Genomic DNA, 57,671 nt, shown 5'->3' with positions numbered 1-57,671 from the left:
CTCGTATGAGGTATTTAACCGTTTTGCGGCTTCTTCGTTGATCACCCGGCTGACCGGGGACATCACGGTTCTGCAGGATGTGATTTTTATGTGCCTGCGCTTTGCTTCGCGGGTGCCGCTGGTTGTGATTGGGAGCGTCGTAATGGCTTTGGTCGTCCATGCGAAGCTGGGGCTGCTGCTGACGATTACGGTTCCCGTGCTGCTGGGATTTGTCCTGTGGATGATCCGTAAAGCGTCCGCTTTATTTCGTACGGTGCAGCGGCGCACAGACAGCGTCAATGGCCTGATTCAGGAAAATCTGACCGGCATGCGCCTCATCCGCGTCTTCGTGCGGATGTCGCATGAGATCGGGCGCTTTGAACAGCGCAACCGGGATTTGCGTCAGGGCACAGTCGCCGCGCTGAAGCTGACGGAGACAACGATGCCGTTCCTGCTGTTCATCATGAACGCCGGGATCATTGCGGTGCTGTGGTTTGGCCGGGTCGAAATCGCGGACGGGGGCGCCAGCGTTGGCGAAGTCGTCGCCGTCATCAACTATTCGCTGCGGACGATCGGCGCGTTATCGGCTTTATCCTGGATCATGAGCTCCCTGTCGCGGGGAGCCGCATCAGGCGGACGGGTACGCGAAGTGCTGGAGGAGGATGATCCGGCCGGGGAGCGCGAAGGTCGTTTGACGGAGGCGGTTGGTGAGAAAACGGATGGAGAGTTGGGGGTAACGGCGGAGATGGCGGCAGCAGCGGGAGTGTCACCGATCCAAGGCCGCATCGAGTTTAGCGAGGTCTCCTTCCGTTATCCGGGCCGCGACGTGATGGCGCTGGAGCACGTATCGTTTACGGTGGAGCCGGGGCAGCGAATCGCCATCATGGGCGCGACCGGTTCGGGGAAAACATCTCTGGTGCAGCTGATCCCCGGCATGTACGAGCCCACGGAGGGAACGATCCGTATCGATGGGATCGATATCCGCGAGCTCGATCGGAGACGGCTCCGACGCGCCATCGGTTATGTGCCGCAAGAGGTCATGTTATTCTCCGGAACGATCCAGGAGAATATTGCCTGGGGCCGCGAGGATGCGACGCTGGAGCAAATTCAGGCCGCGGCTCGGCAGGCGCAAATCCACGAGACGATCGAGCGGCAACCGCACGGCTACGAGACGCGGCTCGGTCAGCGCGGCGTTAATCTGTCCGGCGGGCAGAAACAGCGTTTGTCGATCGCCCGGGCGCTGGTGCGGCAGCCGGCCATCCTGATTCTGGACGACAGCACCAGCGCGCTGGACGTCCGCACGGAGGCAGCTTTGCTGGAGGAGATCTCGAGCCTTTCTTGCACGACGCTGCTTATTACTCAGAAGATTAGCTCGACAGCTACGGCGGATTTGATTCTTCTTATGGATGACGGGCGGCTGATTGCCAGCGGGAAACATGAGGAGCTGCTGCAGCATTCGGAATTGTATCGGCGGATTTGCGAATCCCAGCAAGGAAAGGAGGCGGAACCCCATGCCGTTCAAGACCTTCACTGAACCGTTTCGCCATCCGTACCCGAAGCTGGGTCCATCCTCGCAGGCAACGCAGGGCGGAGGGGCTCGTCAGGACGCTCCGTCTGCGACGGCGGCTGCGCCGCGCCGGCCCGGACATGGCGGCGGACCCGGCGGCGGACCCGGCGGCGTAAGGCCTAAGGTGCGGGCTAAAAATTGGTCAGGCACGTTAGGGCGGATTTGGAGTTACCTATCTGCCCATAAAGCCCGGCTGGCGACCGTCTTGCTGATGGTTGTCTTCAGCTCGGGATTAGCACTGCTAGGCCCATACCTGGTCGGGATGGCAGTGGATGATTACTTGGAGTCAGGTGGCGGCCGTCCTTGGGTAATGTTCCTCATCGGATTAACGCTGGTGTTTGCCGGTTCGTCGCTCACGTCCTGGCTGCAAAACATCTGGATGATCGGAATCGCTCAGGAGACGGTGTACCGCATGCGCTCCGAGTTGTTCGCCCAGTTGCATCGGCTGCCGATTCCGTATTATGGGAAACGCCAGCAAGGCGAGATCATGAGCCGACTGACCAATGATATGGACAATGTCAGCTCGACGCTGAACAGCTCGGCGATCCAGATTTTCTCCAGCGTGCTGACGCTTGTCGGAACGGTCGCCGTGATGCTGTACCTCAGCCCGCTGCTGACGCTGCTGACGTTCCTCGTCGTGCCGCTGATGATGGCCGGGATGCGATGGATCACGAAGCGGACGGGGCCGCTGTACAAGCGGCGCCAACAGGATCTTGGCAACCTGAACGGTTACATTGAGGAGACATTGTCGGGGCAGCGGATCATTAAGGCGTTCTCTCAAGAGCAGCGAGTGCTGCAAGACTTCCGCGAACGTAACGGGGCAATTCGTAGCTCCAGCTTCTGGGCACAGACGATATCCGGCTTCATCCCCAAGCTGATGAACGGGCTCAATAACCTGAGCTTCGCGATCGTGGCCGGGATCGGCGGGGTGTTGGCGGTTCAGGGGAGTGCCGGAGTGACCGTCGGGGTGATCGTTGTGTTCGTCGAGTATGCACGGCAATTCACCCGGCCGCTGAACGATCTGGCGAACCAGTGGAACACGTTGCTGTCGGCCATTGCCGGCGCGGAGCGGGTGTTCGAGGTGCTGGACGAGGAGATCGAAGCTAGCGACGAGGAAGAGTCGGTAGAGCTGTCGTCCGTTCGGGGCGAGGTGGTCTTCTCGGACGTCTACTTCTCTTATGAGGAAAATGGAAACGAGGTCGGCGATACGTTGGAGGAGATTAGCTTTACGGCAAATCCGGGCGAGACGATCGCATTGGTCGGGCCGACGGGGGCCGGCAAAACGACGTTGATCCAGTTGCTGTCGCGCTTCTACGAACCATCGCGCGGGACGATCACGGTCGATGGCCGCGATATCCGGACGATCCGGCGCGACAGCCTGCGTTCGCAGATGGCGTTCGTGCTGCAGGAGTCCTTCCTGTTCCAGGGCACGATCCGCGACAATATCCGCTTTGGTCGATTGGATGCGACCGATGCGGAGGTGGAAGAAGCCGCCAAGCTGGCGAACGCACACTCCTTCATCGTGCGGATGCCTGGCGGCTACGACAAGGTACTCGGCGCAGACGGCGGGGGCATCAGCCAAGGGCAACGACAGCTGCTGGCCATCGCGCGGGCGATACTGGCGGATCCGTCGATCCTTGTACTGGACGAGGCGACCAGCAGCATCGATACCGTGACGGAGATCAAAATCCAGGAAGGCCTGCAGTGGTTGATGCAAGGCAGAACGAGCTTCGTGATCGCTCATCGTCTGAACACCATCCGCCAGGCCGACAAGATTCTGGTCTTGAAGGAAGGCCGCTTGATCGAGCAGGGCTCGCACGAGGAGCTCTTGCGACGACACGGGTTCTATCATAGCTTGTACCACGGTGCGCTGGAAGGGGAAGGGAGCGACGTTTAATGGAGTTAAACGCCTTTCTGCGGAGGATCACGCTGCAGCGGCAGGAGGTGCCGACGTTTGCCGACTATCCCTTTCATTTGCCCGCGATCTCGTCGCTGGGTCAGCTGGAGTTCCACCCGAAAGTGACGTACATCGTCGGCGAAAACGGGATGGGCAAATCTACGCTGCTGGAGGGCATCGCCGTCGCCCTGGGGTTTAACCCGGAAGGCGGCACGATGAACTTTAGCTTCGCGACGGCCGAGACCCATTCCGAACTTCATCGCTATCTGCGTACCGTAAGGGGGCCGATGCGGCCGCGGGACGGGTTCTTTTTCCGGGCGGAGAGCTATTATAATCTGGCGACGGAAATCGATAATCTGGATCGAGACAATCATGCGTGGGTCAGTCCGCCGCGGATTGTCGACTCTTATGGCGGAAAATCGCTGCATACGATGTCGCATGGCGAATCGTTTTTTGCCGCGTTCATGAACCGCTTCAGCGGGCGCGGTCTGTACATCTTGGACGAACCGGAGGCGGCGTTGTCCCCGTATCGGCAGATGGCGATGCTGGCGCGAATTCATGAACTGGTCGGACGCCACTCCCAGTTCATCATTTCCACGCATTCGCCGATCCTGATGGCGTATCCGGACAGCCTCATGTACCAGCTCACGCCGGACGGGATCGAGAAGACCACGCTGGAAGAGACCGATCATTACATCATCATGAAGGAGTTCGTCAATCATCGGGAGGGTATGCTAAAGGAACTGTTGCGAGAAGATCATTGACTTCCTTATCTGGTGTAACTATAATGGTTACAGGTAGATCGATGACTTCATGCAGCCCAATCGATAAGGAGGATTCCAGATGAAAATTTTAGTGACAGGGGCAACGGGTCAACTCGGTGCCAAGGTGGTAGAAGCGTTGCTGGCAAAGGTGCCTGCGGAGCAGCTGGCGGTCAGCGTACGTGATCCGGAGAAAGCCAGCGCGCTCAGCGCGCAGGGCGTGGACGTGCGCCGGGGGGATTTCGAGGATCCCGCTTCGCTGGATACGGCATTTGCCGGTGTGGAGCGGCTCTTAATCGTATCGACGCAAGGCGATAACGACACGCGGATCCGCCAGCACTTGGCGGCCGTTGCGGTGGCGCAGCGGGCGGGGGTTCAACTCATCGCTTATACGAGCGTGGTAAATGCAGCCCATAATTCACTGGAGCTGGCGCCTGTTCACAAAGCGACCGAGGAAGCGATCGCGAAGACGGGAATTCCTTATGTGTTCTTACGAAACAACTGGTATATCGAGAACGAAACCGGCACGATCCAAGGCATTTTGGCTGGAGCGCCGCTCGTGACTTCCGCCGGAGAAGGCAAAGTCGGCTGGGATACACGTGAGGACTATGCGCAAGCGGCAGCAGCCGTGCTGACCGGCAACGGGCATGAGAACAAAATCTACGAGCTCTCGGGCACGCCGATTCCGCATGCCGAGCTGGCCCGGATCATTGGCGAGGCCCTGGGCCGTGAAGTTCCGGTCCAACACGTCGACGATGCGACTTACGCCGAAGTGATGCGCGGTGCGGGCGTGCCGGAGCCGGTGGTGCCGTTCCTCGTCTCCATTCAGCGCTCGATCCGCGAAGGGGCGCTGGACGTTCCGAGCGGTGACCTGGAAACTCTGCTGGGCCGTCCGGCAACCCCGCTCGTTGAAGCGGTACGCGACATCGTGAAGGATCTGCAAGCCTAAACAACGAAAGCCCTGTTCCGATATGGAACAGGGCTTTTTTGGGGCTATCTCAAAAGGTAATCGGCCAGGTGGGTTTTATACCGAGCCGATTATTTTCTTTGTTAGCCTAACATGGGATACCGGCAAGAATGTTGCAGTTTGTGCAACAATTTCAGCCGATTCCTTCGCATACTCCACAAAATGCTGCACAAAATGCAACATTCCGGCCGCGCAAGACAGTTTGGGGGGTGGAAATGTTGCAGGAAAAGCAACATTTCACCTCCACAGGCCCGTTTCACACCCACATCCTGCACGAAATGCAACATTTCCGCGAACTGGTTAGTTACGTTTGGGACGAACCCTTTTTTGCGTTCAGCGGCCTTCGATTCCTAGCCAGCCAACTGCAAAAGTGCAGTTGATATTTCGCTAAACCTTCGTATCTCGCGACTGAACTGCAAAAGTGCATTTGATTCAGGGACGAATCCGGGAATAAGAGGTGATTTGCCGGATTTAGACTGCACTTTTGCACTTGATCGCCCGAATCGAACCGAATTGGCGAAAAAGAACTGCACTTTTGCATCTCACTCATGCGCGCGCGGCTACTTGATTCCCTTCCCGCCAACCGGGCGGATCGGAATGGATTCCACGCCGGCGATCAGCGGCATCGCGCGTTGAATCATCGCTCGCGTAGCTTCATCTTGCAGTGAAGCCGCATGAGCTTCCGCGTTGCTCCAAACCTCCGTAACCCACACGGTTTCGGGCTCTGTCTCCGAAACGTTCACCACATACAGCTCGCATTCCGGAACGCTCCCAGCGCCGGTGGCGGCTTCCAGCAAGATGCCGACCAACTGGTCGCGTTCCCCGGGTTTGGCTGTGAATTTAGCGTACATGCCGAACTTGTCCACCGTCATCCTCCTCATATAGTGTCTATAAACTCAACTGTAACTCTAACTTTGCTTAGGAGAATTATCGCCTAACCTCACCTGGCAAGCAACAACTTCATTGGAAAAATCCCCCGTGACGGCATGGTATAATAAAACAAAATGTCAGGGCAAAGGAGCGGATCGCATGCCGAAAGTGGTATTGGCTGGGGGCACCGGGTTTGTTGGACAGGCGTTTGCGCAGAGGTTCAAGGAACTGGGAGCCGAGGTTAAGGTAATCTCAAGACAAGCGCCCCATATTCCCTGGGAGGACCAAAGTGCCATCGTGCAGGCGTTGGAAGGGGCGGATCTGCTGATTAACCTCGCCGGTAGATCGGTGAATTGCCGGTACACCCCTGAGAATCGACGGCTTATTCTGGAGTCACGGACGGAAACAACGCGTCAGCTTGGGGAGTGCATCCTGGCCTGCCAGCGTCCGCCGGCGTTATGGATCAACTCCAGTACGGCGACGATTTACCGGCATGCGGAGGACCGTCCGATGACGGAGGAAAGCGGAGAAGTGGGCTCGGGTTTTTCGGTTGACGTCGCAAAAGCATGGGAGGAGGCGTTCTTCGCCTTTGACCTCCCGGCAACAAGGCGGGTCGCGCTGCGTATTGCGATCGTACTGGACGACGGCGGGGTGATGGGCCCATTGCGTAATCTGGTACGCTTCGGATTAGGCGGAGCCCAAGGGTCCGGCCGCCAGCAGTTCAGCTGGATTCATATGGAGGATCTGTTCCGGATCGTCCGATTCCTGCAGGAGCATCCCGAGCTCGACGGCGTGTTTAACGCCTCCGCCCCGCATCCGGTCACGAACCGGGAGCTGATGGCCGGCTTGCGACGGGCAATGGGCGTTCCAATCGGCCTGCCCGCGCCGAGTTGGCTGCTGGAGCTGGGCGCTCGCCTAATTCGCACGGAGACCGAGTTGGTGCTGAAGAGTCGCTGGGTGTTGCCGGAGCGGCTGCAACGGGCGGGATTCACCTTCCGATTCGATACGTTGGGGAAGGCGCTGCAAGAAATTGTCGCACGTAACTAGGACAAGGGGGAGCAAAGGCAGTGGATCGAAGCGAATTGAAGAAGCGGTGGGAAGCGGAGGAGGCCAAGGTTTTTCAGGGTTGGGATTTCTCCGAGCTGGACGGACGGTTGGAAGAAGAGGAATTGCCTTGGGATTATCGGACCTTGGTTCAGCAGGAGATGAGCGAGAACGCTGTGATGCTCGATATGGGAACCGGCGGGGGCGAGTTTCTGCTATCTTTGTCACCGCCACCCGGCCGTACCTATGCGACGGAAGCGTACCCGCCCAACTATGAGCTGTGTCGGGCCAAGCTGCCGGCTTATGGGATTGAAGTGTCTAAGGTGGAGGAGGATGACCGGCTGCCGTATGAGGATGAATTTTTCAATTTGGTCCTTAACCGTCATGAATCGTTTTCGGCCAAGGAGGTCTATCGAATCCTGAAGCCGGGCGGAGTGTTTATCACCCAGCAAGTGGGTGGGCGGAACAACCGGGAGCTGTCGCGGAATCTACTTGGCGAAGGGGCAATGAAGACGCCCGCCGAGTTCGATTTGGCCCATGCGGTTCGAGACATGATTGAAGCGGGCTTCGACGTCGAGGTTCAGCAGGAGGCTTTTCCCGAGGTGAAGTTTCGCGATGTGGGTGCGCTCGTCTATTTTGCCAAAATCCTAGAATGGGAGTTTGCCGATTTCTCTGTGGAACGTTGTTTCGAGAAGTTATGCGAGTTGCAGAACATTATAGATCAAACCGGATTTGTATCCAGTCGGGAGCATCGGTTTTTGATTCTGGCGCGGAAGGAGAGATGAGGATGAAATTTGTAGATGTCGCGATCTTGACGGATCAGGTGGTGGCGATGACCCGGTTCTATGAAACGGTCCTGCAAGCGACGGCGGTGGGGGACGAGATTCACGTGGAAATGAAGACCGAGGGCACGGGACTCGCGATTTACTCGCGGCGGGCGGCGGAAACGGATATGGGGTTTGATTTCTCCACCTATTGGGGATCGGGGAACTTCACTTTGGGTTTTAATGTTGAGGACGTTGATGCGGAATATGGGCGGTTAAAAGCGCTGGGCGTTGAATTCGTGGCGACTCCTACCACGTACCCTTGGGGAGCCAGGTCGATGCATTTTCGCGATCCGGACGGCAATATCGTGTGCTTTAGAAGCAGAATAGAACCATTTGTCTAAGTTCCAAACCGAAATTTTTCACCCCTGGTGCCGCGATTCGTCTCCTTATGTTTTGAGAGCGCTAACATTACAATGAGTTTAATCAAAGCAAGGGGGGATTCAAATACGATGAAAAAATGGATATCACTATTGTGCAGCGCCGCCATGTTGGCGTTGTTGCTCGCCGGCTGCGGCGGGGGAAATGAGGCTTCGGGCAGCGGAGATAACGGTGGAGAGAAAGTGAGCATCTCGATCTGGCATAACTGGACAGGCCAAGATGCCAAAGCGGTGGCGATGCGGAAAATTATCGAGGATTTCCGGACAGCTCATCCCGAAATCGAGGTTGTTGACGAAGGGCTGCCGACGGACGGGCTGAAGACCCGGCTGCGGACAGTGGCCGCGGCAGACGAAATGCCCGACTTGTTCGTGATGTGGCCGGACGCGATGACGAAGGAATTCGTCAAAGGCGATCTGCTGCAGCCGATCAACGATGAACTGGATGCCAATCCGGATTGGAAGAACAACTTCATTCCGAATGCGCTGGACGGTTACACGGTAGACGGTAAAATCTACTCCGTGCCGATGAACCTGGCGCCAAGCTCTTTTATTTACTACAACGATAGCTTGTTTAAGAAATATAACGTGAAGGTACCGGAAACATGGGAAGAATTAGAGACTGCGATCCAAACGTTTAATGACAACGGCGTGATCCCGATCGCGCTGGGCAACAAAGCGAACTGGGTGGCACAATCGACGTTCTTCAGCACCGTGGGCGACCGGGTTACCGGCACGGAGTGGTTCCTGAAGGCCGTTGCGCAGGATGGGGCCAAGTTTACAGATCCCGAGTTCGTCGAGGCGTTGACCAAGTTCCAGAAGCTTGGCGACATCAAGGCGTTCCAGGATGGCTTCAATAGCCTCGACGAGACGCAGATGATGCAGTTGTACTTCCAGGGGAATGCCGCGATGGTCGTCAACGGCGGTTGGGCGCTGGCCAACCTGGTCAACAATGCGCCGCCGGAAGTCTTGGACAACACGCATATCACCATCGTCCCTACGATTGATGGCGGCAAAGGAGCCGCAGATACGACCGCAGGCGTCGTCGGTACGGGCCTTGGCGTCAGCAAGAAGTTGACCGGTGCCCGGAAGGAAGCGGCGATGAAGCTGTTCTACGCGATGGCAGGTCCCGACGGGCAAAAGGCTACTTTGGACAGCAGCACCTTAGTCAGCTACAACATCGAGCTCGACAAGAGCAAAGCGCATCCGCTGTTCGTAGAGCTGTATGATCTGATCCAACGTGTCAAAATCGTACCCGTTTACGACTCCAAGTTGGGCTCGGCAACCGTAGAAGTGGTGAACAACGGGCTGCAGGAGCTGCTCATGGGCGGCAAAGCGGAGGATATCGCTCGCAAGATTCAGGACGCACAAGCCGCGGCTGTGGCTTCGAATTAGTAGAGTTCCCCCTTCCCCTCAGGGGAGGGGGATTATTTTTTCCCTTAAAGGATGTGAGAGAGCATGAACGCCTTACGCAGCAAGAGCTTTATCATCACCGGCCTGCTGCCCGCGCTGGTGATTTACTCGTTGTTTGTTTTCGTACCGGTGATCTGGTCGGCGTATTACGGTTTCTTCAACTGGTCGGGCATCGGCGAAGCGAAATATACCGGCCTAAGCAACTATGCGGAAATATTGCGGGATCCGGTGTTTTGGCGGGCGCTGAAAAATAATGTCGTGTTCGTGCTGGCTTCGGTGTTCGGGCAAATTCCGCTGGCTCTCGCCTTGGCGGTGTTGTTGCACAAAAGCAATCTGCTGCAGCGCTTCCTTCGCTCGGCGGTTTTTCTTCCGATGGTCTTGTCCACGGTGGTGATCGGGATGATCTGGCAGTACATTTATCATCCGCAGATCGGCATCCTGAACTTTCTGCTGGACGCGCTGGGTCTATCCAGCTGGAAGCTGGAGTGGTTGTCGGACGGCAATATCGCCATTTATTCGCTTCTTCCGCCGCTGATTTGGAGTTATGTCGGACTTTATCTAATCATCTTCATGTCTGCGCTCCAGAACATCCCAGGTGAAATCCACGACGCGGCTAAGATCGACGGCGTCTCCGGCGTTCGCAAGCTCCTGACGATCTCGCTGCCGATGATTAAGAATACGGTACAAGTGGCGGTTGTCCTGTGCATATCGGGAAGTCTCAAGTCCTTCGACCTGGTCTACATCATGACGAAGGGCGGCCCGGCGCATGCGACCGAGCTGCTGGCGACATATATGTACAATTCGACCTTCTCGACCTATCGTTATGGGTTCGGGAGTGCGATTTCCACCAGCATCATGATCATCAGTCTGCTATTGATTGGCACCAGCCAGTGGCTGACCAATCGGAAGAAAGACGCCGCTTAAGATGAAAGGAGGTACCCATTGAACATGAACATGAATCTAACAACCCCTCTATCGGCGAAAAACGCGGGGAATGGCGGCGGCGGGCGGGTGCTGGGCAAAACGGGCCGGCTTTTGTTTTGGGGCCTGCTGACGCTCTATGGGGTGGTGACCCTGTACCCGTTCTTCTGGCTGGTGATCAGCGCGTTTAAGACGAACGCCGATTTCTACGCCCGTCCCTTTGGGCTGCCGCAGGTGTGGCATGGCGACAACTTCACGCGGGCTTGGGAGAGCTCGCGGCTCGGTACCGCATTCGGGAATTCGCTTATTGTGGCTCTCGGATCGCTTGTGCTGACCTTGTTCATAGCCGCGCTGACTTCGTTTATCCTGGCCCGTTTCCAGTTCCGTTGGAAAGGTGGGGTCTTGACCTTCTTCGTGATCGGGATGCTGATCCCGATTCATAGCACCCTGGTTCCGCTGTTTATTCTCATGAAGCAGATGTCGCTGCTGAACACGTATTGGGCGCTGATTCTGCCTTACACCGCATTTGCGCTGCCTACGGCGGTATTCGTGCTGACGGCGTACCTGACGAGTGTGCCCCGCGAGCTGGAGGAAGCGGCTTTTATTGATGGCACCGGCTTGTGGGGGTTATTCTTCCGCATCATGTTGCCGATGTCGGTTCCGGCCTTAGCCACGGTGACCATTCTTAGCTTCCTGCATTCCTGGAATGACTTCTCCTTCGCCCTCGTGTTTATCAACAAGACGGCGCTCAAGACGCTGCCGCTGGCCATCGCTAACTTCGCAGACGGCTACCAGACGGACTACGGCTTGTCGCTGGCGGGCATGACGCTGTCGGTGATCCCGACCATCGTTCTCTATTTACTGTTTCAGGAACAAATGATGAAGGGGATGACGGCCGGCGCGGTGAAAGGATAAGGGAGGAATATCCTACACCGGAGCAAAGGGGGAGCGCAACATGCATAAATGGCTGACTACGTCGCTTCAGCGCAAGCTGTCGGTGGTGGTTGCGGCGTCCATGATCGTGCCGATGTTGGCTTTGGGTTTGTTCGCCTTTATGATCTCTTCCAACATTACAGAGGAGAAAACGAAGCTGACCGGCAGCGACATGCTGAAGCAAATGGATGCCAATCTGCGCTTTATGCTGGAGGATATCGAAACGTTGTCGATCTTCTTGATCGGGGAACGGGATTTGCAGACCTATCTGACCGGCCCGGAGGACAATGAGGCTAAGCGGACCGAGTTAGTAGGGAGAATGACGAATCTGGCGGCCTCCAAGCCTTATATCGCCAATATCGCCATCTATCCCGAACGGTTTGACGGACGCCTGTCTACGGCCACATGGTATGAAAATGAGCTCCCGCCTGCGGCGGCGGAAGCGATTGCCGGGGGCGTGAAAACATGGTCTGGCGTATACGAAATTCGCGATTACGCCGGGATGGAGCAGGTCATGACCTTGTTCCGGCCGATTCGCAGCATCTATGATTTTCGCCGACTGGGTTGGCTGGCGATCAGCCTTGACGAACGGGAGCTTGCCCGCAATCTGGAATCGCCGGAGTTTGGCCAGGGGATGGGTAAAGTCGAATTGATTGGAGAAGACGGTACCATTCTGTCATCCGCCGACAAGTCCAGGTTAGGCCAGCCGCTGGATACCTTTGCGCCCGGCCTGTTCGCTTTGATCCCGGGCGGGGTCGCGGCGGCGGACGACGGAGGGGAACCGCGCAGCAACCGCCTGATTGAGAACGGGAGCGTGATCTATGGCAGCGGGGATTCAAAATCGACGGTGCTGTACCGCCGCGAGCCGTTGACCGGCTGGATGCTGGTGGGCAGTGTCCCCTACGACCAATACCAAGCGGAGAACCGCTATATCTTGACGTTAACCGCTATGGTGGTTGGTGTCTCCGTGCTGGCGTGCACGCTGCTGATTTGGTTTACGGTGCGCCGGATCACCCGGCCGCTGCGCGTGTTGACCCGACATTTGTCGCGGATCGATCCGGAGCGGCCTTTGCCGCGTTTTCCAGCGACCTCGGATGATGAGATCGGCCGGCTAGGTCAGAGCTACAATATGCTCGGCGCTCATATCGAACGATTAAAGCGGGAGGTCATCCGCGGGGAGGCGCGCAAGAAGGAGGCCGATCTGCGGGCATTGCAGGCGCAGATCAATCCGCATTTTCTGTACAATACCTTGTCTTCGATCCATTGGATCGCCTTGATGTCGGGGGAGCGGCGAATCGCCGATATGGTCGAGGGGCTTAGCGACTTCTTGCGGATCAGCCTTAATCAGGGCCGAGATTATTGTCCGGTTGAGCAGGAACTGGCGCATATCCGTAACTATGTTCGGGTCCAATCGATTCGTTTTCCCGATAAGTTTGATGTTGAGTATATCGTGGAGGAGGGGCTTCTGGATAAATGGATGCTGAAGCTGCTGCTGCAGCCTTTGGTGGAGAACGCCTTGATCCATGGGATTCAAAAACGCGAGGGCATCGGAACGATCACCATCCTGATCCAGCCGGAGGGGAAACGCATGCATGTAATGGTCATGGACGATGGGCTGGGGATGAGCGCCGCGCGTTTGGATGAGGTCCGTCAGGCGCTGTCGCTGCTGGGAGCTGAAGGGACAGGGAAATCGCAGGATCAAGCGGCGATGCCGGGGGCGGTTATGGCAGAGACCGCGGCTACGATGGCCACGGTTGCAGAATTGAACGCTGGATATGGGCTTCGCAACGTAAACGAGCGGCTGTTCTTGCATTACGGACAAGAAGCGGGCCTTACCGTAGATAGCCGGGAAGGCGAAGGAACGCAGGTTTCGTTCTCTATTCCGATCATGGAGGGATCGCCATGAACGTATTGATAGTGGATGATGAGGTCATCATCCGGACCGGTCTAGCCAGCGTAATTTCCTGGAGCGAGCTCGGGTTGAATCTGCTTCCGCCGGCCGCATCCGCGGAGGAAGCGCTCGAGCGGCTGGAAGCGGAGCGGCCGGATATCCTGATCACTGATATCCGAATGAACGGCAAGACCGGCTTGGAGCTGGCGGAGGAAGCGGCCGCAAGGCTGCCGGGGCTGGAGGTGATCATTTTGTCGGGTTACGGGGATTTTGCCTATACCCAGCAAGCCATCCGCCAGGGAGTTGGCGACTATCTGCTGAAGACCAGCAAACCGGAGGAAATTATCCGAACGGTGCTTCGGGCCAAGCGACGGCTGCAGGAGCGCCGGGCCGAGGACTCCCGCGCTCAGCGGCAGGCCCGGGAAGAGCGGCGGCGTCAGTTGGTTAAGTGGGTGATCGAAGGCGAGGTAGGATCGGTCCCGGTTCTTTCCGAGCAGGAAAATCAGGAAAGGGAAATCTCTATTAGCCCGGGATACCGGCAGGTTTTACTTTTGTCCGCCGACGGCTGGGGCCAGGAGGACGACGCCGATTCGCTGCTGCGATTTGCCGTGCAAAATATGCTGGAGGACTTGCTGCCGGGTGCGGCGGTATTGATCCACCAAGGTCAAATCGTTTGCGTGACCGGGCCAGACAGGGGGGATGCATTCGCTACGGTCGGGCGTTTGAAGGGGGTACTTGAACGGATCGAAAATCTGCTGAACTGCCGGCTGCGCCTGGCGGCTGGTATTGCCGTGGACGATCTGGACCAGGTCCATCGAAGTTATGTGACGGCGGCCGCCGCCTTTGCTTACCGTGATCTGCTGATGAGCCATAAATTGCTGGATTACCGGGAAATCGCCGACCGCAAAGGCGGGAGGACGGTGTTATCGCAAGAGGAGGAGAACGGGCTTGGCGCGATCCTGTTGGAGCAGGATCCGATGGCCCTGCGGGCTTGGACACAGCGGTTGGCCGACGAGCTGGCCGCGGACCCGGAATGTACGCCGGAATCGTATCAGGCCTGTCTGCAATCGGCGGCCGTCGCCGCGCACCGTTGGCTAGAGCGAACGCTCCGGGCTTTAGGGAAAGAAGGAGAAGCGCGCTTCGAGCCATGGCTGCAGCAGCAGGTCGAAGGGGGCAAGCTGAAAGAGGAGCTGTTTCGTCATCTGCATGCCGTGATGAACTTGTATCACAGCCAGCTCGGCGAAGGGCAGGCTTCCCATGTGCAGCGGGCTAAGGCGTTTATGGAGTCCTGCCCGGCGGGGGAGCTAAGTTTGCAGCAGATCGCAGCTTATGTGCACCTGCATCCCGGGCATCTTAGCGAGCTGTTTAAGAAAGAGACGGGAAGCAACTTCGGCGACTACGTCACCGCTCTGCGGATGCGCCGAGCGATGGACCTGCTGGTCGTATCCCCGGCCAAGGTGAGCGAAATCGCCGGAATGACCGGGTACGAGGACGTGAAATATTTCAGCCGGCTGTTTAAGAAGCATACGGGGAAGACGCCCAGCGAATTTCGCGAGGAAGCGTTAGGTTATGATCCGGCAAGCGTGACAGCGAGCGAGAATTAATCGCCATCCTACATCACCATCGGGAAAAGAGGGACGATTCATGATTTTATCGGGACCATGGAAGCTGCAGCATTTTGAGGTTGGGGAGAAACCACCTTTGGAGCTGGCCGCCCCCGGACTGGACGACCGCTTCTGGATCGAGACAAACGTTCCGGGCGACGTGCATTCGGCGCTGCTGGAACGCGGGATCATCGAGCCCCCGTATTACGGGCATAACGATGCGAAGTGCCGCTGGATCGAGCGGAAAGTATGGTGGTACCGCACGACGTTTGAGTTGAATGCCGTACCGGGGGATGAAGAGCGGATGGAACTCACGTTCGAAGGGCTGGACACGTTTGCGACTGTTTACGTCAACGGACATGAGATTGGCTCGGCATCCAACATGTTTCGCTGCTATACGTTCGACGTCACGCGGATCGTCCGTGAAGGCCGAAATACGCTGGCGGTTCGATTCGATCCGCTAGATCTACATCATCGAGACAAAGAGCAGTTCGAATGGTCCTCCTATACGAAGGAGCGTCCCTGGATCCGCAAGGCGGCGATGAATTTCGGATGGGACTGGGGGCCGCGGATCGTGACGACCGGCATTTGGAGTCCGGTTCGGCTGGAGCGGCGCAGACGGGCGAAGCTGACCGGCGTATATGCCGCAACGTTATCCGCGGCGGCGGAGGAGGCGGTCATCCGGGTGAGCGCCGAAGCGGAGGCCTTTCGTTCCGGAACGACGGCGGTGGCCGTCGTACGATTGCTGGACGGGGATGGGGCGGAGGTAACGTCTGCCAAGCTTCCTGTGCTGGAGGAATGCGGGGCTCTATTAGGCGTTCAAGCAGGGCTGAGACAAGCCTTTCCGGAGGCTTTTCGAACGAAGGGATCGGCGTCGGCCGAACTGCGGATCGCCCTGCCGCGGCGTTGGTGGACGCATGATTTGGGCGAACCTTATCTGTACACTTTGGAGGTGACGCTTCTTGCCGACGACGAGGAGATTGACCGCTACGAGCAGCCTTTTGGCATACGCACGCTGGAATTATCGCTACAAAATCCCGACGGCAGTCCGTCGTTTGCCTTTATCCTTAATGGCATTAAGGTTTATGCCAAAGGAGCCAACTGGATTCCGGCAGATCATATGATCGGATCGATCTCGGAACCCATGTATCGCGGACTGATCGAGCTGGCCGTGGAGGGGCATATGAACATGCTGCGCGTTTGGGCCGGCGGCATTTATGAGAAGGAGATTTTTTACGAGGAATGCGACCGCCGCGGGGTGCTCGTGTGGCAGGATTTCGCTTTTGCCAATGCGCTATTTCCGGACTTTAACCGCGACTTCATGGACAATGTGCGTCAGGAAATCATCGATAACGTCAAGCGGCTGCGGAACCGCGCCTCGCTTGCGCTTTGGTGCGGCAACAATGAAATCGACTGGCTCTATGACATGAAGTCGGCGGCGGGTGACATTACCGGAGCTTTTTTCGGCGAGACGATCTATCATGAACTGATCCCCGGACTTTTGGCCGAACTGGACCCGTATCGTTCGTATTGGCCTTCGTCACCGTATGGCGCGCAGGACGGGTATGACGCCAACGATCCGAATCAGGGGGACCGCCATAACTGGCAAGTGTGGCATGGGTCGGTGTACCCGCGTATGCAAGGCGAGAAGCCGCGGCTCGATTATAGCATCGAAGGGGTTACGTTTAAGAACTATAAGCAAGACCTTGCTTTGTTTAGCAGTGAGTTCGGCATGCATGCTTCGGCGAATCGATATACGTTGGCGAAGAACATTCCCGAAGGGAAGTTTACCTGGGGGAGCGCCGAGATGGCGTATCGGAACAAGGATACGAACCATCGCAAAGGGATTTTGCTGATGGAAGGCTACACGGGGATTCCGCAGGACATCGAGGAGTACATGAATTTCTCCATGCTGACCCAAGCGGAAGGGCTGAAGTACGGAATCGAGCATTTCCGCCGCCACCGTCACCGCAACAGCGGCGCGCTGGTGTGGCAACTGAATGACAGCTGGCCGGGGACGAGCTGGTCGATGATCGATTATGAGCTGCTGCCGAAGGCTTCGTATTATTATGGCAAGACCTTCTTTCATCCCGTGCTCCTGTCGTTGGAACATGAACCGGGTGAGCCGCTACGCGTGTGGGTGGTCAACGACACGTTGGAGGAGTTGGAGGGAACTGTGACGTTAACGGTGCATCCTTTGGCCCAGAGCGGCGATTTGGCTGGGGCGCAGGAAGTCGGGGGAATGGGAGGCGGATCCGCAGGCGTGCAGGACACTCCTCCGGGAGGCGTTCGTCGGTTTTCGTTTGCGGCGAAGATCCCGCCGCAAACGGCGCTGTCGCTCGGAGGCTTGGAAGAGGCGAAGGCGCTGGCCGGTTTGGCGCCGGAAGAGGTGCTGGTGGAGCTGAGCACCACCGGATTCGCCGCACCGGTGAATCGCTATTATCTGCGCGACCCGAAGGAGCTGCGCATGCCTGCCGCCGAGCTGGACGTGCAGATTGATAAAGCAGCGCAGACCGTCACGGTCACGGCCTCCGGCCAGGGCGTTGCCCGGCTGGTCAAGCTGGAGCTGCCGCTGGGCGGGGTCCGCTTCAGCGACAACTACTTCGACCTGCTGCCTGGCGAGAGCCGGACGGTCCGCCTGTGGCATCCCGGCGGTTTACCGCTCCCGTGGGCGGAGCTTCGCGTCGGCGCGCTCAACGCTGGAACGCTCGCGTAGCGGAACGAGCAGACCTTATTTCGGCGAAAAACGCCAGTTACCCTGTCTAACGGAACGAAAAGACGCTATTTGGCTATTTAAGGCCTGATCCCAGGCTAAATAGTCCCAATAGCGTCTTCTGGTTCCGTTAGATTTCTGTGTTGCCCATTTTTCGCCGAATAAGCGCGTTACGTTCCGTTACGCTCGCGCGGCACCGCCGTCTCCTTAATCATCGCTATTCCTCGTGCTCATAGAGGGTGAGGCTTTCGATCTGGTTAATCGCTCGGCGCAGTTCCCGGGCTTGTTCCCGGTTAATGTCGCCATTCTCGAACATGCGGCTGATTTCCGCGCGTTCAGCGTCCATGACCAGCAACCGCAGCTCTTCCTTCTGAGCTTCCGTTTTCTCGCTGAATGCATCCGCGGTGCCTTTAAGCCGGGCGATCCCACGCTTGTAATCCAGGATGACGAATTGGATCAGGTTGTCCGATTCGTTCCCTTTCTTCAGCCCCTGCAAGTGCTCGAGTGCGGCTTGCAGCGCGTGGATTTGGATGGTTCTTCCCTCGGCCTTCATGGCGAACTCCTTGTATTTTCGTTTCGCGCGCCGAAAGTCTCGAACCGCACTGCCAACCAGGAAAAAGAAGCGAGCACGCCCGCTTTGCGACAGCTTCTCTTCCCGTAACTCCAGCGCCTTCTCGAAGGCCTCGAACATCTCTTTGTCCATGCCTCCGTCTGCCATCACCTGTTGGATGTAGCCGCGTTCCACCTTCAGTGCAACACGGTGCAATTCGGTGATTTTACCCAGCATGGCCGGACGATCCGGACGCTGAGCTCCCCATTGATCCAAGGCCGGCTGAAGCAGCCGGCTATATTCGTCCATGAGCTGGTAGGCTGCTGTCTTGTTGTCGTCGTTCATTTCTTCCTTGATCTTGTTCATCGCTACCCTCAGCACGCGGGTACGGGCTTCATTCATATCGAGGAACTCGTCGGTCTCTTCGCCGGGCGCGCCCCCTTTGCTAAGCATAGGCAAAAAGATCGTGGCCACAATCAACGTAAACAAGATGACGCCTGCCGCCAAGAACAAGATCAACGATCGTTCCGGGAACGGACCGCCGCTGGCGACTACATAAGGGATCGACAATACCCCGGCCATCGTGACTGCGCCGCGAACCCCAGTCAGGGTCAGAACCAAGCTGGATTTTATCGTAGGTTTGTCAACCTCGCCGACTTTAGCCTTCCGGTATTCATAAATGGCAAAGAAATGCGACCAGATGAAGCGAATCGCCAAAATCCCGATCCCAACAACAAGCGCGTAACCGACTGCCAGCACATTGTTAATATTCGGGTTGTCGACGGTAGCCTGCATCGATGACGGGATGTTCAACCCAAGCAGCAGGAAGACAATCCCGTTCAGAATGAAGAGCACGGTGGACCAGATATTTTCCGTTAACACCTGTTCCTCCGCCAGCATCGTTTCCGTTCGCTCCCGCAAAAGGGAATGCACGATACCGCCCACAACCACAGCAATAACACCGGAAGCGTGCAGGAACTCCTCCGTGACGATAAAGATCAGGAACGGCGTCAGAATTTGCAGCAGGGAATGCAGCGTGGCATCCTTGATCCCTTGTTTGAGCAGGGAGAACCGAATCCAGGTCATGATTAAGCTGAGCACCAGTCCCAGTAAGGCTCCGGTCACGAACATATAGGAGAAATCGAACACGGCTTCCCGCAGCGAAAAATACCCCGTAACAACCGCAGCAACCGCGTAGTTAAAGGCTACCAGGCCCGAGGCGTCGTTGATCAGCGATTCCCCTCGGACGAGATTCAGCACCTTCTCGGGGAGATGAATCCGCTTGGCGATCCCGTTGACGGCCACCGGATCGGTAGGGGACAGAATCGCGGCCAGTGCGAATGCCGCGACCAGTGGAATGTCGGGAATCACCGCATGAATGAGGTAACCGCCACCCAATGTAGTTAATACCACCAAGATAATTGCGTTCCCCAGAATCGCCCCGCGCATATTCCATAGTTGGTCGCGGGGGAAATACCTGCCGTCGTTGTACAACAGGGGCGCAACGAACAGCAGCAAGAACCATTCTGTCTCGAGTTCCAGCGAAAACCCGTTAAAGGCCAGCGCAATCAGAACCCCAAGGGCGATTTGCGTCAACGCGGTAGGGATCAACGGGATATAGTGGCTGATGATGTTGGAGGCTACGAGACAGATCAGAAGTATAATTACGGTAATCAGTAAATCCATAAATGCTAACGTCCTTCCGATGTTCCGGCACTGGGCCGATTTGGTAGTTAATCATAGCATATCCCGTTTTTTTAAACCGAAGTTAAATGGGACAAACTTTTTTTGCGAAAAAATGCTCTTCCGCAGAGCTAATGCAGAAGAGCCGCCATCATGTATAGCGCCGTTCTAGTCCTTACAGGTCGTCGAACCCGTTGTCGTCGCCAACCTTGCCATAGTTACGGGATTTGGCCTCGAAAAAGTCCGTTTTCGTCGCGTTCAGCGCCTCGTCGGAGAACGGCTTGATCCACGGCATGCAGTTGATATCGACGCCTTGGTACGCTTTGTCCAGACCCATCAACGTCAGTCGCTTGTTGGCGATATATTTGATGTAATCGGACAATTCGTTCAAGTCGATGCCTTGCACATCTTTTAGCGTATAATGCGCCCAATTCGTTTCCAGCTCGACCGCCCGGTCGATCGTGCGATAGGCGTAGTCGATGTTTTCTTTCGTGTTCAGCTCCGGATAATCGACCAGCAATTGCTTGAACACTTCGGCAAAGAAGTAGCAATGCTGATTCTCGTCCCGCTGGATATACGAAATCATTTGGCTGGTGCCCATCATTTTCTGATCGCGCGCCAGGTTGTAGAAGAAGGCGAATGTACTGTAGAAGAAGATGCCTTCAAGAATAAGGTCAGCAACCAGGGCTTCAAAAAACGTCTGCGGCGTCGCGTTATTACGGAAGTTCTGATAGATGTCGGAGATGAACTTGTTGCGATCCAGCAGCACCGGATCATGCTTCCAGTATTCAAAAATCTCTTTCTGCTCCTGCTCCGATACGATCGAGGACAACACGTAGGAGTAGGATTGGTTGTGTACCACTTCCTGCTGACCGATGATCGCCGAAATCGCCTCCAGCGACGAGTCGGTGAAGTAACGTTTTACGTCGCCAACGAACATCGTTTGCATCGAATCGAGTACCGCCAGCAGCGAGATGTTGATCTTAAAGGTGCGCTGCTCTTCCGAATCGAGCAGGGCAAATTGCTGCGCGTCCTTGGCCATCGGGATCTCATCCGCGATCCAGTGGTTGAGCAGCAGCACTTTGTACAGCTTGTACATATGCGGCATGCGGATGTCATTCCAGTTCAAGATGCCCGAGCTTTCGCCGCCGATGATCCGCGTTGATTTGTTGGGGGCTTCGGTGTTGAATATCGTTTGAAGTTGCATGGGATTTCGCTCCTTAATTTGTAGTGGATCATGCGGGAGGGGGCCGCCGGCTGAAATGTTCTTACGATCGCTGTTGCTCGCGGATTTCTCTGATTGAACTAGATTCAGAAGTTGTAGAAATCCACTCGCAAAGGCGACCACTACCGTTTCTTCAGAATCATTTCACCCTCTGGCCCATTCCCCGCATGTATTTATACTCAAGCGTGAGCGCATCCCCGCAGGGGACAGCGCCTCTTCGCACGCAGTGGCATTTCAAACGCCCCTGCCGCTCAATTTCATTAAAAGTAAGTGCATCCCGAAGGGACAACGAGGGTTACGCACGCCTTATCACCTTTCACCACCAAAGTCGCAGTCACCGCCCTGCAGGAGCGCCTGAAGTAGAGCGGGCCCGAAGGGCGAGAAGCGGCTCATCCCGCCAAAGTCCCTCGGGTGCGACGAAAGCAGCAGTTATGAGCAGCACGGTTTACCAGGTCACCCGGGTGCGCCCAAAGTAAGACGTACCCGAAGGGGGAAAAGCGTTCCACGAGCCAACCTAAAGCGTATCCCCGCAGGGGAGAGCGTGCAGGAGCGCCTCAGTCACTCCAACGTTCCTCTCATTGCGGGAGCCCAGAGGGCAGCAGGCCCTCGGGCGCCCTCCCTTACGGTAAGGGAGGGGTGGGGAGGGATGAGTCCACGAAAAGCGTTCCACGAGCCAACCTAAAGCGTATCCCCGCAGGGGAGAGCGTGCAGGAGCGCCTCAGTCACTCCAACGTCCCTCTCATTGCGGGAGCCCAGAGGGCAGCAGGCCCTCGGGCGCCCTCCCTTACGGTAAGGGAGGGGTGGGGTGGGATGAGTTCCCTATGAGGCACAACTTTCGCACTCCTCAATCGTCAACGCCCGACTGCGCACATAATACGTCGACTTCAGCCCGGCCTTCCAAGCATGCAGGTGCAGCTCCAGGAATTCGGTGGCTTTGATGTCCGGCCGCACGTACAGGTTGAAGCTTTGCCCTTGGTCGACGTGGCGCTGGCGAGCGCCGGCCATGTCGATCGACCAGTGTTGGTCGATCAGGAACGCTGTCTTGTAATACCAGATCGTTTTTTCAGACAGATCCGGTGCCGGGTTAGCGATCTTGTACGTCGTCTTCTCCTCATAGGAGAGCAGCTCATACAACGGATCGATGCTGGCGGTGGAGCCGGCGATGATCGAGGTCGAGCCGTTTGGCGCGATGGCGAACATCCAGGCGTTACGGACGCCGTTCAAGCTCACTTCCTTCTGCAGCGCGCGCCACTGTTCGGTCGTTACGTATTTGCCTTCGCGCGTGCCGTCCGTGTAGTTCCGAGCTTCAAAGTAATGCCCCGTTTCCCAGTCGGAACCGGCAAACTTCGGATATTTCCCTTTTTCTATGGCAAGCTCCATGCTGGATTTGACCAGCAGGTAGTTGATTTTCTCATATAGCGCATCGTTGTACTCCACGGCCTCCTTGGATTCCCAACGGATGCCCTCGAGCGCGAGCAGATGGTGCAAGCCAAACGTGCCAAGGCCAATTGCCCGATATTGACTGTTCGTGTATTGCGCCTGCAGCACTTCGATATTGTTGATATCGATGACGTTGTCCAGCATCCGCGTCTGGATCGGTACGAGCCGCTCCAGCACGCCAGCCGGCACCGCGCGGGCCAGGTGGATCGAGTTCAGGTTGCAGACGACGAAGTCGCCCGGAATTTTGGACACGACGATCCGGGTTTGCCCGTCCTTCGTTACCAGTTCCTCTTGCTCGACGACCGTCGGCGATTGGTTCTGCATGATTTCCGTACACAGGTTGGAGGAGTAAACCATCCCGTGCGTGCGGTTCGGGTTCGCTCGGTTGACCGTATCGCGATAGAACATGTAAGGCGTACCGGTCTCCAACTGTGATTTCAAAATCCGCTTCATGATATCGATCGCCGGCATCGTGATGCGCGAGAGGGTAGGGTGGGCGACGGCTTCGGCGTATTTTTCGCGGAAGCTGCCCTTTCCGAACTCCTCATCATAGAAGTCCTCCAGACCCAACGGACGTCCGTTCTCATCCTTCCAGCCCATCGTCTTCTTCACTTCATGCGGGCAGAATAGATTCCATTCGCCGCGAGCTTCTACCGCCTCCATGAACAGGTCAGGCAGGCAAACGCCGTGGAAAACGTCATGCGCGCGCATCCGCTCGTCCCCGTTGTTCAGCTTCAAGTCGAGGAAGGCGAGAATATCCTTGTGGAAAACGTCCAGATAAACCGCGATCGCGCCTTTCCGCGTTCCGAGTTGGTCGACGCTGACGGCGGTGTTGTTCAACTGGCGGATCCAAGGGATGACGCCGGAGCTGGTATTTTTATGGCCGCGGATATCGGAGCCGCGAGCGCGGACTTTGCCGAGGTAGACGCCGATGCCGCCGCCCATTTTGCTCAGTCGAGCCACGTCGGTGTTGGAGTCGAAGATGCCCTCAAGGGAATCGTCTACGGTATCGATAAAGCAGCTGGAGAGCTGACCGGCGACTTTTTTACCGGCATTGGACATGGTTGGGGTTGCGGCGGTCATATAAATGTTGCTCATCGCCCAATACGCTTCCTTCACCAATTCCAGGCGTTTCTCTTCCGGCTCCTTGTGCATCAGGTACATCGCGATGACCATATAGCGCTCCTGCGGCAGCTCCATCGTCCGTCCGTCGAAATCGGTGGCGAGGTAACGCTCGGTCAGCGTCAGTAGGCCAATGTAGTCGAACAGCAAATCGCAGGAAGGGTCGATCGTGCGGCCCAGCTCTTCAATTTGCTCTTTCGTGTAGCACTCGAGCAGCTCTTCGCGGTAGATGCCCAGCTTGCACAGCTCGGAGATGAGGTGGTGGAACGATCCGTACGGCTCCTCGGGGTAAGCTTTGTAACGGCGGTTGACCGCTGCTTTTTTATAAAGGGAAGTGAGCAGGGAACGGGCAGCCGCAAATTTCCAATCCGGTTCGTCTTTGCTGACGAGCTCCAGGGCGGACATCGTAAAGGCATTGCTGATCTCTTCGCCGTTCACTTCGTCGCGACGGAGCTTGGCATTCACGCCGCGTAATAGGCGTTCTTTATCGAGGTTATGTAATCCTTGCAAAATACGGTCGGCATAGACGCCAAGGCGCTCGCCGTCAAACGCAAGTTGTCGGTTGTTTGGTTTGGTCACTAGAGTGGGCATGAGAGGAATCCTCGCTTTCGTGAAATAAGTTGGAATGAATGCTGCAGTCCGCCTGTGTTTACCGCAAATCTTGAATTTTCAAATTGCAGATAACGGGTGAAAAAAGGGGGCGCAAGGGTACTCGCGCTCCGTGATGAATGTTGTCAAACTGTGACAAAGGTCACAGGCTTTTAATTATACCAGAAACTTCTATTGTTCGTGATCAAAAAGTCAGCTTTTTAGATGTACCTAGAAAGAGAACATGGACTCCCATAATACGGGCTTTCCCTGCCGCAGGCTTTGCTGAATATCGACCAGCCGCTGGTTGGAGCTCCCGCGATAGAGGAGGGAAGGGTCGCGAAGCTCTTCTACGAATCTTCCGTCAACCAGCACCTCGCAGCGCCTTAGCAGCTCGTATTCAGGTGAGCCAGAGCGTTCTATGATTTCTTCGTAGGTATAACCGCTGTAAATCCAAATCGACACAGGCCCTGTCTCCGCAACCAGTCGGTCGATAAACCCGCTGACTTCAGCGGCGGAGAAGAAAGGGTCCCCGCCAAGGATCGATAAGCCGCTTAGCAGGGGGTTATTTTTAACGTCATGAATGATTTCGGCTTCGCGTTCCAAAGTAAACGGTTCGCCGTAATCGAAGTTCCAGGTCTTCGGGCTGAAGCAGCCCTTGCAATAATGACGGCAACCGCTGATAAAAATCGCCGCCCTCAAGCCTTCGCCTTCATTAATAGATTCGGGATAGTAGCCGCAAAGATTCATACGTCGTGTTTGACCCGGTCGCGCACTTCCGCTTGTTTGGCTGCATTAAACCGCGTTTGGAAATCGCCGGTCAGGTAGCCCGTCACCCGGCGCAAGCGGCGGATATGCACATCGTTCTCATGCCTGCCGCAGGAAGGGCAGGTTGCCCCGATAATCCCTTCGAAGCCGCAAGCCGAGCACCGGTCGATCGGATGGTTGATGCTGAAATAGCTGACCTGCTGCTGCAGGGCGAATTGCACGATTTTCAGGAACGCTGCCGGGTTGCTGCGGGCATTGCCGTTTAGCTCGATATAAGAGATCGCACCCGCGTTGCAAAGCCCGTGAAACTTGGCTTCCAGTTCAATTTTTCGCGCGGCACTGAGGTTGTAGTAGACCGGGATATGAAATGAATTCGTGTAGTAATCGCGATCCACGACTCCGGGTATCGGGCCGTATACCGCACGGTCCCGTTTAGTGAATTTGCCGGACAGGCCCTCCGCCGGGGTGGCGAACAACGTGATGTTCAGATTATGGATTTCGCTTTGGCGGTCGCAATAGTCGCGCATGTAGGCGATCAAATCATACGCTTTCTGATACACCGCTTCGTCTTCGCCGTGGTGTTTGCCGTACATGGCCTTCATGCATTCGGCCAAGCCGATGAATCCAATGGACAAGCTACCGTGTTTGAGCAGATCGCCAACCGCGTCGTCCGGTGCCAGCGCCTCGCCGCCCTCCCAGACCCCTTCACGCATCATGAAATCCGAAGCCTTCGCCTTCTGAGAGGCTTGGATGTTGAAACGGTGCAGCAGTCCCTCCAGCGCGATATCCATATAATGCGTCAGCTCCCGGTAGAAGCCGCGCTCATCGGCCTCCTTGCGATGGCCCAATTCGATCCCGTGCTCAAGGCCTATTTTGACGAGGTTTAGCGTATTAAAGGATAGATTTCCTTTGCCGGACAGATGGTTCCGTCCGAAACGGTCGGCCAGCACCCGGGTGCGGCAGCCCATCGTAGCGAATTCCGTATCCGGATTCGTCGGATCGTAATACATCAGGTTCAGCGGGGCATCCAGGTTGGCGAAATTCGGATACAGCCGTTTGGCTGAGCATTCCGCCGCTTTCAGGAACAGGGAGTAGTTCGGTTCCCCTGGATTTTGATTGATCCCTTGCTTGCATTTGAAAATCTGAATCGGAAAAATCGGCGTCTCCCCGCTGCCTAGCCCACGCATGGTCGCGGTGAGCAGGGAGCTGATTACCAGCTGTCCTTCCGGCGAGGTGCAGGTTCCGTAGTTAATACTGGTGAACGGGATTTGTCCGCCGGCCCGGCTCGACATGGTGTTTAGGTTATGGACCAGGCTCTCGGCCGCCTGCAGCGTTTCGCTTTCGGTTTCCTTTAACGCATATTTGAAGGCTTTCGGATACCCGTCTCGGAGGTCGCTGCGGCTCATGGCAATGTCGCCCAACTCGGCGCTGGCATCGCCTTCCTCAAAGTAATCCAACCCTTTGCGGAAGTACTTGGCGAATGATTTGGCCACGTACGGGGCGAGATCGAAGTCCAGTTTGTTCGCGGATACGCCGCCGTATTGGGAGTTTTGCTGGGATTGAAAAATGATCGCCACCAGCGCCATCGCCGTCATGATGGAGGATGGCGGGCGTACGCTGCCGTTCCCGGTATTGAAGCCTTCGCGCAGCAGCTTATCGAAAGGGATAAAGATGCAGTTGGTTGTGCCGATGGCGTATTGGTCCAGATCGTGGACGTAGACAATATTGTCCTGGATGGCTTGGACCAAGCGGGCCGGCATCACGAAATGGTTTGCGTACCATTTAGCATACTCGCTTCCGAATTTACTCATCTTGCCGGAGAAGCTCTCCCCGTTCAAATTGGCGTTCTCACGCAGCACCTCGAGATTTCGACTGTGCACGATTTCCTCGCCTAATTGAATGACTTCATCCAGCAAGGTGTCTCGGCCGGTATACGTCTGGTTTAGCAATGCCATAACAAAGTTCTCCTCCCGATAAACTGAGTTTTTACTTCATATAAAAGGGCATGTCCAACCCGACGAGGGTGGACATGCCCGAATGCGCTGCATCATAACGATCACGTTGGGCATAGAAATAGAAGCCCTAAGGTTCAGCGGCAAGCGGACACCATCCCTGTTCCTCGCAGGTTTTCCGTCGGTGTCTTCCAAACGGGCAGGTCTCCTGGCTTTCGGGTCATTGCTGACGCCTTCCCGCAGCTTTAGAATCAAGCCGCAGTGGCATAAAGGTCAGACGAACGGCTGGGCCTTCAAGACGATTCGATGAACGTTTCGTCTCTAGCGCCTAGCTACCGATTACAGTGGCGGGACCGCAGCGGCTTTGCACCGCACTTCCCTTTTAAGGTCCGGAGGCTTGTCCGCCGGATCACCCGTTCACACTATATTTTGTTGCGTTGATCTAAGGATAGCCCAAGATGTTGTGTTTGTAAACCGAATTTTTACCATGTAAATGACCTGAAAACGTCGTGAAAATCTCCAGTCCTTATAACGATGCGGAGAGTGGGGGACGAGGGAGAATTGTGAACATTTATGAATGGGACTGAGGAACTAGGAGGATGGTTGGGGGGCGGCAACTGTTTTTCGAACGGTGTTGGCTAACGGACTGAGAAGTCGTTATTTCTGCAATTTCTGACGAATAAGAAATCTAACGGACCCCAAGGCCCTTATTTGGTGCGAAGACGTATAAATGGGGCAGATTCTAGGCAAATAGCGGCTCCAAGGTCCGTTAGAAAGCGAAGTTCGGATTCCCGGGACAAATAAGGTCACTACAGTCCGTTAGAGATCGGTTGATCTTCAAGTGCAAGGATGGGTAGAATGGAGGTAGGTTGAATAACAAGCTCGTGATTGAAAACAAAACCACTACCAGAAAGAAGGGATCGATTATGGCCATCGCTGAAGTAACCGTCATTCCGATCGGAACGGGTAGCACCAGCCTGAGCGCTTATGTCGCTGAGTTGCATCGGGTGCTGGAGAAGCAGACGGGAATTACGTTTACCCTAACCTCAATGAGTACGATTATTGAAGGGCCGTTGGACGACGTGTTCGCCGCCATTCGTGCCATCCATGAAGCGCCGTTCCAGTCGGGTGCCGGCCGCGTGTCGACGTCGATCAAGATCGACGACCGCCGCGACAAAGCCAGCTCCTCGGAGCAGAAGCTGCGCTCCGTTCGCGAGAAATTGTAATTACCAAGCATTGGCGCTTGCATTATTTTGAAAACGAGTTATAATAATTTTTGTTCGCTAAAAACGAACTTGCTGGTGTAGCTCAGCTGGTAGAGCAACGCATTCGTAATGCGTAGGTCGGGGGTTCGAATCCCTTCACCAGCATCCTTAATGCAAGTGGAAACGCGCCCTCCGAGGTTTCGGGGGGCGCGTTTTTGCGATTAAAGTCAAACTTCTGCCGGAAAGTTACTCAATCCCCTTATTCCTCCCACTTGGAGTGAAGGACATGATGGCAAAAGTTCGGGCGTTGATAGCCCGGAAGAAACATCTCGCACACATCGGCGTTCATCGTACCGTATGTCGTTTCCGGTTTGTGCTTGAAGCCTTCCCAGAATGCATGCAAGATGTTGTGTTTGAACTGGTCGCGAGGAAAAGCTTCGACGACTTGCTTCCGCACTTCTGCCGGAATGAAATCAAAGTTCTTCCCGACGACGTCATAACCGACGCCGAAATTCATCAGAGCCGCCTCGGTTTCCATGTATTCCACGATTCCGACGGTGGTGTGCAGGGCAACCGCATTCCATACCAATCGAATGGATTCTTCCGGAATGCCGCGGCTTCTCAGAAAGTCGCGGGCCGCATTCGCCCCATCGACCTCAAAGCGTTTGTCCGGGCTTCGGAAGGCGGGTGTCAAGCCGAGATCGTGGAAGAGCGAGCTGATATAAAGCAACTCGGCATCGTATTTGACTTGACTCGAATTCCCCTTCATCGCCGCAAACAGAAAGACGCGGTTCGAGTGGTTCCACAAAAGGTCGTCGCCGTGATCGCGCAATAATTCGGCAGCTTCTACGGCTAGTTTGCTATCTGGAATTTTGATATCCGCGATGAAATTTGTCATCTAAAACTTCCCCTTTCGTCATTTAAGCGCATTGTATGACTGTTGCTTCGGCTTCTTTATAAGCTATCTGTAAAAAAGGCCAACGGATCCATTTGCATTGTATTTGAAGGTTTCCTTAGCAATAATGATATTATCCATATCATCTTAGCCATTTGCTCATTATTGGTTCCTCCAGTTTTATTTTGTTTAGTACATCCTAGAAGACATCTGAAGGATCGTATTTGTGACAGAAAGTATTTTTAGAAGTTGGAGGAGAGGGAGAGATCGGTGAAAACAAATTTCTGGGTCATCCTAGTGAGCTGTCTATTTGGAGGATCGTGCAGCTTAATGATCGGGGGTATCATTTTTTCACGGCATCAAGATGGCTCTGTTATTCCTAGGGTTATCACCCTAATTGTTATTGTCATAGTCTATTATTACTTCCTACGTTGGCGGCATGAGAAAGTGAATACAGATATGGTTCTTCTCAATATAACCTTGTTCGTTCTCTTCCTGTTTATATCTCCATTTCTGATGACCAGTCTAAACAAGCTCGTCTCATTGCCTTTCCCAAGTCAAATAAACAACACTGTCGAGGAAATCACAACAATCTTAGAACAGAAGCAGCTTCCGTTTGAAATCGATATCAAGGAGAGCAAAAAGCAAACCTATAAATACGGTGTAAGAGTAACGATAATATTGGTAAAGACCCAGCAGGGGGAGTTACTAAAAAGTGAAATCGACACGTTATTAAGAAGTTTGCCGACTAAAGAGTTACATATTACTTTCTATAGCAGAAATAGGGAAACGTTTCTAGGGATTGTGATCAATAAGGAGAAATCGATTGTAGGTTGTTCTCCCTATGAAATGTGTGCGAGCATGGATATAAATTATTAATAAATGGGCCTAGGACCAATAAAAAATCGGGAGGTTAAATAACCTCCCGAATTCTCGTTAAACTCGTTCTTCCTCCATTGCATCCTTCTTCGTCTGATGCACGGTGCCGAACGGATGCTGGGGCGGCGCGTAAATCACATAGACCTTGAGGGGAACGGTGCCGGTATTGGTGATATTGTGCCATTTCCCGGCGGGGACGAAGACGGCGTCGTCATCGTGAACATTTTGTACGAAATCCAGCTTTTCCGGTGTATCCCCCATTTGTGTAACCCCTTGGCCTTCCTCGATCCGTACAAATTGGTCGGTGTGAGGATGGACCTCGAGTCCGATATCTTCTCCAACGGGAATGCTCATCAAGGTAACCTGAAAATGTTTCCCTGTCCATAATGCCGTGCGGAACGTTTCGTTTTGCTTGGCAGCCCGGTTGATGTTAAGAACCAACGGCTGTTGCCCGTAATCTTGAAGCGGCAGCTCGCCCCAGGACGCAAAGCGCGAAGGATAGGGAGTAATCCCTGGGTACGAGCCTGGGGGAAGAAACGGTGGAGCTACATTCACTCCGTAAGGATAAGCGTGGGGGGGCAGGGAAGGTACGGAATACGCAGAGTAAGGGTACGGTCTGGGATAATCATTCATTTGAATTTTGACCTCCAAGGTTTATTACCCATCATATGCCTATCCTCCGCCCTCGTGCTTGTTTGCAAAAATGAGTCAAATCTACTGATGCAATCATCTAGGAATCTGAAATCTCCCTTACATAGAATAGAGCATAACCTAGTAAAGGAGAGAAGAAGATATGGCAAAGACGATTTTGGATTACAACTCTACTGTCGTGACCCCGGTAACGAACGGGGTGAACATTCCGATTCCGGTAGTCGGTGGCGTGCAAATTGCGGCGGTTTCTGTATTTATTGATCCGGCCAATCCGGCATCCACAACCAACCGTGTCGAACTGAAGGCGACCATCGGTGTTGAAGCGCTGTCAGATACGCCGAATGTCCTGGTGCGCATTTGGAGAGCAGGCACCGAAATTTTCTATGGGTTGGTAGAGCTGGAGGATGCCTTCAACGACTGGGGTCTCATTAGCGTGCATTTTGTAGAACATGCCCCGCTCGGCGTCCAAAACTATCAGTTGATCGTAGAAAATCAGGATAACAATAGCACAGCCAGAGTAGTAGGGCCGATTGTCTTCTCAGCTATGGCGATCGGCGGATAAGCTGCCTTACTCATTGTCCTCATCCCCTCACGGCTGGCCTGAGGGGATTCTTTGCGTTTGATAGGCGGAGCTCCGCCTCATTTGAAGGGCTTATCCCTGACGGTTTTCAGATTGCCTTCATTTTGAATCGTTGTTTTCACGTCCAAATCGATCTTCAAACGAGGCAGATATTCCGTACGCCAATGGGCCAACTTGTCCCGAGGGATTCGAGTTCGAAAATACTGGCCCACCCCTAGGATGTCCGCCTCGTGCTTCAGGATATTTCTAAACATCTTGTTGAAGCGTTGGGTCAACAGAGTCTCTAGTTCATCCTTGATTACATCCACGGTAGGCCCCCCGCGGGTTTCCAGAACGGATACCTTTAAGTTGATTTGGCTGCGCATGTACGGGTCTCCGTCCTTCAGCGCAACGCGGTGTTTCATGGAGTTGCTGACAATTAACACGCTGGCGTGGTTCATGACCTCAATCTTGCCGTGCGCACTTTCTTCGTTAAAGGCGTTCATCAGCAGGGTTTCGTCCGCGGTAATTTGTCCAACCATCCGGCCGTTCTTAATAATGGCTGCTCCGACGTTTTCGATGACCGTGCTTGTTCCCGATTTAATAATCGGGATGGCGATATCCCGGGTATAAGAATGGATGCTGCGAAATATTTCCCAGGTTCGCGTTACTGCGACGGACGGGCTCCAACCCGCATTTTTTTCAAAAAAATTGTAAAGTACGGTTTGATCCGTTGATGAATTCTTCTGGAGCTTGGTAAAAAAAGTCTCTAAATCCTCGTCGCAAATGGCAACCATCGCTTTGGCAGAAATCTCGCGAGAACGCATGAAGCTGGAGATGCTGTCGGTAAGTCCTTCCTCGGCATATTTCCGGTCAAAAATGATGACCTTCAAATGCAGCAGATCGACGCGGGTCTCCATATTTGAGCTAATTTCGTCGACTACTTGCGTAATCGTTTGCCCCGTACGCGTAACGAGCATGGAACGGGTCCCGTTCTCGCTCGTTTGCGGGATATCAAGGAACACCTTGTATTTGGAATCTTCCCGGGAGATCCCCATGACGACCGGTAGAGAGCGATGATTGATATCCCGGTTATCCCAGCAGCCGCTAAGGGTTAAGGTACAGCAGGCAACCATCGCGAGTTTCAGAAGAAGACGACGGGATATCATGCAGCAGTTGCTTCCTTTCGACGGGAGATCCATCCCAGGATAAAGATCGAAGAGGGGATCGTTAGGTATACATATAATCGCATCCAAGCGTTCAACCCAAATAGGAGATCGACGTCCTGCCAATCCGGGATGTTGATGCCCATGATAAACGTAAGCAGGGTCAGACCGATAACGATGTAAGAGGTCCGGATCGATTTCGGCAGGCAGCGCCTCAAGATTTCCACATTGACCCAAGCCGTCAAAGCCGTAAACAACATAACAAACGTTACGGTGCAGAGCAGAAAGAACATGGTGATCCGGTCGAACATCAGCCAGGTGATATCAATTGTGTCCACCGCGACGATAAACGGAAAATGGTATTGAGAGGTTGTATTCTCCCCAAAGGTGAGGACCGGAATATAAACGGCGATAAGAAAGAACGGGAGCAGCAACAGGCTCCCCCAAATGACTTTTTTTCGGTTATAAAGCACTTTTGGCTGAATGAACCCGAGATACATAAACCCACCGAAAAACGCAAATGAGCTTTCCAGGTAATCCGGATCCGTAAGAAATGAAAAACGGCTGTTCCATAAGGGGAAGATGTAGTGCCAATCGACGTTTTGGAAAGACATGCACAAGACGAAGACGATCAGCGGAAAGAAGATCAGGGCCATGAGCACGCCAGTACGAAAAAGAGCCTGCACCCCCAGTGAGGTGATGTAGGCTGAAATCAACAAGGTCAACAACATAATCGCCCATAACGGCGTATTGGACAGAAACACGAGGGAGATCGTCTCCGCGTACGCCCGGATCGTCACGGATATCACCATAAACATGTAAATGAACAGGGGCAATAAGAAAATCACGGCGACGGGTTTGCCAAATTGGCTATAAATATCCAGCAGATTCTGACTTTCAAATTGGCTTAACCCTTTGGTATATAGGGAAATTAGGATCCAATGAAGCAGGAAGCCGAGCAGGATGGGTATCCATTGAGCCGATTCGGTGCTATCGATGATGTTCGTCGGAAAGATAAAGAAGATCAGACCGATGTGGGTCAGGATATGTACGAGCACAACTTGTAGGCTTTTATCCATTTGAATCATCCTTTGATTTGATGAAATATAAGTAGGGGATGCCATAGGTTGTTACGCTAGCCAAATAGGCGCATATAATGACCAGACCGGATAGGATTCCGAGGACACCAAATAATGAAGCCAAAATCAGCGTGAGATACTTAAACAGGCGGATAGGCAGCGAATTTTGAAATCCGACCACGGCCGAATTGGCAATCGTAGTCGCCGCAAGAATAATGATAAGCAGGCTGCTGACGAGCTTGGCCTCGACGACGGCTTGTCCTAATATAATCCCTCCGACTACGGTTAGCGTCGGACCAATGCTTTTCGGCAGCCGGACGCTGGCGACGATGATGAGCTCAAGTACGACTAGTAGCAATAGAGTCTCCACGAAAGCCGGATAGGGTACCCCGGAACGGCTCTCGGCGATGGAAAGCGCCAGCTCGATGCGGAGCACTTCCGGATTTACAGAAACGAGAGCTACGTAAAGGCTAGGCATAATGAGATTGAGCATGATGCCGGCAATGCGCAGCCCTCGAATCAGGTACATAAACAAGATCGGGTAATTCCGATCGTTCTCCATCATGAAGATGTCGCCGACCAGTGCAGGCAAGATCATAGCAAACGGAAACCGGTCCAGGAAGAGAACGACTCGCCCCTGGCGCAGCGTATGGGCGGCTTCCGTCGGCAACTCGGTGGTGTAGAATTTGGGTACCGCCTTCCAGGGTTGAAAGCCCAGCGCTTTGCAAACCCGCTGCAAGTTATAGAGATCTCGGTTTTTATTGGCTTCAAGTCGCTCCATGACTTCTCGGAGAAGAGCCGGTTCAACCTGGCCTTCCAAGTACAACAAGGCCAATTTTCGGGGCGAGTGATTCCCGGAGACGTAGACCTTGGTGCGTAAAGACGCGGTGTTCAATTCCTTCTTCAGTAGGCCGATATTCGTGGCAATATCGTCGTTAAAGGCGCTGGCCGAACCCTGCAGCACGTTTTCATTTAACGGTTGTTCGATGCTGCGGGTTAAGGCGGTTGGAACGGGCACGACATCCAGGTAAGTTTCGGGATCCTCATAGCAGATGATGAGGTCGCCGGACGTCATTACGGCAAGCAGAGAGGCCTCGTCAGGTTCGGATATGATTTGACCGAGCTTATTGAGTACGATCAAGGCCGAATCGGTATCTAGCGAGAAATCAAGGTCCGCCTCCCGGACACGGGACTGTAGATTTGCCCACGTTTTTGGCAGATCGATCAATGACTTAAATCCCATGATTTGTACAGGCCGCCCGGCCAGAATATGCTCTTCCATAATAAAATCGCCGTCATGCTCAAAACGGTTGCGAATTCGGTCCGTAAGCTTCATAGGGCAATCCTCTTTCTCTATGGATTATCCCCATTATTTGTTGGAAGCGCTGGGAATATACTCTCGACTGCCCCACAAAAATAACCCGGAAGCCAAGTGCTCCCGGGTCGTCCGTCCCCCAAACGGAATGCTAACGGTGCTCGATGAGGTCGATCGTACCCAGTACAATATGGGCCAAACCGAATCCAAGTACGCCGGTAGCGGCAAGCTTATACTTGCTTCCAAGCAGTGATGCGGCTGAAGCGGATACTACAGCTCCAAGAACGGTAGGAATCAAACCTTCGCGCATTTCACACACCCCTTTGGTTTTGTTTGGAAAGACAACGTTAGTGTAAGCAAAACAGGCATCGGCTATTCGCGCCAATGCCCGCTTCGTATTGTTATCCAAGCCTTCATGTACACGTGAAGACTGGCCTATTGTTCCTGCCTCGACTACAACAAACTGCCTGTTTCTAAAACAACAAAAGCCCTACCTCTCAATTGTCCTTGCGGCTCCGATGACCGCGCCAGTGTGAATCAGAAATTCGTCAAAATTCTTACTTATCTTGGGTCATTCAAATAGGAATTTCATACCGGATTGGTATAAGGAGAGTTATAATCTTTTGAGGAACTGCAACGTGGTCATAACAATCTAATTTAATATTATACTTTGAATATTTTAAAAATGCAATAGTTATCCATAAAATCCCTACTAAAGTGATGATTTTGTGAAACCCTGGGAAAACTCCATGAGGTGAGATATTTGTCACACTAGAGCGCGGGAAGCACCATGTATAATGAGTTCATCTAAGATTTATATAATCAAAAAATAAGGGAGTTTGCCATGAAACGCGGAGATATCCTGTTGATCGGGTTAATCGTTGCCGTCGCTTTAGTGTTCTTGGTACCGAGATGGCTTGGCAATTCAAGTGAAAACAATCACAACAATGAGAACCGGGTAGCGAGAATTACGGTTGACGGGAAGCTGTTTAAAACGGTTCAGTTGACCGGAGAAGAACAGACCGTGGACATCCAAACGGAGTACGGTTACAACATTTTGAAGGTGCATGATTACGGCATTGAGATGATTGACGCCGATTGCCCGGACAAATTGTGCCTGACCTTCGGGTTTATCGACCGGAACGGCGGGACGATCGTATGCCTACCACATAAGTTAATGGTCGAAGTGGTATCCTCGGGAGAAGGAGACGATGTCGATGCGCTCGTTAAATGAACAATCCAATCTAATGTTAAAAAGAACGGTGATCGTGGCGATTTTCGCGGCGGTAGCGGTTGTGCTTAGTCTGGTCGAATCCGTGATTCCGGTAAACATGAGCGTACCGGGCGCGAAGCTGGGGCTAGCCAATATTATGGTGCTGACCTGTCTCTATTTCCTGCGGGCTCGGGACGCCCTGATGATGGTACTGCTGAAGACGCTGCTCACCGCATTTATATTCGGGACCTTTTCCAGTTTCTTGTTTAGTATTATGGGGGCGCTGTTCAGCTTTGCGGCGATGTGGTTCCTGCTGCTAGTTGGCCGCAAGCGACTGAGCGTGATCGGGATCAGTATCGTCGGGGGGATCGCCCATAATATCGGGCAGTTGACGGCTGCTGCCCTGTACTTCAATACGTCGAAGATCTTCTATTACTTACCGATGCTGTTGATTATGGGGGTCTTGACCGGTATTGCTGTCGGCATCGCCGTAAGATATTTGATTCCGTCTCTGTCGAAGCTATCTTTATTTGAAGGCTTTTTGGCGGAAACGGCTTAAGCTGGGGCTGCCCCGTGCTTAGTATACCTGAGGGGGGAGAGAAAAATGGGCGAAACCGGAATGGCTTATGAACTTCGGGAGGTTTCCTTCGCATATCACCCGGCGCATCCCGTGCTTCACGAAATCACACTGAGTATCCCTTCGGGCAGCTGGGTTTCGTTGGTGGGCCCCAATGGCTGCGGCAAATCGACGCTAGCTAAGCTGCTAGGCGGATTGTTAGCCGTCAATGGCGGCACGGTTGATGTGGAAGGAACCCCGCTGAATCGGGACACGGTCCAGCGGTTGCGTCCGCGGATCGGGATGGTGTTTCAAAATCCGGACAATCAATTTATCGGCGCCACTGTTGAAGAGGATATCGCCTTCGGTCTGGAGGGGCGCAACCTGCCGCGGGAGGAAATGGTGACCCGCGTGCGGGAATATGCGGATAAACTGCAAATCGGCCATCTGCTGCCCAAACATCCCGCTGAGCTGTCGGGAGGGCAAAAACAGCGGGTGGCCGTCGCTTCGATATTGGCGATGGAACCGGGCATCGTGATTTTCGACGAGGCTTCTTCGATGCTGGACGAGAAAGCCCGCGGCGAGCTGCTCGCCATCCTGCGGGAGATGAAGCAAAGCGGCCGTTACACGATGGTGTCGATCACTCATGATGCCGACGAGATCCTGGCATCTGACCGAGCGATCGTACTGGGTGGCGGGACGGTCGCTGCCGACCTGACGCCGGGCGAACTGTTTCGCAATGAAACGCTGATGGCCGATTGCCGGTTGATTGCCCCGTACCGGATACGATTACAGCAGGAGTTGAAGCGGCGAGGAGTACCGTTTCCTGTCGGCTTAGGACGGGTCGGCGACGAGGAGGCGGATCTCTGATGGCCATCGAGTTCAAACAAGTGCACTTTGCCTATGATGAGCGCAGCCCATGGCGGCATAGCGCGCTGGGGGAGGTCGACCTGTACCTGGCAAACGGGGTGTTTGCCGGAATAGCCGGGGCCTCCGGATCGGGGAAATCGACGTTGATGCAGCATTTTAACGGCATTCTGAAGCCGACAGGCGGTACGGTTCGCGTACTGGATGTGACGATGCAAGCCGGAGGCAAGACGCCGCCGATGCGCGAACTGCGGCGCCGAGTCGGACTCGTCTTCCAGTTCCCGGAGCAACAGCTGTTCGAGGATACGGTGGAAAAGGATCTTTGCTTTGGGCCGCTCAATTTCGGCTGTTCCTTAGACGAAGCGAAGGAGCGAGCTAGCCGCGCGTTAGCGCAGGTCGGCCTGGATGATTCGTTCCTCGACCGCAACCCGTTTCACCTGAGCGGTGGACAGATGCGCAAAGTAGCGATTGCCTCGGTGCTGGCGATGGAGCCGGACGTTCTTGCCCTCGACGAACCGACGGCGACGCTGGATCCGCAAAGCCGGGCCGAATTGGCCGAAATGCTGTCCCGGCTGCACCGCGAAGCGGGAAAAACGGTGATCGTGGTCACGCACCGGATGGAAGAGATGCTCCCGTTCGCGGAGCAGTGGATCGTGATGAAAGAGGGGCGGAAATCGTTTCAAGGCAGCGCCGCGGAGCTGGCACGAGAGGCGCCGCGTCTGGAGGCCGAAGGACTGGCGATTCCGGCGTGCATTCGTTACTGGAATAAGGCGGCGGCACAATTCGGCTTGACGGGTGAGCCGCCGTGTCTGACGGCGGCGGCGCTGGCGGAACGACTGGCCCGGCTGCAGGCAGAGCGGACAGCGGAGGGCCGTATGGAAGAGTTCGTCCCAGCCGGCGCTTTCGGAGAAGGAGGCGGTGGAGATGCGTAATAAACTGCTGTTCGGCCGCAGCATCGATACCGGCTCCTGGGTACACGGTGTTGACCCTCGGGCCAAGTTGACCGGGATGGTCCTCTACCTGGTCGCGATTGTGGCCGTGGGCTCTTGGCCTGCGTTGGCTGTGGCTGCCGCATTCTCAATCGCCTACATGCTGTCGACCAAGATTCCGCTGAAATATTACCTGAAGGCAGCCAAACCGCTGTGGGTACTGATGGTGTTTATCTTCGTCGTTCAGTGTTTGACGGTGGAATCCGGGGCGGCGCTCTGGCGCATCGGATCCTGGACGTTGTACAGCGGAGGAGTAAGCAGCGGGCTGATCGCAGCCTTTCGCATGGGGCTGTTGGTATCGTTCACGGCGATCCTGACGTTTACGACGACGCCGGGGCTGCTGAACCAGGGGCTCAGCGGCGTGTTGAAGCCGCTGCGACGGGTGGGCATCTCCTCCGAACGCCTAACGTTGATGATGAGCATCGCGCTGCGTTTTATTCCGACGATTTTGGACGAAACGCACAAAATCCTCAAGGCGCAGGCTGCCCGCGGTGCGGATCTGAAGGAGCTGCCTTGGAAGGAGAAAGGGCGCATGCTGGTATCGCTGCTCGTCCCGGTCACGGTCAGCGCCTTTCGGCGGGCGGAGGAGCTCGTCTTGTCTATGGAGTCCCGCGGCTACACGATCGGCGCGCCGCGTTCCGAATATCACCTGCTGGCCTGGAAGGGACGGGACACCTGGTTTGTTGCATCCTACATCATTCTGGCGGCAGCGGCCGTGGTGTACCGCTTGATTTGAACCGGGGGCTGGTGCTTCGCACATCTGCGCTAACACGTTGCATCATAGCTCCTGGCGCTGTGCCTTGCGCACCTGTGCTGCACCTCGGCTTGCTTGCCCTCCCCTGTGCGGATTGTTGCAATTTCTGCAACATTTGGAGTGGGCAAGCGAGGAAAGCGTAAGAATGTTGTATTTCCTGCAATACAAGAAGGTAGATAGAATTGGATGGATAGGTTGATAGGTTGGCATTTAATCATGTGAGGGGGAAACGACTGTGGCACGTTTTTTTAATGGGAAAGAAGTCGAGCTGCTTGCGCCCACGGGAACATTTGAAATTTTCAAACAAGTGATTGGAGAGAACTGCGACGCGGTCTATTTCGGGGGGCCTAGCCTGAATATGCGCTTGATGCGTAAAGGCTTCAATTTTAGCCTGGAGGAAATCACGGAGGCGGTCAAGATTGCGCACGGCCTCGGCAAAAAAGTGTACGTCACCGTCAACAATCTGCTGAACGAAGGCGAGCTGGAGGAAGCGGAGGCGTATTTGCGATTTTTGGAATCGGCGGGTCCGGATGCGATTATCGTACAGGATTTCGCCGTTTTGTCCTTGGTCCGTGAAATGGGCCTAAACATCAAGGTCCATTCCTCCGTCATGATGAACGTGCACAACGTGGAAATGGTTCGGGCCCTGCAGGAGATGGGAGTGACCCGTGTCGTCACGTCGCGCGAGATGGATCTGATGACTACCCGCTATCTGCAACAGGCGACTGGTATGGAGTTGGAGTATTTCGTGCATGGGGATATGTGCTCGGTGCATGGGGCGAACTGCTATTTTAGCTCGATGGTGTTCGGCATGAGCAGCAACCGGGGCAAGTGCTTGAAGCCGTGCCGCTGGGATTATCGTGTGAAAAAAGACGGCAACGTCTATCCGGCGGAATACCCGCTGGCCGTCAAAGACATGTTCATGTACGAGCACATTCCGGAGCTCATCCACGGCGGGATTACTTCCTTCAAGATCGAAGGACGCATGCGTGACGCGGCATTCGTCATCATGCTCGTGAAGGCGTATGGGGACGCGATCGATCGCTACATCAACGACCCGGTTGGCTTTGATCGCAGCCGGGACACGAAGCTGCTGTACGAAAACCGCAAGCGTGATTTCTCAACCGGGTATGCGTTTGGCCGTCCGGGGTTGTCCAACATCAACCGGAGATATGAAGGGACGGGCAAGTTCTACAGCACGGGCAAGGTGTTCAGCACGCCGACAGAGGAGCGTGAGCTTGGCGAGAAGCGCGTTGAGGCTATCCGTGAGGCGCTCGTAGCCGTTGCTCAAGAGAAGAAGGGGGCAGGACGGCAGAATGGAGTTGTTGCGGGCATAGCCGTGCATGTGAATAACATGGCACAGGCCAAAGCCGCACTGGAGGCAGGAGCCGATCATCTCTATCTGTCCGGTGACGTATTCGAGCCGGATCGGCCGTTTACGAAGGAAGACGTGAAGGAACTGGCGGCGTTGAAGGGGAATGCCAAGCTGTACCTTGGCTTGCCGCGGATGATGACGGAGCAGCATTTCGATCTCTATGAAGGATTGCTGTTTGGAGAGCGGTTGCCGATCGACGGCCTGATGGTAACTAATCTGGGTGCCATTCGCAAGTTTGTCGGCAAAGGTTACCCACTGGTGGGCGATTTCAATCTGAATGTGTACAATCGTCTGTCGGCCGATTTTTACCGTGGGCTTGGCGTTGGTCGGTTGACGGCATCGATGGAGCTGCCGCTGAAGGATCTGGCGGGGCTGCTGGCACATGCGCCAGGACCGCTGGAGGCCATCGTACACGGTTCGCCTGCGATCATGTATATGGAGCATGACTTGTACGAGAACGCCGAAGTGTACCAAGCCATTGCGGAGGAAGATAACCACTATGTCGATAACAGTATCCTTGTGCTGAAGACAGATAAAGGCGAAAACCCGGTCTACCGGGACGTCCATGGCCGCAATCATTTGATGATGGCCAAGGAACTCTGCTTGATGCCGGTCCTGAAAGAGCTGCTTGAGGCAGGCTTATCGGTCTTCCGTATCGAAGGCGCAACCTACAAGCCAGAGCAGTTGGCCGAGATCGTGCGTTCTTACAAGGCGGCGCTGGCTAATCCGGATGCTGCTACGGATCAATTTGGTCGAATGACGCCGGTTTATGCCGGCTATACGCTGGGCGTGCTGCAATTTGACGGCGGCAGCGCCAGTGGGGCAGCAGGCGCCGGAGAAGAGGCTTCGGCTAACGAGGCGGAAGCAGCAGTAAGCCGAGCCTAACGGGGGAAAGGAAGCGAAGGGATATGCAGAGCTATATTGGACCGGAACAAGTGTTGAAGAAGCGGGAGCAATATTTCTATCCATGCACCAGCCACTTTTATCGGAACCCACCGCAGCTGGTGAAGGGAGAAATGCAGTATTTGTACGGGCATGACGGCAAGCGGTATACGGACTTTTTTGCCGGCGTATCCGTTGTGGCCAGCGGCCACTGCAACCCGGAAATCGCCGAACGGACAGCCGAGCAACTGCGGACGCTGCAGCATACCTGCACGATCTATTTGACGCAGCCCAACGTGGATTTGGCGGAGCGGCTAGCCGATGTGCTGCCGGGGAATCTGCGCCGGACGTTCTTCGTCAACAGCGGCTCGGAGGCGAATGAAGGCGCTCTGCTGCTGGCCCGCATGCATACGGGGCGGCGGGGATTCCTGGCGCTGGAGCAGGGACTGCACGGCCGGACGTACCTGACGATGAGCGTGACCGGTCTCCAGATGTGGCGGACCGATCCACAGCTGGCGCAGGACACGGACGTCACGTTTATCCCCCGGCCGTACGAGCGGGGGCTTAGCGCCGATGAAGCGGCACGCCGCTCCCTCGCGGCGCTGGAGGCGGCACTGGCGGATAAGGGCGATACCATCGCCGCAATGATCGCCGAGCCGATCCAGGGCAATGCCGGCATCATCGCGCCGGCGGACTGGTATTTCGCTGAAGTGAAGCGGCTGCTGGAGCAGCACGGCGTGCTGCTGATCGCCGATGAGATTCAGACCGGGTTTGGCCGGACGGGCCGGATGTTCGCCATGGACCGGTACGGTGTCACGCCGGACATCCTGACGATGGCCAAAGCGCTCGGCAGCGGCATCCCGGTGGCGGGCTTCGCCACCACCGACGAGATCGCAGCCAGCCTGAACCGGCCATCCGCCTCCACGTTCGGCGGCAATCCCGTCTCGTCCGTGACCGCGCTCGCGGTCCTGGACTACATCGAGGCGCATCGCCTGCCCGAGCGGGCAGAGCGCCTCGGCGAGCTGCTGCGCGGCGGCCTGACGCGCCTCGCCGCGCGGTTCCCGCAGAACGTCTCCGAAGTGCGCGGCGCGGGGCTGATGCTCGGCGCGGAGCTCTGCGCCGAAGAGCCCGAACGCGGCGCGCAGCTCGTCGACGACGTGCTGGAGGGGATGCTGGACCGCGGTTATATCATCGGCAAGAACGGCGTAAACCGCAACGTTCTAGCCTTCCAACCGCCGCTGGTCATCGCCGAGGACGACGTGCGCGGCATGCTGGACGCGCTCGAAGCCGTACTGGCGGAGCTGGCGTAACGGCCCCCCCGCCCCGGCCCCGCCAACGCCCAGGCCGGCGAAATAACGGTAAATAATACCGTTATTTCGCTGCTCCCAACCTCTGGTCGCCCGAATAGCGGTATAAAGTACCCTTATTTACCGACTAAGCCGGAATAACCCGACTTTAGACGCGATATAAGGGTAGAAAATACCGCTATTTCGGTCATACCGGCAGTTTTCCAATAAATAGCGGTACATTTTACCGCTATTTATCTGGCGGCTAGTAGGGATGGCTCGAAGGGGCCGGGCGCTGTAGTGTTGGGGCTTAATGCAGAATGCTTTAAAGGAGAGTGACCATCCCATGGAAGTAGCCCGTAAAATCGGCACCAAAATCCGGTTGTACAGCGAATTGGTGATGTTTTCGCATACATTGTTTTCGCTGCCCTTCGCTATCATCTCGATGATTTGGGCCGCGGAAGGGTTCCCGTCATGGCGCGTGATGCTGTGGGGGCTGATCGCCCTGATCGGGGCCCGAAACGGGGCAAACGCCTTTAACCGCGTGGTCGACCGCGTCTTTGACGCGCAAAACCCGCGCACGGCGCATCGCCATCTGCCGCGGAAGCTGCTGGAGTCGAAGGAGGTGCTGGTGTTTGTTGTCATCAACTATGCGATCTTTATTTTTGCCGCGGGGATGTTGAACATCCTGTGCCTGATCCTGTCGCCGGTCGCTATCTTCCTCATCTCGTCTTACTCCTATACGAAGCGGTTTACGTATCTCAGTCATCTGTACCTTGGGTTTACGATCGCTTCGGCTCCGATCGGCGCCTGGTTCGCCGTCACCGGCCAGTTTGCGTTTACGCCGTTTATTCTCGGCACGATCGTCATGTTGTGGATCGCCGGGTTTGATATTATCTACGGCTCTCAGGATATCGATTTTGACCGTAGTCACCGCCTTTGGTCCATTCCCAGCGCCTTTGGGTTGAGGAACGGCTTGCGTATCGCTGCAGGGTTGCATTTCATCATGGTTCTGCTGCTGATTGCTTTAATCCCCATACGCCACCTGGGGGGGCTGTATATCACGGGAATCATCTTGGCCATCCTGCTGTTGATGACGGAGCACAAAATCATCAAACCGTCGAACCGAAAACGCATGAACGTGGCCTCATACAATTTAAACCAGGTAATCAGCATGGTGATTTTGTTCTTTACGCTCGCCGATTACTTTCTGTTGAAATAGCTAAGCTAAAAACCCCCCGCGCCTAGCGACAGACGTGGGGGGTTAACTTAGATTCGGATATTAATATGCTGGGAGTAGTCGACTTCCATCTTTTCGATGACTTTAAAGGGCCGGAGGGAACGGTCCAGTTCCTCGATTTCAGCCTGCCATTCTTGTGAGTTGCGATCCACTGTGTTGTTGCGGGGTTTCGAGATGATCCCGGCCGTTTGTTCGAGCTGCGCTTGATAATCGGACAGTTCCGTCACGGTGCGGCGGTACAGATCTCCGATCTCGGCAGCGCTTTTCCCCGTTAAATTACTCCATCCCAAATCTTGGGCCGATAGGGAGTTATGTCCCGGCGGCAACAGGGGAGCCTGCTGATTCAGCCGACTCACGCCAATATAGAATTTCCCATAAAAATCGGTCATCAGGTTAACCTGATCCTGGATGCGGGATTTGATCAGACTTACGCTTTGCTCAAGTGTTGCCATTTCTTCCGCACTCGTTTGTGGGTTGTCCCGGGCATCTTGTAAGGCCTGTTCTCGCTTATCCAGTACAGCGATATATTTCTCCACCGGCTCCAACCCGTTCAATAAGTTATCGTAGGTGGATATCGCCCGGTTTAAATTTGAGGCACCGACACTTATCGTTACCCCTGTCGGGTTGCTTTGTTGCTGATCGCTCCTCGTCGTCTCGGCCAATGCTAGTTTCTGGGTGAGAAGCTCTTGCTCGACTCCGCAATCTTTCTGCTGCGCACGTTCATTCAGCATAGAAACAACTTGATGCAGCGCATTGAAATTCTTCTGGTTTTGACTCATAGGTGTGATTCGCATATGAACGCAACCCCCTATTCGAAATCACTCTAACCCATATATCGGAAAATCAAGGAAATTGTTTATAACGCAAAAAAAGGCGCGAACCTCAAGGACATTCATCCCTGAGATTCGCGCTTTATCGTATGAATTACTTCTCCCGTCCGCCAAAATAATCCAGAAGCGCTTGCAGATCCCGGTGCGCCGGATACGGACTCAACTGATCAATGATGTCCTGTGCTTCACCAAGGTACCGGCGGCTCAGTTCCTCGGTTTGCTCCAGTGCGCCGCTCGCCTGGATCGCCGCTACAACGGCGTCCACTTCCGCAGAGGGGCTGTCTGCCGTAATCGCCCGGATCGATGGCGCCAGATCCTTATTCTGAAGGGCGTACAGGACGGGAAGCGTCACCTGACCACTGCGCAGGTCGCTGCCGGCCGGCTTGCCCAGCTTCTCGGAAGATTGGGTGAAGTCGAGCACATCGTCGCGGATTTGGAAAGACATGCCAAGCTTTTCGCCGAAGGTATACAGCAACTGAGCAGTCTCTTCGTTCGCGCCGGCGGCCTTCGCGCCGATCTGCAGGCAGGTCGCCATGAGTTGAGCGGTTTTGTTCTTGGACTTCTCCAAGTATTCCGGAATCGTCACGTCGTAATCAAACAGATGGGAGAGTTGCTGGTATTCGCCTAAACAAAGCTTCGTCGTAGCCAGGGAGGAGAGGTCGTAAACGAATTTCTCCCGTTCCGCGGAATAGACGGAGATCAGCTCGATGACTCTGGCGGACATATAATTGCCGACATGCAAGGCGCTACTGACGCCCAGCTTGATATGCATCGCTTTCTGTCCGCGGCGCAACGTCGAATCGTCAATGATGTCATCATGGATCAGAGAAGCGGCGTGAATAAACTCTGCAGCGGCAGCGAGCCGCCATACCTTCTTGGGATCGGGACTCGGACCAAACCGGCTGCCGACGATGACCATCAGGGGGCGAACCCGCTTACCGCCTGAACGGATCAGCTCCACGATGCTTTTGGCAAGCTGGGAGGAACGGGGGACGTCACGGTCGTATTTCACCATGTTTTCGATTTCCCGATCGACCGTATTCAAAGAGATGTTCAGCGATTCCTCAAGCTTCATGGCGATCCCTCCTGGCATGGATTAGCGGTCTGCGTTCCAGATCCGTAGCGGCGGTTGCTGTGCGAAGACGACAGATGGCAATTTTGCGTCTCACATTGCCTTTGTGGCGGTGCTGCGGTTGTTCTCTAGCTGTAGAAATAGTTCCAAGGCCTTGATCAAGCGCTCGTCCTCGGGGCGTCCCTCGACGCGTTTGATTTGCATTTGCTTGATAATAGGAGCAAGATGCGTCAGCAGGTCGTATTCTTCCCACTTGAGGCAAAGCTCGACGTAAAAACTGTATAGATAGTCGCCGTCCAACACCTTGCGGGTCAGCGTTTCACCAGGGGCGAGGGAGCTGCATTCGCTGTGGCGTTGAAGAGCGAGCTTGATTGCGATGTAAATGGATAACAGCTGGCACTGGCGTACCGGCGTCATGTCGTATTGCTCCAGTAGAACGGCTAGTGGGGTTACTTCTTCATGGGGTAAATCTAACTTTATGCCGGCCTCGGGCGAGATTTCGCCCTGCAATAAGCGATAAGCGTCTTGGATGAGCTTAGGATGATTCATAAAGACACACACTCCTTAAAGAGGTAGTTCAAAAAAGTCATCTTTCAACCACGAAGCAAGAACTCAAAACCTGACTTTTTGAACTTGCACCTAAAAGCAGGTAGGCTTGCAGGGACCCTGACACCGATTTCGGCAAAGGAGAAAAAGGGGAGTAATGGGCGCCAAGCGCTCATTACTCCGGTTCAAGGTTTTATAAAGAGCTGTCATTATTCCGTGTAGAGATACCATCTTCGCACGAGCGGGATTCGTTTCCATTGTTTCTTGAGCCAAGGGAGTACGTAGTAATCCAAGCCAAACGCGCTGCCCGATCCACCGATCAAAGCGACGCCTGCGGTCATGTACCACAGCATTTCCGTCGAAGCCATGCTGGAGGACCAGATCATGACGCCGAGCGCGACAGTGGCTGCCGAAGCGATTGCGGTGAACAGACCCACGATAATCATGACGCCAAGCGCGATCTCCGCAAAGACCATGAAGAATTGGAATACGGTAGCCAGAGCGGTGTAACCGCCGTCTGAAGTGTAGAAGAACACATCCATAAACCAGCCAACGATCGATTTGATAAATCCTGGCACCGGTAAGGCGGTAACTGCCGTCGAGGCGCTTTCTACAGCCGAAGCTGCGGTTTGGGCATCTACGGTTTTGGTTACTTCACCGGCTGCTTCACTGGCCGCCGAGATGACGTCAGCATTTGGCGAAGCCGGGATCAGGAAGATGTTCGAAGGATCTTTCCACACTTTCGGAAGCTTGTCGATGCCTTCCTCCAGCCATTTGTAGCCAACGAAGATCCGCAGCGGCAAGAGCCAGAAGTTGGGCGAACGCTTCGCAAAGTGACCGCCAACAAAGCTTCTGCGATTGTTCACATGGAAGAATTCATGCATCATATAAGTCCATACTTTGGCAAAACCAGCCACGGTGAACAGATAGTACATATTGATCAAGTGCTTGCTGAACATCGCCATGAAGCCGCTGAGCATAAACATTTTATTCGGCAGGCCGACATTCGCTACGCCGTAGCGGCTGCCGATACATACCATGGTTCCGTGGAAGCCCGGTTTATAAGACTTCTTCGGTTTGCCGTGAATGTCCGCATGAATGTTATGTGCGATAAGAGGACCGGCTTGCTCGGCGTTCTCAACCATCTGCGGTACCGGACGGGTTTCGCCTTCCGGAATGAAGAAGATGTTGTCGCCGACGATATAAACGTTCTCGTGATCGATGCTTTGCAGCTTATCGTTGGTCACGATCCGTTTGCGGCCTTCCTGTTTCACATCGAGCTTGCCAACGAGCTCGGAGCCTTCGACCCCAGCCGTCCAAACGATCGTATCGGCTTCCAGTTCTTGGCCTTCGCCAAGCTGTACGCTGGTTGGCGTAACGCCGGTGATCTTGGCGCTCGTAATGATTTCTACGTTCATCTTGTGCAGTCGTTTCGCAGCTTTTTGGATCAATTTGTCCGGCAGGATCGGCAGGATTTTCGGAGCCATATCGGCGACGACCAGACGCACCTCGCTCGGATCAATAAAGAACTCTTTGCAGAGCTCGTCGCGGAACTCGGCCAATTCGCCAACCAATTCCACGCCGGTGAAGCCGGCACCTACCACGACGAAGGACAGCATTTTGCGGCGTTTGGCTGCATTGCGAACCTTGGCTGCTTCACTAAACTTGTTGCGTACTTGCTCTTTCAGACGCACGGCGTCTTCATAGGACCACAGGGTTAACGCATGCTCCTCAGCGCCCGGGATCCCGAAGAAGGTCGGTTTACAACCGGTACCGATAACGAGGTAATCGTATTTATAGGTATTTAGCTCGGAACGAAGTTCTTTGGCGTTAAAATCAATGGCATCGATAGAATCCAGAACTACGTCGACTTTTTGCCCGGCAAAAATCTTCTTCAGTTCGATTTTGACCGAATCTTCAGGTGCCCGGTTCGCTGCGACTTCATGCAGTTCGGTCAGCAACGTGTGATAGGGGTTCCGGTCAATCAGCTGGATCTCCACGTCTTTTTCTTTTTTGAACAGTTTGGCCAGATGCTTGGAAGTAACAACACCGCCATAACCGCCGCCCAAAACTACGATTTTCTTCAAGAGATTCACCTTCTCATTTTAGGGTGGGTGGTAATATGCGATTATTTCGCGGATTCAAGTGCCTTGGTAACGAGTTCGAAGAAAGGTTGCAGCGTGATCGAAGCGCCGGCGATAGCATCGGTTTTACCTTCTGCGTTAAATGTGACGGATGCCGGATCTTGTTTTTCAACCAAATAAGCTTCGGCTTTAGCCGCTTCTTCATGCCATTCGGCTTGCGCGCCGCCGGCTTTCATGCCATATTTGCCGTCGATCGAGTATTGCTTCTTGTCTTCCCCTTTGTCGTTTACGCCACTGAAGTTGACTTTAACGATCTTACCTGCGGCAACAACGACATCAACGGTATCTTTCCAACCGGAATGTTCGTCGAAAGCGGCTCCTTCCGCATGGTAGGTACCGTCTTTGTAAGGACCAGCTTCAACTGGACCGGCAGCCAACGCTTGATCAGCCAAGTTAAAGAATTCACTTACATGGACGGAAACACCGGAAATTGCGTCGGTTTTGCCTTCATCGTTCAAAGTGACTGCTTTAGGATCTTGTTTCTCGATCAGGAATTGCTCGACTTTCTCGGCTTGCTCATGCCATTCGGAAGAAGCGCCGCCAGCTTTCATTCCGTATTTGCCTTCTTTGGAGTAAGTCACTTTATCGACAGGAGCTTTCTCGCTCAACCCGTTCCATTTGGCTTCCGTGATCTTGCCGCCGGATACCGTCAGGGTAACGTAGGATTGCCAGCCGGATTCCGCATCCACTTCACCTTTGGCAAAGTATACGCCGTCTTGATACTTGCCTTGCTCTGCAGCCGCATTGTTGCTTCCCGCGTTTGTTTCGTTAGTCGCCGCCGCGTTGTTTGCCGGTTCTGCCGTATTCGCGTTGTTCGCGTCATTGTTCGACCCGCAGCCGGCCAATACACCGAGCAGCAGGGCACTGCTAAGGATGATTGAAGCTTTCTTCATGATAGAGACCTCCAGTGAATGAAATATATATATTAAAATGTGAAGACATTTTAATAACGGAAATCAGTGTCGGGGGCGGTAAAAAAGGCCGATTTTATGGGGGATCCGGGAGTCCCAAAACCTTTGTTCGATGGAATTTTAGCATATTAAAATAGGTGTTAATGTGAAATAAATCACATGAGGTGTGACATAAAACAACTTCCCAAATCGGCGGAGACGGCGCCCCGTAAGGGATCCAACAATTGAAAGCGATTACCTAATTTTTAAAATATTTATTTTTTTAAGATGGCGCTGATAAGAAGGCGAAAAGAACAGGTTGCCTCTAATCCTTAATCGGTCTGAGTGCCTAGTTCTTAAAGACTAAATATCGGCAAGTTTTTCATGCGAGCGGCCATCGGACCATCCGGAATGAGGGCTTATACACAAAAAGTTCCAATCGACTTATGAAAATAGTCATGATTGCTGCCGATATAGATAGAAGCGGGCATGCCCGAAAATATCGCGAAACGGAAAGAAGGCATCCTCTTTGACGGTGTACAGGACGTTTATTTCGCGCCTCTTACTTAATTACGCAGCCGGCTCCTTGCTGGCGCTCATCGCGATCGCGAGTCTGATCGCCGCTGCGCCCTTGGATATATCCCCATCGGAATATGCGTGGCTGATCTGCATCTTGGGCCTGTCGCTCTGCTGCATGCTGGGGCTGGAATGGTTCGTATTTACCCGGCAGATCAAGCCGATCCATATTGTATTCATGGAGGAAGTCGGCAGCTACCAAACGCTTCAAAATGTATACATACGCACACACCGATTGCCTTCGCTTGCCGTCAAGCGAATTCTCGGTCCGCATTTATTTGGTCTGGTCGTCCCCGGTGCAGGTTTAACGTTGGGATTGATCCATGCCGGCCGCTTGTCTATTCCGCCTTATTATGTGCTGCTTGCCGCCCTGGGCGGTATGCTGGTCAGCGGCATGCACGCTTTGGTTGAATACTATTTAACTTCCTATGCGATCCGACCGGTACTGGAGGAACTCATCGCCTGGAGTCGCAAGATGTTTGGTAAGGAATTATCCCTTCATGGAAGGGTTATCGTCCCTGTATCTCGAAAGTTAAAATGGAGCTTTTTCTTGATGAGCATGGCTCCTTTGCTGCTGTACAGCTTATCGATGCAATTTCGACTCGAGGACTATGGCCATGGGGCCTATACCTATTGGCAATGGGCCGGGTATATTTTGGCCGTGAGCATCGTCTTTGCGTTGATCGGCTCTCGGCTGCTGGCGCGTGAAATTATGCTGCCTATTCAACATTTATACGAACGGATGGCCGAAGTGAAGTCCGGCCACATCCGAACGGGAGCAAGCGACTTGTTTTCCGACGAGTTCTCGAGGCTGGTCTCGGGATTTAATCATATGTTGCGGGGGTTGCAAACCCAGGCGGCCCTGAACAGCCAGTTGGTGGATAGCTATTTCGCTACTCTGGCGGCAGCGCTGGATGCCCGCGATCCATATACGGCCGGCCATTCCCTGCGAGTTGCGGAATACGCCGTCAAAATCGGCCAACTGGCCCATTTGTCCGAGGAGCGTATCGATGAATTGCGTAAGTCGGCACTGCTCCATGATATCGGCAAGATCGGCATTCGCGATGCCGTTTTGTTGAAGGAAGGCCGTTTGACCGAAGAGGAATGGGAGCAGGTGAAGCAGCACCCTGTGCTCGGAGAGGCGATTTTGAAGCAGGTGGAGCCTGCGGATGCAATGGCCCCTTATTTGCCTGGGGTCCGGTCGCATCATGAACGTTACGATGGAGGAGGTTACCCGGATGGATTGGCCGGGGAAGAGATCTCGCTGTTCGGACGGATTATCGCCGTGGCTGACGCCTTTGATGCCATGACCTCCGACCGGCCTTACCGTAAGGGGTTGGAGCGAGACCAAGCCATCGAGATTCTGGAGCAAGGCCGCGGAACCCAATGGGATCCGTATTTCGCCGAATTGTTCGTGCAGTATTATCGGCGGGACAACCAAAGTAAAGAATCCGGCTGATCTTCAGTAGATAGCCGATTCGGCAACAGGAGTGGGGATATGGGGATCGGTAATACCTTTGTGTTGAATCTGTGTTTGTTGATCACAGTGGCATATTTGGCCAATATCCTATATAAATACGGTTTGAGAAAAATGTCGCAGAACACCCTTTACGTGCTGTCCGTTCTATTAATGATTTTAGCGGGCTGGATCTGCATGAAGTTTGGTTTCCGGTTTGCGGACGACGTTTTGTATGATTTACGCGTGGTACCGCTGATTATTGCAGCTTTTGTGTATTCGAGTCCGCTGACGATGGTCTTGATCGGGATCGGCATCGGTTTGGCCCGGTTGACGTTAGGCTACAGCGAAGCGGCGATGGTAGGCTTGCTGAACCTGACGCTCCTGGGCTTTGTTTGTGCCGGTTTGAACGTTTGGATGCGACGCACCCATCATCGCTTTGTTGTTAAAGGCATGGTCACGATTCTGGTCGTGAATTTGGTGAACAGTCTAAACATCACCTTATTCGGTGTCATGCCGGCGCAACGTTATTTGTTTGAAGTCATGCCGGTTGCGCTGCCGATGAGCATCGTACTCAGCCTGCTGTTTGCTTTGATTCTTCGCGATTTCCAACTTGGAGCGAGGCAAAATCTGGAGCTGAAGTACGCCAACGAGCTGCTTCGCAAACAGACTGATGAGCTGCACAAGGCCAAGATCGGGCTGGAGGATCGGGCCAAGCAACTAGCTCAAGCTTCCCGTTACAAATCGGAGTTTCTGGCGACGATGTCACATGAACTGCGTACGCCGCTAAACAGCATCATCAATCTGGCGGAAATGATCGGAGAATCGGACGAGGCCGGAGAGGAGATCTCGGAATACGGCCGCATTATTCATAAATCTGGACATGAGCTGCTGCAGATTATCAACGACATTCTGGATTTGTCCAAGGTCGAGGCGGGGCGGCTGGAGATTACGGCCGAAGAAGTAGTGTTGGCCGAGCTTCCCGTCTGGATGCAGGCACAATTCGAGCGGGTTGCCGCCCAGAAGAATATCGAATTCAAGATTACGCAGGAAGCGGGCTTACCCGATTCAATCATCTCCGATCCGCAGCGGATCATACAAATCCTGCGAAACTTGCTGTCCAACGCATTTAAATTCACGCATAAGGGGCAGGTGGAACTGGATATCCGCAAAGCGCCGGCGGACGATACGTCTGAAACGGAATGGATCGTCTTCACCGTATCGGACACGGGCATCGGTGTAGCCGAGGACAAGCAGTTGGCTGTCTTCGAGGCGTTTCAGCAGGCGGACGGTTCGATTAGCCGGCGATACGGGGGGACCGGATTGGGCCTTTCGATCAGCAGTAACCTGGCCCGACTGCTGGGCGGTCACATTTGCATGACCAGCAAGGAAGGCCAGGGCAGCGCGTTTTCTTTCTATTTACCGTTTAAACCAGCCCGGGAACATAACGGCGAGGTAAGTTAGTTGTCTGGGTTGCCGTAAGGGACCGGTTATCGTTAAAATGGGTGTAGAAAGGATGGGATGACAGGTTATGGAGAAACATGTAATTTCCACGACGTCCGCGCCGGGTGCGATTGGCCCGTATTCGCAAGGGATTCAGTTGGGCGATTTGATCTTCACTTCCGGTCAGTTGGGGCTGGTACCGGAAACCGGTCAGCTCGCGGAAGGGGTCGAAGCGCAGGCCGCACAATCGTTGCGGAACGTTCAGGCCGTGCTGGCTGCTGCTGGGAGCGGATTGGACAAGGTCATCAAGACGACCGTATTTCTGAAGGACATGAATGATTTTGCGAAGGTGAACGAAGTGTACGGTTCGTTTTTTGCCGAGCCATTTCCTGCACGCAGCGCTGTTGAAGTAGCGCGCCTGCCAAAGGACGGCCTGGTTGAAATCGAGGTTATCGCGGTCAAATAACGAAAGCCCAAGATCCGGCTCGTTGAGTCGGGAAAGCTGCCGGAGGCGAAAGCCCTTTCGGCGGCTTTTTTATCGCAAGAAGAATTACCGCTAGTTGCCTGAATGTCGGAGGGTCCCGAAGAATGAGGCGATATGGCAATATGGCGATATGGCGATGAGGCTGAAAAGGTGTAAGGCAATAGGGAAGGCAATGAGGCGGAAAAGATGTATGGCGGTGGGGAAGGCGATGAGGCGGAAAGGGCGAAAGTCGGTAAGGAAGGCGATAGCCGAAAGGGCGTAAGGGACGTATGGCGCTAATGTATGCGAAAAACCGAACACATTGGGGCAAATTCGGAGATTTCAACGGAATGTATATGAAATTTCATACTTATTTGCCCATTAAGGGGACATTAGCCGACAATCTGTATGAAATTTCGAATACATTGCGAAATTTTTTGACATTAGCACGGTATTAGATACGAAAAACCGAATACAATAGGCCGGCACTAAAGTTGTGCGATGGATCGTACCTCACGGTTGGTTCTTCTAAAGATCAGGGCGCTTCTGGCGAAGTAGAGAAGGCGGGAGGGAAGACGGTTTTATAAGCGGCGTTTTTCGTATAAGATGTTAGTAATGAATTTTGGTAGGAATCAGGATAACCGACGGGAGATCATCATGAATCAACGTCTTTACGGAATATGGTTGGGCGACATATTGTTTTGCTTCTCCGGAGAAGTATCGGAGTCGAAGGTGGATGCTTGGACCGCAGTGCTCCGGCGCAAGGAGCTGGAGCCGGGAGTCCGCCCTTTTCAGCATGCCGTACTGCGACTCGCGGAGGTCAGGTATCCAGTCTCTTCCGTGCGGAGGTCCTATAAGAGCGGAGAACGGCGGAGTTTAGTCGGACGGTCGCTGGAGGGATTGGCTTTGCCCGTACCCGAGGCGTGGCGCCTGCTGCTGCAATGGGACGAATCGGTCTGGGAGGAGCAAGGGATCAAACCGGGAGCAGAAATGGGCTATTGGAGCAAAGCAGCCCGGTTTGCCTTGGAACTGCTGCTGCGCGGCCGGATCGCGCCGAACATACGCCCGGTGGCTGCCACCGGACGGCGGCGCGGGGCGCAGGGGCAAATGCGGGCAGCCTGGGGGCCATCGCTGACAGAGCCGGAGGATGCGGCCCGGTTTCAGCGACTTGCCGGTGCGATGCCGCCGATTTGCTTAGCGGCGGTTCAAACGGGGGCCGGGGCATCCTCCGAAGACGAGGGATCGCTGGAAGACCGGCAGATGGCGGTGCTGCACTCGTTTCTAACCGCAATGATCGATCACGAAACGCGCGGGGCGGTTCAGGATTTAGGGCGGAAGCTGAATCCCAGCCGGGCGGACTATCACCGGGGTTCCTCGCCACTATCCGAGCTGTGGTGGAACGGCCTGCTAACCGGTGGGCAACCCGCAGATATTCAAGGGAGTGCGGCGGAGCTGGAGCAACTGAGTACAGACGTTGCCGCTGCCGGAGGCGGACGTCCCCGGGCCGAGGAACCCGAGGCCGACGGTCTGGCGACCGGAAGCTTGCGCTTATGCCTTCGCGTGGAGCCTTACCAAGGGGGCGGCGAAGCGACGGAGGAGGATCGAGCTGCGGCAGCGACTTCGACCTGGCGGCTTAGCCTTTGGGCTGAAGGAGCCGAGGACACCCGCGTGCTGCTGCCGGCTGGACTTATCTGGAGTTACCCCGAGCCGGACATGGAAATTCACGGTCTCCTGTACCGGAATGTGCAGGAGAATTTCCTGCTGCGGTTGAACAAGGGGGCTGACGTATCCCGGGAAGTCGCCGCTGCCCTGGAGGCCCCGCGTCCGCAGGAACTCATCCTGGAACCGGAAGAAGTGTTTGCGTTCTTAAGCAAGTCGGTACCGGCGCTGCGAAAGCACGGAGTAACCGTGCAAATGCCAAGCCGCTGGACCCGAGAGGGGCGTCGTCCCGCCAGCATTCGTATCAAAACCCAGGGTTTTGCGGGTGGATTGCCGGATAGCGGGACGGCGGGAATGTCGAAGCTGGGCGTGGACCAACTGGTCGCTTTTGAAGCGGAGGCGCTGCTTGGCGACCGCGAACTGACCCGGGAAGAACTGGCCGAGTTGGCGTCGGCGAAGCTGCCGCTCGTTTTTTTTCGCGGCGAATGGATTGAAGTAGATGTGAAGGAAATTCGTCAGGTGCTCAAGTTTATGAAGCGCCATGAGAATGGAACCCTGACCTTCCGGGAATTGATGCATTTGGCTTCCGGTGAGGAGGATATCCAACTGGAAGGCGTAGATATCGCCGGGATCGAAACCACCGGGATGTTATCCCTATTGATGACCGGTGCTGCGGTCCGTCAACCTCGGCCGCGGCCTGTGCCCCCCGGGTTGAACGGGACGCTGCGGCCCTATCAAGAGCGAGGGTACCAGTGGCTGACCACAATGCGCGAGCTCGGGTTCGGCGCCTTGCTGGCCGACGATATGGGCTTGGGAAAAACGGTCCAGGTCATCTCCGTGCTGTTGGATGACGCCTCGCAGACGAGGGGCAAAAGTCTGATCATTTGCCCAACCTCTCTGCTGGGCAACTGGCAGCGCGAGTTCACCCGTTTTGCTCCGGGGCTGCGCCTGTACGTGCATCATGGGAGCGACCGCTACCGCGACGAGCGCTTCCTGCAGGAGTACCAGACATGCGATGTCATCCTGACAACGTATCAGTTGGCTGGTCGAGATGCCAAGGAACTCCGGTCGGCGGATTGGACGACGGTCGTGCTGGACGAAGCCCAATATATCAAAAATTATGGCACCAAGCAGGCGCAAAGCGTGATGAAGCTCAGTGCGCCGCATCGGATCGCCATGACGGGCACCCCTGTCGAAAACCGGCTGAGTGAGCTATGGTCGATCTTTCAGTTTCTCAATCCCGGGTACCTGGGCACGCACGCTTCGTTTCGGACACGTTATACCGGAGCCGGGGGAGAGCAGCAAACGGCTGAGCTGCAGAAGTTGCGGAAGCTGGTCGCCCCGTTCTTGCTGCGCCGTCTCAAGAGCGATCCGGACATCCGCAAGGACCTGCCGGAGAAAATCGAGCTGAAATCCTACTGCTCGCTAACCGTCGAACAAGCCCGCTTGTACCAAACGGTGACGGCGGAGTTGCTTGGTCGGATCGGCAACCATAACGGCATTGCCCGCAAGGGTTTGGTGCTATCTTCCTTGACGCGGCTGAAGCAAATCTGCGATCATCCCGAGCTGGTTCAAGGAGTCCGGACATCGGAGTCTGTCGCCTTCGGGCGCTCGGGCAAGATGGAGCGGCTCGGCGAATTACTTGATCTGATTATGGACAGTGGGGAAGCCGCGTTGATTTTCACCCAATACGTGCGGATGGGCGAGCTGCTGAAGGAGCGGCTCGCAGAGCGGTACGGCATCCGGCCGTTTTTTCTTCACGGCGGAGTGCCGAAGGCGGCCCGGGATACCATGGTGCGGGCATTTCAGGACGGCGAGGGCTCACCGATCTTCGTGTTATCGCTGAAGGCGGGTGGGGTCGGTCTCAACCTGACTCGGGCTAACCACGTCGTCCACTATGACCGGTGGTGGAACCCGGCCGTGGAGAACCAGGCGACAGACCGGGTGTTCCGGATCGGACAGCAGAAGAACGTTGAGGTGCATAAGCTGATTTGCCAAGGAACGCTGGAGGAGCGGATCGACGAATTAATCGAGCGGAAAAAGTCGCTGTCCGAGCAGGTGGTTGGCTCTGGCGAGCAATGGCTGACGGAAATGAGCGATGAGGAGCTGCGGAGCTTGATCGTGTTGCAGGAAGGCGGGCTGTTTCCGGAAGGAGCGTTCGGCTAAAAATAAGAGTTCACGCATAGGAAGACAAAAATCTTGCTACGAGGAGGAATACGCATGACCAGGCCCAAGACGATCGCGCTGGAACCCGGAGAGCCGCGGGTCCGCTATGAAGCGAATGGGCTGCGGGTGGAGCTGGAACCGGATCATGTTGTGTTGATCCCGGTGGCTCCATCGGCGGAGCGGGAGAAGCAGGCGCTGCTGCGGCGGTTGGCGGAACGGCCACGCCTGGCGGCGGCGCTGGCCGAGCATGGGGCCGGTGGCATCGCGAAGCAGCTGCCGGCGGAGCGCGCGCCGTGGCCGCTTGGCGAAGGCGAAGCTGCGGGCGAGCTCGTAGGCGCGGAGGGCCGCGGCGGCGAAGGGCCAGGGAGCGGCGAGAGCGGCGCTGGCGTAGGCGCTACGCCAAGCCCAGGCGCGCGCTGCGCGTGC

At 54.9% G+C, this 57,671-nt stretch carries 47 protein-coding genes, 1 tRNA gene and 1 riboswitch (1 of these 49 running past the window's edge); of the genes, 31 read left to right on the top strand and 17 right to left on the bottom strand.

The window, feature by feature from the left end; all coding sequences use genetic code 11:
- From IM700_RS02580 to IM700_RS02560, 5 genes are all read left to right on the top strand, one after another.
- On the top strand, positions 1 to 1,513 hold the 3' portion of the coding sequence (locus tag IM700_RS02580) for an ABC transporter ATP-binding protein (protein WP_193416683.1). 296 nt of this gene lie to the left of the window's left edge; the window shows 1,513 of its 1,809 coding nt (coding positions 297-1,809); the start codon falls outside the window, past its left edge; the stop codon is at positions 1,511 to 1,513.
- Entirely contained in the window at positions 1,491 to 3,443 is a 1,953-nt protein-coding gene (locus IM700_RS02575; protein ID WP_193416682.1) for an ABC transporter ATP-binding protein, read from the top strand. Before IM700_RS02580 ends, IM700_RS02575 begins: the two co-directional genes overlap by 23 nt.
- The gene (locus IM700_RS02570; RefSeq protein WP_193416681.1) at positions 3,443 to 4,207 is read left to right on the top strand and encodes an AAA family ATPase; all 765 of its coding nucleotides are present in this window, start codon (positions 3,443 to 3,445) and stop codon (positions 4,205 to 4,207) included. The genes IM700_RS02575 and IM700_RS02570 overlap by 1 nt, the downstream gene beginning before the upstream one ends.
- A gap of 79 nt (positions 4,208 to 4,286) precedes the next feature.
- Positions 4,287 to 5,153, top strand: a complete 867-nt coding sequence (locus tag IM700_RS02565; RefSeq protein ID WP_193416680.1) for an SDR family oxidoreductase — start codon at positions 4,287 to 4,289, stop codon at positions 5,151 to 5,153.
- 128 nt (positions 5,154 to 5,281) lie between these two features.
- Entirely contained in the window at positions 5,282 to 5,551 is a 270-nt protein-coding gene (locus IM700_RS02560) for a hypothetical protein (RefSeq protein ID WP_193416679.1), read from the top strand.
- A 180-nt stretch (positions 5,552 to 5,731) separates the two neighbouring features.
- On the opposite strand, the gene IM700_RS02555 is transcribed toward IM700_RS02560, so the two are convergent.
- Positions 5,732 to 6,043, bottom strand: a complete 312-nt coding sequence (locus tag IM700_RS02555) for a putative quinol monooxygenase (RefSeq protein WP_239483540.1) — start codon at positions 6,041 to 6,043, stop codon at positions 5,732 to 5,734.
- A gap of 157 nt (positions 6,044 to 6,200) precedes the next feature.
- Between IM700_RS02555 and IM700_RS02550 the strand changes: the two genes are divergently transcribed.
- From IM700_RS02550 to IM700_RS02510, 9 genes are all read left to right on the top strand, one after another.
- Positions 6,201 to 7,088 carry a TIGR01777 family oxidoreductase gene (locus tag IM700_RS02550; RefSeq protein WP_193416678.1) on the top strand — a complete coding sequence of 296 codons (888 nt, stop codon included), beginning with the start codon at positions 6,201 to 6,203 and terminating at the stop codon, positions 7,086 to 7,088.
- A gap of 20 nt (positions 7,089 to 7,108) precedes the next feature.
- Entirely contained in the window at positions 7,109 to 7,870 is a 762-nt protein-coding gene (locus IM700_RS02545; RefSeq protein ID WP_193416677.1) for a methyltransferase domain-containing protein, read from the top strand.
- A gap of 2 nt (positions 7,871 to 7,872) precedes the next feature.
- Entirely contained in the window at positions 7,873 to 8,253 is a 381-nt protein-coding gene (locus IM700_RS02540; RefSeq protein WP_167521283.1) for a VOC family protein, read from the top strand.
- Between the two features lie 108 nt (positions 8,254 to 8,361).
- The gene (locus IM700_RS02535; RefSeq protein ID WP_193416676.1) at positions 8,362 to 9,681 is read left to right on the top strand and encodes an extracellular solute-binding protein; all 1,320 of its coding nucleotides are present in this window, start codon (positions 8,362 to 8,364) and stop codon (positions 9,679 to 9,681) included.
- A 63-nt stretch (positions 9,682 to 9,744) separates the two neighbouring features.
- Positions 9,745 to 10,623 (top strand): carbohydrate ABC transporter permease, encoded by an 879-nt coding sequence (locus IM700_RS02530; protein WP_193416675.1) that lies wholly within the window; start codon positions 9,745 to 9,747, stop codon positions 10,621 to 10,623.
- 18 nt (positions 10,624 to 10,641) lie between these two features.
- Positions 10,642 to 11,535 carry a carbohydrate ABC transporter permease gene (locus IM700_RS02525; protein ID WP_418888760.1) on the top strand — a complete coding sequence of 298 codons (894 nt, stop codon included), beginning with the start codon at positions 10,642 to 10,644 and terminating at the stop codon, positions 11,533 to 11,535.
- Positions 11,536 to 11,575: 40 nt separating this feature from the next.
- Positions 11,576 to 13,459, top strand: a complete 1,884-nt coding sequence (locus IM700_RS02520) for a cache domain-containing sensor histidine kinase (RefSeq protein ID WP_193416674.1) — start codon at positions 11,576 to 11,578, stop codon at positions 13,457 to 13,459.
- Complete coding sequence (locus tag IM700_RS02515) at positions 13,456 to 15,048, top strand: helix-turn-helix domain-containing protein (RefSeq protein ID WP_193416673.1); 1,593 nt, start codon at positions 13,456 to 13,458, stop codon at positions 15,046 to 15,048. The genes IM700_RS02520 and IM700_RS02515 overlap by 4 nt, the downstream gene beginning before the upstream one ends.
- Before the next feature lie 40 nt (positions 15,049 to 15,088).
- Positions 15,089 to 17,764, top strand: a complete 2,676-nt coding sequence (locus IM700_RS02510) for a beta-mannosidase (RefSeq protein WP_193416672.1) — start codon at positions 15,089 to 15,091, stop codon at positions 17,762 to 17,764.
- Positions 17,765 to 17,978: 214 nt separating this feature from the next.
- Here the strand turns inward: IM700_RS02510 and IM700_RS02505 are convergent, their stop codons facing one another.
- The 5 genes from IM700_RS02505 to IM700_RS02485 form a co-directional block, all read right to left on the bottom strand.
- Positions 17,979 to 19,997 carry a Na+/H+ antiporter gene (locus IM700_RS02505; RefSeq protein WP_193416671.1) on the bottom strand — a complete coding sequence of 673 codons (2,019 nt, stop codon included), beginning with the start codon at positions 19,995 to 19,997 and terminating at the stop codon, positions 17,979 to 17,981.
- A gap of 172 nt (positions 19,998 to 20,169) precedes the next feature.
- On the bottom strand, positions 20,170 to 21,201 hold the full coding sequence (locus IM700_RS02500; protein ID WP_193416670.1) for a ribonucleotide-diphosphate reductase subunit beta: 1,032 nt from the start codon (positions 21,199 to 21,201) through the stop codon (positions 20,170 to 20,172).
- A gap of 837 nt (positions 21,202 to 22,038) precedes the next feature.
- Positions 22,039 to 24,372 carry a ribonucleoside-diphosphate reductase subunit alpha gene (locus tag IM700_RS02495; protein ID WP_193416669.1) on the bottom strand — a complete coding sequence of 778 codons (2,334 nt, stop codon included), beginning with the start codon at positions 24,370 to 24,372 and terminating at the stop codon, positions 22,039 to 22,041.
- A 228-nt stretch (positions 24,373 to 24,600) separates the two neighbouring features.
- Complete coding sequence (gene nrdG, locus IM700_RS02490; RefSeq protein ID WP_193416668.1) at positions 24,601 to 25,119, bottom strand: anaerobic ribonucleoside-triphosphate reductase activating protein; 519 nt, start codon at positions 25,117 to 25,119, stop codon at positions 24,601 to 24,603.
- Positions 25,116 to 27,092 carry an anaerobic ribonucleoside triphosphate reductase gene (locus IM700_RS02485; RefSeq protein WP_193416667.1) on the bottom strand — a complete coding sequence of 659 codons (1,977 nt, stop codon included), beginning with the start codon at positions 27,090 to 27,092 and terminating at the stop codon, positions 25,116 to 25,118. Before IM700_RS02485 ends, nrdG begins: the two co-directional genes overlap by 4 nt.
- Before the next feature lie 178 nt (positions 27,093 to 27,270).
- A riboswitch (cobalamin riboswitch) is annotated at positions 27,271 to 27,521 on the bottom strand.
- A gap of 494 nt (positions 27,522 to 28,015) precedes the next feature.
- On the opposite strand from IM700_RS02485, the gene IM700_RS02480 reads away from it, so the two are divergent.
- Positions 28,016 to 28,315: an MTH1187 family thiamine-binding protein gene (locus IM700_RS02480; protein WP_155608263.1), complete on the top strand. Its 300-nt coding sequence runs from the start codon at positions 28,016 to 28,018 to the stop codon at positions 28,313 to 28,315.
- A 71-nt stretch (positions 28,316 to 28,386) separates the two neighbouring features.
- Positions 28,387 to 28,459, top strand: a tRNA-Thr gene (locus IM700_RS02475).
- 94 nt (positions 28,460 to 28,553) lie between these two features.
- Here IM700_RS02475 and IM700_RS02470 read toward each other — a convergent pair.
- Positions 28,554 to 29,192, bottom strand: coding sequence for an HD domain-containing protein (locus tag IM700_RS02470; protein ID WP_155608262.1), 639 nt, complete (start codon positions 29,190 to 29,192; stop codon positions 28,554 to 28,556).
- 267 nt (positions 29,193 to 29,459) lie between these two features.
- Here IM700_RS02470 and IM700_RS02465 point away from each other — a divergent pair, with 267 nt between their 5' ends.
- On the top strand, positions 29,460 to 30,068 hold the full coding sequence (locus IM700_RS02465; RefSeq protein ID WP_193416666.1) for a hypothetical protein: 609 nt from the start codon (positions 29,460 to 29,462) through the stop codon (positions 30,066 to 30,068).
- Between the two features lie 57 nt (positions 30,069 to 30,125).
- Here the strand turns inward: IM700_RS02465 and IM700_RS02460 are convergent, their stop codons facing one another.
- Entirely contained in the window at positions 30,126 to 30,701 is a 576-nt protein-coding gene (locus tag IM700_RS02460) for a cupin domain-containing protein (protein WP_193416665.1), read from the bottom strand.
- 160 nt (positions 30,702 to 30,861) lie between these two features.
- Here IM700_RS02460 and IM700_RS02455 point away from each other — a divergent pair, with 160 nt between their 5' ends.
- Entirely contained in the window at positions 30,862 to 31,281 is a 420-nt protein-coding gene (locus IM700_RS02455) for a hypothetical protein (RefSeq protein ID WP_193416664.1), read from the top strand.
- A 77-nt stretch (positions 31,282 to 31,358) separates the two neighbouring features.
- On the opposite strand, the gene IM700_RS02450 is transcribed toward IM700_RS02455, so the two are convergent.
- From IM700_RS02450 to IM700_RS02435, 4 genes are all read right to left on the bottom strand, one after another.
- Complete coding sequence (locus tag IM700_RS02450) at positions 31,359 to 32,447, bottom strand: Ger(x)C family spore germination protein (RefSeq protein WP_193416663.1); 1,089 nt, start codon at positions 32,445 to 32,447, stop codon at positions 31,359 to 31,361.
- The gene (locus IM700_RS02445) at positions 32,444 to 33,523 is read right to left on the bottom strand and encodes a GerAB/ArcD/ProY family transporter (RefSeq protein WP_193416662.1); all 1,080 of its coding nucleotides are present in this window, start codon (positions 33,521 to 33,523) and stop codon (positions 32,444 to 32,446) included. Before IM700_RS02445 ends, IM700_RS02450 begins: the two co-directional genes overlap by 4 nt.
- Entirely contained in the window at positions 33,516 to 34,859 is a 1,344-nt protein-coding gene (locus IM700_RS02440) for a spore germination protein (RefSeq protein ID WP_193416661.1), read from the bottom strand. Before IM700_RS02440 ends, IM700_RS02445 begins: the two co-directional genes overlap by 8 nt.
- 130 nt (positions 34,860 to 34,989) lie before the next feature.
- Positions 34,990 to 35,148, bottom strand: a complete 159-nt coding sequence (locus IM700_RS02435) for an asparagine synthase (protein ID WP_068782850.1) — start codon at positions 35,146 to 35,148, stop codon at positions 34,990 to 34,992.
- 534 nt (positions 35,149 to 35,682) lie between these two features.
- Between IM700_RS02435 and IM700_RS02430 the strand changes: the two genes are divergently transcribed.
- The 8 genes from IM700_RS02430 (at position 35,683) to IM700_RS02395 (ending at position 43,982) form a co-directional block, all read left to right on the top strand.
- Positions 35,683 to 36,072 (top strand): NusG domain II-containing protein, encoded by a 390-nt coding sequence (locus IM700_RS02430; RefSeq protein ID WP_193416660.1) that lies wholly within the window; start codon positions 35,683 to 35,685, stop codon positions 36,070 to 36,072.
- Complete coding sequence (locus IM700_RS02425) at positions 36,056 to 36,610, top strand: Gx transporter family protein (protein WP_193416659.1); 555 nt, start codon at positions 36,056 to 36,058, stop codon at positions 36,608 to 36,610. The genes IM700_RS02430 and IM700_RS02425 overlap by 17 nt, the downstream gene beginning before the upstream one ends.
- A gap of 45 nt (positions 36,611 to 36,655) precedes the next feature.
- A complete protein-coding gene (locus IM700_RS02420; RefSeq protein WP_155608254.1) occupies positions 36,656 to 37,477 on the top strand; it encodes an ATP-binding cassette domain-containing protein in 822 nt (273 codons plus the stop codon).
- The gene (locus IM700_RS02415) at positions 37,477 to 38,406 is read left to right on the top strand and encodes an energy-coupling factor transporter ATPase (RefSeq protein ID WP_193416658.1); all 930 of its coding nucleotides are present in this window, start codon (positions 37,477 to 37,479) and stop codon (positions 38,404 to 38,406) included. Before IM700_RS02420 ends, IM700_RS02415 begins: the two co-directional genes overlap by 1 nt.
- Complete coding sequence (locus IM700_RS02410; RefSeq protein ID WP_193416657.1) at positions 38,399 to 39,199, top strand: energy-coupling factor transporter transmembrane component T family protein; 801 nt, start codon at positions 38,399 to 38,401, stop codon at positions 39,197 to 39,199. The genes IM700_RS02415 and IM700_RS02410 overlap by 8 nt, the downstream gene beginning before the upstream one ends.
- A gap of 253 nt (positions 39,200 to 39,452) precedes the next feature.
- Complete coding sequence (locus IM700_RS02405; RefSeq protein ID WP_193416656.1) at positions 39,453 to 41,477, top strand: U32 family peptidase; 2,025 nt, start codon at positions 39,453 to 39,455, stop codon at positions 41,475 to 41,477.
- Positions 41,478 to 41,500: 23 nt separating this feature from the next.
- Complete coding sequence (locus IM700_RS02400; protein ID WP_193416655.1) at positions 41,501 to 42,784, top strand: aspartate aminotransferase family protein; 1,284 nt, start codon at positions 41,501 to 41,503, stop codon at positions 42,782 to 42,784.
- Positions 42,785 to 43,106: 322 nt separating this feature from the next.
- Complete coding sequence (locus tag IM700_RS02395; protein ID WP_193416654.1) at positions 43,107 to 43,982, top strand: UbiA-like polyprenyltransferase; 876 nt, start codon at positions 43,107 to 43,109, stop codon at positions 43,980 to 43,982.
- 47 nt (positions 43,983 to 44,029) lie between these two features.
- On the opposite strand, the gene IM700_RS02390 is transcribed toward IM700_RS02395, so the two are convergent.
- From IM700_RS02390 to IM700_RS02370, 5 genes are all read right to left on the bottom strand, one after another.
- Positions 44,030 to 44,794, bottom strand: a complete 765-nt coding sequence (locus IM700_RS02390; RefSeq protein ID WP_193416653.1) for a hypothetical protein — start codon at positions 44,792 to 44,794, stop codon at positions 44,030 to 44,032.
- 130 nt (positions 44,795 to 44,924) lie between these two features.
- The gene (locus tag IM700_RS02385; RefSeq protein ID WP_193416652.1) at positions 44,925 to 45,905 is read right to left on the bottom strand and encodes a polyprenyl synthetase family protein; all 981 of its coding nucleotides are present in this window, start codon (positions 45,903 to 45,905) and stop codon (positions 44,925 to 44,927) included.
- Positions 45,906 to 45,995: 90 nt separating this feature from the next.
- Entirely contained in the window at positions 45,996 to 46,451 is a 456-nt protein-coding gene (locus tag IM700_RS02380; RefSeq protein WP_155608247.1) for a hypothetical protein, read from the bottom strand.
- Between the two features lie 206 nt (positions 46,452 to 46,657).
- Entirely contained in the window at positions 46,658 to 48,535 is a 1,878-nt protein-coding gene (locus IM700_RS02375) for an FAD-dependent oxidoreductase (protein WP_193416651.1), read from the bottom strand.
- A 41-nt stretch (positions 48,536 to 48,576) separates the two neighbouring features.
- Positions 48,577 to 49,485 (bottom strand): FMN-binding protein, encoded by a 909-nt coding sequence (locus IM700_RS02370; RefSeq protein ID WP_155608245.1) that lies wholly within the window; start codon positions 49,483 to 49,485, stop codon positions 48,577 to 48,579.
- A 532-nt stretch (positions 49,486 to 50,017) separates the two neighbouring features.
- Between IM700_RS02370 and IM700_RS02365 the strand changes: the two genes are divergently transcribed.
- The 5 genes from IM700_RS02365 to IM700_RS02345 all read left to right on the top strand — a co-directional run.
- Entirely contained in the window at positions 50,018 to 51,517 is a 1,500-nt protein-coding gene (locus IM700_RS02365) for an HD-GYP domain-containing protein (protein WP_336244878.1), read from the top strand.
- 39 nt (positions 51,518 to 51,556) lie between these two features.
- A complete protein-coding gene (locus IM700_RS02360; protein WP_193416650.1) occupies positions 51,557 to 52,978 on the top strand; it encodes a sensor histidine kinase in 1,422 nt (473 codons plus the stop codon).
- Between the two features lie 67 nt (positions 52,979 to 53,045).
- Positions 53,046 to 53,423 carry a RidA family protein gene (locus IM700_RS02355; protein ID WP_155608242.1) on the top strand — a complete coding sequence of 126 codons (378 nt, stop codon included), beginning with the start codon at positions 53,046 to 53,048 and terminating at the stop codon, positions 53,421 to 53,423.
- A 654-nt stretch (positions 53,424 to 54,077) separates the two neighbouring features.
- Positions 54,078 to 57,245, top strand: a complete 3,168-nt coding sequence (locus IM700_RS02350; RefSeq protein WP_193416649.1) for a DEAD/DEAH box helicase — start codon at positions 54,078 to 54,080, stop codon at positions 57,243 to 57,245.
- A gap of 54 nt (positions 57,246 to 57,299) precedes the next feature.
- On the top strand, positions 57,300 to 57,671 hold a 372-nt coding region (locus tag IM700_RS02345), incomplete at its 3' end, for a hypothetical protein (RefSeq protein WP_204801108.1).

It is taken from the genome of Paenibacillus rhizolycopersici, assembly GCF_014947195.2.
Taxonomy (GTDB): Bacteria; Bacillota; Bacilli; order Paenibacillales; family Paenibacillaceae; genus Fontibacillus; species Fontibacillus rhizolycopersici.
This window is presented reverse-complemented; position numbering and strand designations above follow the sequence as displayed.

Coding starts and splice junctions, on each gene's coding strand:
- IM700_RS02575 (WP_193416682.1), top strand. CDS start 1,491: ATGCCGTTCAAGACCTTCACTGAACCGTTTCGCCATCCGTACCCGAAG.
- IM700_RS02570 (WP_193416681.1), top strand. CDS start 3,443: ATGGAGTTAAACGCCTTTCTGCGGAGGATCACGCTGCAGCGGCAGGAG.
- IM700_RS02565 (WP_193416680.1), top strand. CDS start 4,287: ATGAAAATTTTAGTGACAGGGGCAACGGGTCAACTCGGTGCCAAGGTG.
- IM700_RS02560 (WP_193416679.1), top strand. CDS start 5,282: ATGTTGCAGTTTGTGCAACAATTTCAGCCGATTCCTTCGCATACTCCA.
- IM700_RS02555 (WP_239483540.1), bottom strand. CDS start 6,043: ATGACGGTGGACAAGTTCGGCATGTACGCTAAATTCACAGCCAAACCC.
- IM700_RS02550 (WP_193416678.1), top strand. CDS start 6,201: ATGCCGAAAGTGGTATTGGCTGGGGGCACCGGGTTTGTTGGACAGGCG.
- IM700_RS02540 (WP_167521283.1), top strand. CDS start 7,873: ATGAAATTTGTAGATGTCGCGATCTTGACGGATCAGGTGGTGGCGATG.
- IM700_RS02535 (WP_193416676.1), top strand. CDS start 8,362: ATGAAAAAATGGATATCACTATTGTGCAGCGCCGCCATGTTGGCGTTG.
- IM700_RS02530 (WP_193416675.1), top strand. CDS start 9,745: ATGAACGCCTTACGCAGCAAGAGCTTTATCATCACCGGCCTGCTGCCC.
- IM700_RS02520 (WP_193416674.1), top strand. CDS start 11,576: ATGCATAAATGGCTGACTACGTCGCTTCAGCGCAAGCTGTCGGTGGTG.
- IM700_RS02515 (WP_193416673.1), top strand. CDS start 13,456: ATGAACGTATTGATAGTGGATGATGAGGTCATCATCCGGACCGGTCTA.
- IM700_RS02510 (WP_193416672.1), top strand. CDS start 15,089: ATGATTTTATCGGGACCATGGAAGCTGCAGCATTTTGAGGTTGGGGAG.
- IM700_RS02505 (WP_193416671.1), bottom strand. CDS start 19,997: ATGGATTTACTGATTACCGTAATTATACTTCTGATCTGTCTCGTAGCC.
- IM700_RS02500 (WP_193416670.1), bottom strand. CDS start 21,201: ATGCAACTTCAAACGATATTCAACACCGAAGCCCCCAACAAATCAACG.
- IM700_RS02495 (WP_193416669.1), bottom strand. CDS start 24,372: ATGCCCACTCTAGTGACCAAACCAAACAACCGACAACTTGCGTTTGAC.
- nrdG (WP_193416668.1), bottom strand. CDS start 25,119: ATGAATCTTTGCGGCTACTATCCCGAATCTATTAATGAAGGCGAAGGC.
- IM700_RS02485 (WP_193416667.1), bottom strand. CDS start 27,092: ATGGCATTGCTAAACCAGACGTATACCGGCCGAGACACCTTGCTGGAT.
- IM700_RS02480 (WP_155608263.1), top strand. CDS start 28,016: ATGGCCATCGCTGAAGTAACCGTCATTCCGATCGGAACGGGTAGCACC.
- IM700_RS02470 (WP_155608262.1), bottom strand. CDS start 29,192: ATGACAAATTTCATCGCGGATATCAAAATTCCAGATAGCAAACTAGCC.
- IM700_RS02460 (WP_193416665.1), bottom strand. CDS start 30,701: ATGAATGATTATCCCAGACCGTACCCTTACTCTGCGTATTCCGTACCT.
- IM700_RS02455 (WP_193416664.1), top strand. CDS start 30,862: ATGGCAAAGACGATTTTGGATTACAACTCTACTGTCGTGACCCCGGTA.
- IM700_RS02450 (WP_193416663.1), bottom strand. CDS start 32,447: ATGATATCCCGTCGTCTTCTTCTGAAACTCGCGATGGTTGCCTGCTGT.
- IM700_RS02445 (WP_193416662.1), bottom strand. CDS start 33,523: ATGGATAAAAGCCTACAAGTTGTGCTCGTACATATCCTGACCCACATC.
- IM700_RS02440 (WP_193416661.1), bottom strand. CDS start 34,859: ATGAAGCTTACGGACCGAATTCGCAACCGTTTTGAGCATGACGGCGAT.
- IM700_RS02435 (WP_068782850.1), bottom strand. CDS start 35,148: ATGCGCGAAGGTTTGATTCCTACCGTTCTTGGAGCTGTAGTATCCGCT.
- IM700_RS02430 (WP_193416660.1), top strand. CDS start 35,683: ATGAAACGCGGAGATATCCTGTTGATCGGGTTAATCGTTGCCGTCGCT.
- IM700_RS02425 (WP_193416659.1), top strand. CDS start 36,056: ATGCGCTCGTTAAATGAACAATCCAATCTAATGTTAAAAAGAACGGTG.
- IM700_RS02420 (WP_155608254.1), top strand. CDS start 36,656: ATGGGCGAAACCGGAATGGCTTATGAACTTCGGGAGGTTTCCTTCGCA.
- IM700_RS02415 (WP_193416658.1), top strand. CDS start 37,477: ATGGCCATCGAGTTCAAACAAGTGCACTTTGCCTATGATGAGCGCAGC.
- IM700_RS02410 (WP_193416657.1), top strand. CDS start 38,399: ATGCGTAATAAACTGCTGTTCGGCCGCAGCATCGATACCGGCTCCTGG.
- IM700_RS02400 (WP_193416655.1), top strand. CDS start 41,501: ATGCAGAGCTATATTGGACCGGAACAAGTGTTGAAGAAGCGGGAGCAA.
- IM700_RS02395 (WP_193416654.1), top strand. CDS start 43,107: ATGGAAGTAGCCCGTAAAATCGGCACCAAAATCCGGTTGTACAGCGAA.
- IM700_RS02390 (WP_193416653.1), bottom strand. CDS start 44,794: ATGCGAATCACACCTATGAGTCAAAACCAGAAGAATTTCAATGCGCTG.
- IM700_RS02385 (WP_193416652.1), bottom strand. CDS start 45,905: ATGAAGCTTGAGGAATCGCTGAACATCTCTTTGAATACGGTCGATCGG.
- IM700_RS02380 (WP_155608247.1), bottom strand. CDS start 46,451: ATGAATCATCCTAAGCTCATCCAAGACGCTTATCGCTTATTGCAGGGC.
- IM700_RS02370 (WP_155608245.1), bottom strand. CDS start 49,485: ATGAAGAAAGCTTCAATCATCCTTAGCAGTGCCCTGCTGCTCGGTGTA.
- IM700_RS02360 (WP_193416650.1), top strand. CDS start 51,557: ATGGGGATCGGTAATACCTTTGTGTTGAATCTGTGTTTGTTGATCACA.
- IM700_RS02355 (WP_155608242.1), top strand. CDS start 53,046: ATGGAGAAACATGTAATTTCCACGACGTCCGCGCCGGGTGCGATTGGC.
- IM700_RS02350 (WP_193416649.1), top strand. CDS start 54,078: ATGAATCAACGTCTTTACGGAATATGGTTGGGCGACATATTGTTTTGC.